Origin of the sequence: Methylorubrum thiocyanatum (assembly GCA_014138645.1) — a bacterium.
Taxonomy (GTDB): domain Bacteria; phylum Pseudomonadota; class Alphaproteobacteria; order Rhizobiales; family Beijerinckiaceae; genus Methylobacterium; species Methylobacterium thiocyanatum.
The window spans coordinates 225,639-281,393 of sequence record JACJIB010000003.1 but is presented as its reverse complement, the minus strand read 5'-3'; the positions used below and the strand labels follow the sequence as shown (position 1 = coordinate 281,393).

Genomic DNA, 55,755 nt, shown 5'->3' with positions numbered 1-55,755 from the left:
CGGAAGGGGTGCTGCTGTTCATCGTCATGGCGCTCGCCGTGCGCCGTTTCGGCTTCCGCAAGCCGGGGCTCCTCGGCGGCATCTTCGTGCTGGGCTACGCCCTGGCGCGCACCTTCTGCGAGTTCTTCCGCGAGCCGGATCGCCAGCTCGGCTTCCTCTTCGGTCAGGACGTCAACGCGCTTGGCGGCGGCGTGACCATGGGGATGCTGCTCTGCGTGCCGATGGCGCTGGTCGGACTCGTCTATATCGTGCTCGCCGCCCGCGGGGTGACGCGGCCCCGGCGGACGGGGCCGGAGATCCAGGCGGAAGCCGGGCAGATCTGAGCGTGACCGCCGAGGCGACGCCGCTCCTCGCGATCCTCGCGCGGGAGATCCGCGCCAGCGGGCCGATCGGTCTCGATCGCTACATGGCGCTCTGTCTCGGGCATCCGCGCCACGGCTACTACGCCACGCGCGATCCCTTCGGCCGCGGCGGCGACTTCGTCACCGCGCCGGAGATCAGCCAGATGTTCGGCGAGCTGATCGGCGCCTGGGCTGGCGCCGTGCTCGCGACGATGCAGGCGGCAAGCCCGGCGGCACGCCCCTGCCTCGTGGAACTCGGCCCCGGCCGCGGCACGCTGATGGCCGACGCCCTGCGGGCCCTGCGCGCGGCGGGCGCCGCCTTCGATCTCCACCTCGTCGAGACCAGCCCGGTTCTGCGCCGGCTTCAGGCGGACCGCCTGGCCGCGGCCGCGCCTGTCTTCCACGACTCGGTGGAGAGCCTGCCCGATGCGCCGCTCCTCGTCATCGCCAACGAGTTCTTCGACGCCCTGCCCGCCCGCCAGTTCGTCCGGACCGGCCACGGCTGGTGCGAGCGCCGCATCGGCCTCACGCCGGAGGGCGACGCCCTGGCCTTCGGCCTCGACCCGGAACCCGATCCGCGCCTCGCTGCGGAGGCGCCCGAGGGTGCTGTGCTGACCGTGCCGAGTCAGGGACTTGCCGTGATGCGCGATCTCGCCCGGCGCCTCGCCGCACGGGGCGGCGCCCTCCTCGCCATCGATTACGGCCACGACCGGTCCGGTTTCGGCGATACCTTCCAGGCGCTGGCAGGCCATCGCTTCGCCGATCCGCTGAGCCGCCCCGGCGAAGCCGACCTGACGCTTCACGTCGATTTCGGAGCGCTCGCCCGCGCGGCGAGCGCCGAGGGCGCGGCGGTGCACGGACCTGCGACGCAGCGCGATTTCCTGCTCGGGCTCGGTCTCCCGATGCGCGCCGAGCGGCTCAAGGTCCGGGCGACGCCGGATCAAGCCGCGGCCATCGATGCCGCTGCCGCCCGCCTCACCGATCCGGACCCGCGCGGCATGGGCGCCCTGTTCAAGGTGCTCGGGGTGAGTCACCCCGCGCTCGGACCGCTCCCGGCGCTTCCGCCCCCCTCCTGAAATTCTCCGAGAGAGCCTGCGAGACCATGTTCATCGAAGCGCCCGAGCTGAGCTCGCACTCGTATATCCGCCACGCCTTCTTCACCCGGCAGGGCGGCGTCTCGGAGGGGCTCTATGCGTCCCTGAACGGCGGGATCGGCTCGAACGACGATCCGGCGCGCGTCGCCGAGAACCGGGCACGGATGTGCGCGCAGCTCGGGCTCCCGCGGGAGAACCTCGTCAGCCTCTATCAGGTGCATTCCGCGGAGGTGGTCACCGTCGAGGCGCCGTTCCCCCTGGCCGAGCGGCCGAAGGCGGATGCCATGGTGACCCAGGTGCCCGGCCTCGCGCTCGGCATCGCCACGGCCGATTGCGGTCCGATCCTGTTCGCTGATCCGGAGAACCGCGTCGTCGGCGCGGCCCATGCCGGCTGGAAGGGGGCGCTCGGCGGGGTCGTCGAGGCCACGGTCGCGGCCATGGAAGGGCTCGGTGCCGAACGCGGAAACATCGTCGCCGTCCTCGGGCCGACGATCGCGCAAGCGTCTTACGAGGTCGGCCACGACTTCCTCGAACGTTTTCGCGCCGAGGTGCCGGACTGCGAGAGGTTCTTCGCCGAAGGACGGCCCGATCACGCGCAGTTCGATCTGCCGGCTTACATTTTGGCACGACTGGCTGAAGCCGGGGTCGGCGAGGCGACTTCGCTCGGCCTGTGCACCTACGCTGATGCCGAGCGATTCTTCAGCTTCCGCCGTACCACGCATCGGAACGAACCGGATTATGGTCGCCTGATATCGGCGATTGCACTCACTCCGTGATTGTTTTCCTAAGTTCCGCACAAAAGTCGTTGCATCCGTGCAACGCACATCGCAACGGAGCCAATAGCCAGGCTTTTGTGCGCTGAAGCACTCGCATACCGCGCCGCATCCATCGTAAGCCTCGCCTTGTCGCGGAACGCCGTGGTTGCATCCCCTGCGACACTCTGTCCGGAACCTTCACCGAAAAAAGCTTGGCCGTTCGTGAACCTTGGCCGTTCGGTGGCGTTTCCCGGTTGGAACGATGGCAGACCAAGACCACTGCCACAAAGGGGCCGCCTTCGGGACGGTCGGCGTGGTCAAGCCGCAACAGCATCTTCCGGGATGCTGGCATAGATACGGGGCACCGTGCCGCCTCGCTTCTCCGGAAGCACCGGCACAGTCAGAGAGGACCAGAGTAATGAAATCCTTCCTTCGCGCCGGCACGGCCATCGCTGGCATCGCCTTCGCCGGTTCGGCGCTCGCCGCCGACCTTCCGCGCCGCGCGGCCCCGCCGCCGGTGTTCCAGCCGGTGCCGGTCTTCACCTGGACGGGCTTCTACGCCGGTTTCAACGCCGGTTACGGCTTCGGCACCCAGGACGACCGCGTCCCGACCGTGATCGGCGTCGGCCCGGCCTCCCTGCTCGTGCCCCCGGGCACCACCGCCGTGGTGGCCTTCAGCAACCGCGAGTCCAACGAGGGCTTCGTCGGCGGCGGTCAGATCGGCTACAACTACCAGTTCACCCCGGGTTCGGGTGTCGTGATCGGTATCGAGGCGGACGCTCAGTACGCCGACTTCGGCCGTGACCGGAACCGCTTCCTCTCGACCAGCCCGCTGGCCGCTCAGCAGGTGTTCAACCCCGGTGGTCTCTCCGGCCTCGACTTCTTCGGCACCGTCCGCGGTCGCCTCGGCTACGCCTTCGACCGTACCCTCGTGTACGGCACCGGCGGCTTCGCCTACGGCTCCGGCGGCGGTCGTGAGTTCGGCACCGGCGTGTCGAGCGACGACTTCCAGACCGGCTGGGCCGCGGGTGGTGGTATCGAGTACGCTCTCCCGACCGACTCGTTCCTGAACTTCTTCAAGTCGTCGGCCGTGACGCTGAAGGTCGAAGGCCTGTACGTGAACCTCGATCGCGGCACCGGCGGCCGTGGCGCCTTCGCCGTCGACAACCAGGGCCGCACGGTCTCCATCGGCAGCCCCGGCACCGTGCTCGTCAGCGGTGGCCAGCAGGTCCGCGACACCGAGTTCGCCGTCGTCCGCGCCGGCCTGAACTACAAGTTCGGCTCGTACTAAGACCCGGATCCCCGGCGGTCCCGCAGTGGACCGCCGGACTTTCCAAACGAAAAGCCCGGCCGCGTGCCGGGCTTTTTTGTTGTCTAGCGCGGTGCGCCCGCGCTCTTTCGGTCGCTGCCGCCCGCGGACAATCGACGCCCGGCCCCCTGACAAAAGCTCGACCGGTCCCCATCTCCTAGCCGCCGTGCGGTGACGACGCCGTCGGCGTCTCAGGGAGACGGCTCCATGAACAGCGAAGAACGCGACATCATCAACGGCATCTTCCAGCGGCTCGAACAGGCGTCCGGCCAGCCCCGGGACGTCGATGCGGAGCGCTTCATCGCCGAGAAGCTGCGCAACCAGCCCTATGCGCCCTACGCCATGGCGCAGCTCATCTACGTGCAGGAAGAGGCGATCAAGAGCCTCAACCAGCAGCTCGAACAGGCCCGCGCCCAGGCGCAGTCCCAGCCCTCCGGCGGCGGCGGCTTCCTGTCCAGCATCTTCGGCGGCGGCCAGCGCTCCGAACCGCAGCGCCCCGCCGGTCAGGCCTGGGGGCAGCAGCCCGGCTATGGTCAGCAGGGTGGATACGGTGGTCCGCAGGGCGGCCCGCAGCCGGGCTACGGCCAGCAGCCGGGTTACGGCGGACCCCAGCAGGGCGGGCCGTGGGGCGGTCAGCCGCAGCAGCCGGCGCGCGGCGGCGGCTTCCTCGCCACCGCCCTTCCCATGGCGGCCGGCGCGGCCGGCGGCATGCTGCTCGGCAGCGCCCTCTCCAACGCCTTCGCCGGCGGCCACTCCGCGCTCGGCAGCGCCTCGGCGGCGGGCCTGACCGGCGGCGGTGAGACGATCGTCGAGAACAACTACTTCGGCGGCGGCGGAGACCAGGATCTCGGCTCGGCGCTCGGCGGCGGCGATGGTGGCTTCCAGGACGCTTCGTTCGGCGGCGGCGGCGACGATTTCGGCGGCGATCTCGGCGATGGCGGGGACGACGACTGGGCCTGATCGCCTCCACCTGACGTGAACATCGAGAAGTCCGGCGCCCCTCGGCGCCGGGCTTCTTCGTTGCGGACTCCGATGTCAGATCACCTCGACGCGGGTGCCGACCGGGGTGCGCTCGTAGAGGTCGATCACGTCCTCGTTCATCATGCGGATGCAGCCGGAGGACACGTTCTGTCCGATCGTGTGCGGCTCGTTGGTGCCGTGGATCCGGTAGAGCGAGGTGCCGAGATACATCGCCCGGGCACCGAGCGGGTTCTCCGGCCCGCCCGCCATGTGGCGCGGCAGGTCGGGGCGGCGGCGCAGCATCTCGGCGGGCGGCGTCCAGTCCGGCCATTCCCGCTTGGCGCTGATCGTCTTCGCGCCCGTCCAGACGAAGCCGGGCCGCCCGACACCGATGCCGTAGCGGATCGCCTGCCCGCCCGGCTGGATCAGGTAGAGATACTTGGCGTTCGTATCGATCACGATCTGGCCGGCCCGGCCGGGCCCGTCATAGGCGACGACCTGGCGGGCGTAGCGGGGATCGACCGCCCGCGTGATCGTGGCCTCCTCGGGTGCCGGTCCGGTCGGCAGCGCCGCGAACCGGGCGCGCGGCTGCATGGCCGGCTCGGTGGCGGTGTGACGCGGTCCGCCGAGGGCACCGTAGCCATCGACGGCGGGCCGGCGGGCCGGGCCGTAGGCATCCCCGGTCATCAGGTATTCGATGAAGCCGCCGCCATACTGGCCCGGCCTTGCCTGCGCCAGGGCGGCGCCGCTCGATCCCATCACCGCGAGCGCCGCCAGCGCCACGCTCCACTTCGTCCGCATCCCTCACTCCCGCCCTGCACACGCGATGCGGGAAGCATTTTCGGATCCGGCCCTGCGGGCCATGAAGGAACGTGGTGAATCGCTGTTCGCGGCGGCCGTGCCCCCGAAAACTCCGGCTTGTCGTCAACGGGCGGTAAACACCCGCGATCCTGTGAAAACTTTTAGCAAATCGAAACCACTGCGCGGGATGGTGGCGGGCACGATCCGTTCCCGAAGGCCCGTCCGACCGATGATCACCAAGCGCTACCGCATCGAGGAAAGCCTGGGCCTGCCCGTTCCGGCACCCGGCATCTCCGCGGTTGCGATGGAGGCGGCGCCGAACCCGCGCCTCGACGAGATCCTGACGGCGATCAACGACCTGCGCCGCATCACCCAGGCCAGCGCCGGCGAGACCATCGAAGCCTGCCGCCGCGAACTCGGCGAGGCGTTCGCCATGCGCCACGAACTCGAAGTGATGAAGGAGGCGATCACCCGCACCAAGTCGGAGATCGCCAGTCTTCACCGCTCCGAGAGCACGGGCAAGGGCATGCGTCGCGTGGCGGGCGAACTCGACGCGGTGGTGGAATCGACCGAGCAGGCCACCTCGACGATCCTCGGCAGCATCGAGAAGATCGAGATCAACGCCAACATGATGCGCGGCATGCGCCTGACCAAGGCCGCGCAGGAGAATGTCGACGGCATCCTCGACAACGTCATCTCGGCCTACGAGGCCTGCAACTTCCAGGATCTGACCGGCCAGCGCATCAGCAAGATCGTCAACGTGCTCAAGTTCGTCGAGGAGCATCTCGACCGCGTCATCGAGGCCTGGAGCGGCCTCGAAGGCTTCCGCGATCTCCTCGCCGTCGAAACGGCTGCGGTGGACGAGAACGACGAGAGTTCGCTGCTCAACGGGCCGAAGCTGCAGGACGACCCCGGCCACGTCGATCAGTCGGACATCGACGCCCTGTTCGATTAGGCGCCCGCATCGCCGCGGATCGTCCGCCGGCCCTTCCAACCGGAATCGCCGCGGCCTACATCGGGGCCATGAGCCGCGCGACCCGATCCGCCTTCGACGACGTCCCGCCCGACGGGTTCGACGAGGACGAGAACGAGGCGCCCTCCCTCGACGAGGCGCCCGAGATCGATTTCGATTTCGAGCCGGGTGCCGTCAAGGCGGGCACCGAGATCATCCGCCGCTTCTGGACGACCCTGCCGACTTCGCCGGGCGTCTACCGGATGTTCGACCACAAGGGCGACGTCCTTTACGTCGGCAAGGCCAAGAACCTGAAGGCCCGCGTCGGCTCCTATGCCCGCGGCCAGGCGCATTCCAACCGCATCGCCCGCATGATCGCGCAGACGGCGGCGATGGAATTCGTCACCACGGCGACCGAGACGGAAGCGCTGCTGCTGGAGGCCAACCTCATCAAGCAGTTGAAGCCGCGCTTCAACGTGCTGATGCGCGACGACAAGTCGTTTCCCTACATCCTGCTGACCAGCGACGGGCCGGCGCCGCAGATCGTCAAGCACCGCGGCGCGCGCCGCCGCAAGGGTAACTATTATGGCCCCTTCGCCAATGTCTGGGCGGTCAACCGCACGGTGAACGCGCTGCAGCGCGCCTTCCTGCTGCGCACCTGCTCGGACAGCTATTACGAGAACCGCACCCGGCCCTGCCTGCTCTACCAGATCAAGCGCTGCTCCGGCCCCTGCACCGGCGAGATTTCATCCGACGACTACGTCGCCTTGGCCGACAACGCGCGGGCCTTCCTGTCCGGCAAATCCAATGCCGTAAAGGACCGGATGCGCGAGGAGATGCAGGCCGCCTCCGAGAACCTCGAGTTCGAACGCGCCGCGCGCTTCCGCGACCGCATCGCTGCGCTCTCGGCGATCCAGGGGACGCAGGGCGTAAACACGCAGGGCGTCGAGGAAGCGGACGTCTTCGCCCTCGACGAGCAGGCGGGCCAGTTCTGCATCGAGGTGTTCTTCTTCCGCAACTTCCAGAACTGGGGCAACCGCGCCTACTTCCCCAAAGCCGACCGCTCCATGAGTGCGGACGAGGTGCTCGCCTCGTTCATCTCGCAGTTCTACGACGACAAGCCCGCGCCGCGCCTCGTGCTGGTGAGCCACACGATCGAGGATGCCGAACTGATGGCCGCGGCCCTGTCGAGCCGGGTCGAGCACCGGGTCGAGGTGCACCAGCCGCAGCGGGGGGAGCGCAAGAACCTCGTCGATTACGCTCAGCGCAACGCCAAGGAGGCGTTGGGACGCCGCCTCGCCGACACCGCTTCGCAGGGCAAGCTGCTCGCCGCGCTCGGCCAGTCCTTCGGCCTCGACAAGCCGCCGCGCCGGATCGAGGTCTACGACAACTCGCACATCTCCGGTACGGCCGCGGTCGGCGGCATGATCGTCGCCGGCCCGACCGGCTTCATGAAGACGCATTACCGCACCTTCAACATCAAGTCGGAGGAGCTGAGCCCCGGCGACGATTTCGGGATGATGCGCGAGGTGCTGACCCGCCGCTTCAAGCGGCTGGCCAAGGAAGCGCCGCGCACCCCGCGGGAGGGTGATGTCGGCGAACCGCAGGCCGCGGCCGAGGGGCAGGCCGTGCCGGCCGCGACCGAGGCGTTGCCGGATGACCCCGACGCTTTCCCCGCCTGGCCCGATCTGGTGCTGATCGACGGCGGCGCCGGGCAGCTGGAGGCCGCCCGCGCCTCGCTCGCCGAGATCGGCGTCATCGACGTGCCGCTCGTCGGCATCGCCAAGGGGCGCGACCGTGACGCCGGCCGCGAGACCTTCTTCGTGCCCGGCCGCACGCCGTTCAAGCTGCCGCCGCGCGACCCCGTGCTCTATTTCGTCCAGCGCCTGCGCGACGAGGCGCACCGTTTCGCCATCGGCACGCACCGGGCGCGGCGCAAGCGCGAGATGACCAAGAACCCGCTCGACGAGATCGCGGGCATCGGCCCCACTCGCAAGCGCGCGCTGCTGCACCATTTCGGCACCGTGAAGGCCATCGAACGCGCCGCCCTGGAGGATCTCGCCAAGGCGCCGGGCGTCAACGCGGCCACCGCGCGGGCCGTCTACGACTTCTTCCACGCCAACGCTTGAGCGGAGCCCCGTGCCGACAGAGCCTGTGCCCGACGCAATCCCGACGCGGTTGACGCCCCACGCCGCCCATGATTTCACCGCGCCGATGAACGCCGTCCTCCCCCGACGCCGGTCGCAGGCCTGGACGCTCGCGAACTGCCTCACCTACGGCCGCCTCGTCGCGGTGCCGGTGGTCGTCGTCCTGCTGTTCTGGCCCGACGAGATCGCCGCCCGCTGGAGCGCCTTCGGCGTGTTCGTGGCGGCCGCGATCACCGATTATCTCGACGGCTACGTGGCCCGCGCCTGGGCGCAGAGTTCCGCGCTCGGGCGGATGCTCGACCCCATCGCCGACAAGCTGCTGGTGGCCGCCTGCCTGCTGATGCTGGCGGCCGACGGGAGCATCAACGGGATGAGCCTGTGGGCGGCCATCGTCATCCTCTGCCGTGAAGTTCTGGTCTCCGGCTTGCGCGAATATCTGGCGGAGCTGAAGGTCGGCCTGCCGGTGAGCCGGATCGCCAAGTGGAAGACGACGGTGCAGCTCGTCGCCCTCGGCGTGCTCGTGGCCGGCCCGGCCGGCGAGTCCCTGATTCCCGGCAGCCTGACAGCCGGCATCGTCCTGCTGTGGCTCGCCGCCGCCCTCACGCTCTATACCGGCTGGGATTACATGAGGGCCGGGATCCGGCACGTGATCGACGATCCGCGCTGACTGTTTCGGATTTCTTGGGGCGGCGCCCGTGATGCGCCGCCGGGGATACACGCGATGAAGCTCGTCTATTTCGCCTGGGTACGCGAGCGCGTCGGCAAGCCCGAAGAGACCGTCAGCCCGCCGGACGGCATCGCCACGGTCGCCGACCTCATCGGCTGGCTGAAGACGCGGGGCGAGGAATATGCCTACGCCTTCGAGAACGAGGGCGTGGTGCGCGCGGCGATCGACCGGGTTCACGCCAAGCCCGGCAGCACCATCGCGGGCGCGCAGGAGATCGCCTTCTTCCCGCCGATGACGGGCGGCTAGCGCATCATCCCGGAAGCTGGTTTCCGGATTTCGAGATGATGGTCGAAGCCCTCAGCTCAGCGCCTCGCGAAACGCGGTGAGGTTCGAGCGCATCATTTCCAAATAGCCCGGCGCCGGCCCACCCGGCGCACTCAGCGCGTCGGAATAGATCCGCCCGCCGACCTTGGCACCGCTCTCGCGGGCGATCTGCTGCATCAACCGCGGATCGGCGATCGATTCCACGAACACCGCCGGCACCTTGTCCCGGCGGATCTGCCGGATGATGCGGGCGACGTCCTTCGGGCCGGCCTCGCTGTCCGTGGAGATGCCCTGCGGTGCCAGGAAGCGCATCCCGTAGGCGGCGCTGAAATAGCCGAAGGAATCGTGCGTGGTGATGATGCGCCGGCGCTCCTGCGGAATCGCGGCCAGCGCCGCGCGGATCTCCGCGTCCAGCGCGTCGAGCTTCTGGGTGTAGGCGGCGGCGTTGGCGGTGTAGAGGGCGGCGTTCGCCGGATCGGCGGCGGTGAGACCGTCGCGGATATTGGCGACGTAGAGCTTCACGTTCGCCACGTTCTGCCACGCATGCGGATCGGCGTGGTCGCCCTCGCCGTGGTCGTGATCGCCATGATCATGGTCGTCGTGATCGTGGCTGCCCGCGATGGTCTTCACATTCTTCGAGGCGACGACGAGCGGCGCCTTGGAGCCGGACGCCTTGATGAGGCGCTCCATCCAGCCCTCGAAGCCGAGGCCGTTGACGACGATGAGGTTGGCTTCGGCCAGCTTGCGGGCGTCGCCGGGCGTGGGCGCGTAGCCGTGGGCGTCCGCGTCCGGTCCGACGAGGCTTGTCACCGCGACCCGATCGCCGCCGACCTGCGCGACGAGGTCGGCCAGGATCGAGAAGGTCGCCACCGCCTTCAGCTTCGCGTCCTCGGCTGCGGCGAGCGACGGCGCGAGGCCGACGAGCACCAGAAGTGCGGCCGCGATCCCGCGACGCCCGAACCAACCCATACCGAAACTCCTCCGTTCGGCAGGCGTGATAATGTAACATTATCACATCGCCAAGTGCCCCGATGAACATGGACAAGCTTTCATGTTGCAGACACGGACCAGAGACGCGCCGACACACGCGAGAGAAGAAGCGGTCGCATCGTTGCGGGATCGGGGCCGCACGCCCCTCACCTGTGGAGGCGATCCATGACCATGACCAGGAAACACGTGACGGGTCTTCTGCTGGCGGGCATGGCGGCCGTCGGTGCCGCCGGGATCGGAGCCGCGGCGGTTCACGCCGACGAGCGCGGCGGGCCCTTCGGCGAGCGAGGCTGGGGCCATCGACACGGGCGCTGGGCCGCGCTCTCGGCCGAGGATCGGGCGGCCTTCACCGACGCCCGCATTGCCGGGCTGCATGCCGGCCTGAAGCTGAACCCCGAACAGGAGAAGCTTTGGCCACCGGTCGAGGCGGCCCTGCGCGACCTTTCCAAGCAGCGGGATGCCCAGCGTGCGGCGCGGCGCGAGCGCGGCCGGATGAGCGAAGACGCCCCCGGCGCGCTCCGCGCCATGGCGGATGCGGCGACGGCCCGCGGCGAGGCGTTGCGCAAACTCGCCGATGCCAGCACGCCGCTCTTTGCGAGCCTCGACGAGGGCCAGAAGCGCCGCGCCATGGTGCTCGCCCGGCCGATGCGTCCCTTCGGCGGCCCGCACGGGTTCGGCCACCGTCACGGCGGCGAGCGCGACTGAGGCGAGCCCCCGCTTGATCCGAAGCCCTCGGGGCTGCAAACACCGCGGGCCCCGGCGTTCCGGCCGGGGTCAGCAGAGACACGGTACAGTATGGCGCGACGGCCGCTCCTGAGGGGCGACACCCTTCCCCTGCTCGGGCGGCTCTGGCGGGAATGGCTCTCCCCCCACCGCGCGACGCTGGCGGTGGTGCTCGTGCTCATCGTGATCATCGGTGCGACGACAGGCCTCTACCCGGCTCTCATCAAAGCCGCTTTCAACACTTTCGACCGCAAGGATACGGCTGCCCTGACTTACGGCCCGCTCGTGGTCATCGCCGTCACGTCCGTGCGCGGCTTCGCCTTGTTCGGCCAGACCGTGCTGACCAACCGGGTCGTCACCCGCGTCGAAGCCGACATGCAGGCGGCCCTCTACGCCCACCTGATCGATGCCGACCTCGCGCAACTCGGCCGCGAAAGCCCGGCGGCCTTCACCCAGCGCTTCACCACGGACTTCGCCTTCATCAGGGAGGCGCTGACCCGCATCTCGACGGTGCTGCTGCGCGACGTGGCCATGCTGGCTGCGTTGGTGATCGCGCTGATCTGGATGGACCCGCTGCTGACGCTCGCCGCTGCCGTGACGGCGCCCCTCGTGGCCGGGCCGGTCAACCGCATCGGCAAGCGGCTGCGCCAGGTCTCGACCACGACCCAGGAGCAGATGGGCGCGACCGCGAGCCTCATCACCGAGAGCCTTCAGGGTGCGCGCGTCGCCAAGACCTACGCCCTCGAAGGCTATCTGAAGGGCCGTGCGGCCCAGGCGCTCGACGAGGTGCGTCGCCTCAAGATGAAGGCGGCCAACGCCCGCGGCCGTCTCGACCCGCTGATGGAGATCGGCGGCGGCCTCGCCGTGGCCGGCGTGCTGGTCCTGGTCGGCCAGCGGGTGATGTCGGGCGACCGGACCGTCGGCGACTTCACCGGCTACGTCGCCGCCCTGCTGCTGGCCGCACAGCCGGCGCGCGCGCTCGGAACCCTCAACGCCATCCTGCAGGAGGCGGCGGCTGCGCTCTCCCGCTACTTCGCTCTGATGGACGAGCAGCCGACGATCCGCGAGGCCCCCTCCGCCCGACCGCTGACGGTGTCACGCGGTGAGATCCGCTTCGAGGGCGTGCATTTCCGCTACCGCGCCGATGCCCCCGCCCTGGAGGGCATCGATCTCGTGGTGCCGGCGGGCTCGACCACGGCGCTGGTGGGGCGCTCCGGCTCGGGCAAATCCTCCCTGCTCAATCTGGTGCCGCGCCTCCAGGATGTGACGGCGGGCCGCGTCCTCATCGACGGCACCGATGTTCGCGACGTGACCATCGCCTCCTTGCGCGCGGCCGTCGCGGTGGTCTCGCAAGAGGTCGTGCTGTTCGACGACACCATCGCCGCCAATATCGGCTTCGGCCGCCCCGGTGCGTCGCAGGAGGAGATCGAGGCGGCCGCGAGAGCCGCAGCGGCGCACGGTTTCATCGCGCGCTTGAGCGAGAGCTACGCGTTTCGCGTCGGTCCGGGAGGCGGGCGCCTCTCGGGAGGCGAACGCCAGCGCATCTCGCTCGCCCGCGCCTTCCTCAAGAACGCGCCGATCCTGCTCCTCGACGAGGCGACCTCGGCGCTCGATTCGGAATCCGAGCACCTCGTGCAGGAGGCGCTGGAGCGGCTGATGCGCGGGCGCACGACCCTGGTCATCGCCCACCGCCTCTCGACCGTGCGCGAGGCCGACCGCATCGCCGTGCTGGAGGCCGGCCGCGTGATCGAACTCGGGCGCCACGACGAGCTGGTCGCTGCAGCCGGCACCTATGCGCGGCTGCACAGGCTGCAGTTGTCGGACGATATCGTTGCTGCCAGGGATGGCATCGTGCCTGCGTAATGCTACGCTCGGGCGCCATGAGCCTGATCGACAACGAGCAGACCAAACTTCTCGCGACCGCCCTGAACACCGCGGCCACATCGTGCTTCACCGTCGGCATTGCCACGCCGGTCGCCGGGTACCTCTACAACGTCGGCGGTCTTCAAGCTTCGCTCTCGCCGTGGGTCGTTCTGGTCGGTCTTCTGATTTGGTCCGGCGCCGCGATGAGCCTACATCTGACGGCAAGGCAGGTGCTCAGGAGGCTGCAATCGTGAACGCCTCATTCCTCGTCGCCTTCGTTGTGACGCCGCTCTTCGCTGTTGTGTTCGGCTATGCGGCCCTGCGCTGGCATGCATGGGATCTGGATCGGCGCCATGGAAAGAATCCGGCCGAGTAGCGACGCTTCGGCGCCGATCAACTCGCCTCGTGCGACCCTTCCAGCCGCTTGCGCGTAATCCTCGACGTGCGGCGGGAGCAGCGGATGACCTCGGAAACGTTCGGAACAACGCGGACCGGCGAGACGGTCACCCGGCATACCCTGACTCTCGGCGATCTGCGGGTCCAGGTGATCGATTACGGTGCGGTCGTAACCGCCATCGAGGTGCCGGACCGGGAGGGACACCGGGCCAATGTCGTTCTCGCCCTCGACACGGTCGAGGGCTACGAGACCGTGAGCCCGCATTTCGGGGCGATCGCCGGGCGCTACGCCAACCGGATTGCGAAGGGCCGGTTCACCCTGGACGGGCAGACCTACGCGCTGCCGATCAACGAGCCGCCCAACACCATGCATGGCGGCCGGGAGGGGTTTGCCAAGCGTCTCTGGCAGACGGCGGAGGCGGATGCCACGCGCCTCGTGCTGAGGCGGCGCAGCCCCGACGGCGAGGAGGGTTTTCCCGGTAACCTCGACGTCGCAGTCACCTACAGCCTGCCCGAACCCGGAACGCTGCGCATCGACTACCGCGCCGTCACCGACCGGCCGACGGTCCTGAACCTGACCAACCACAGCTACTTCAACCTGGCCGGCGAAGGAGCGGGCGACGTGATGGATCACATCGTCCAGGTGTTCTCGGACGCCTACGCCCCGACGGACGCGACGCAGATCCCGACCGGCGCCCTTGCCCCGGTCACGGGCACGCCCTTCGATTTCCGCGAGCCCACGCCCCTCGGCGCGCGCATCCGCGAAGGCGACGCGCAGATCGTTCTGGCGGGCGGCTACGACCACACCTTCGCCGTGAGAGGCCCCGTCGGCAGCTTACGTCCGGCGGCGTCCTGCCTCTGCCCCGCGAGCGGGCGCCGCCTCGACGTCGCCACGACCCAGCCGGCGCTCCAGCTCTACAGCGGCAATAACCTCGACGGTTCGCTGGTGGGCCCCTCCGGTCGCACCTACCGTTCCAGCGACGGCGTCTGCTTCGAGACGCAGGGCTTTCCCGACGCGCCGAACCAACCGGGTTTTCCGAGTACCGTCCTGAGGCCGGGCGAGGTGTTCACGTCGAGCAGCACCTATCGCTTCTCGGTCGTCTGATCCCACCATCGGCCGCCGCCGCACGGCGAGCGGCACATCCCGCCGTCTCGCCGCTTGACATCCAAATCGTTTGGTCTGAAATTTCTGTCATGACTGAAACTTCAGACCAGCCGCAAAAGCTCGCTCCGGCGGTGGAGCGGTTCATCCTGCACTGGGGGGATCTCGGCGGGCAGTGGGGCGTGAACCGCTCCGTCGCGCAGATCCACGCCCTGCTCTACCTCTCCGACAAGCCGCTCGCGGCGGAGGATATCGCGAGCACGCTCGGCATCGCTCGTTCCAACGTCTCGAACTCGCTCAAGGAGCTGGCGGCCTGGAACCTGATCCGGCGCGTGCCGGTGATGGGCGAGCGGCGCGACTTCTTCGTGGCCGAGACCGACCTGTGGGAGATGGTGACCCGCATCGCCGCCGGCCGCAAGGAGCGGGAGATCGACCCGGCGCTGAAGGCCCTGCGCGAATGCGTGGCCGAGGCCGAGGGCGATCCGCGGATCGGAGCGGTGGCCGCGCGGCGCCTCAAGGCGATGCTCGACTTCACCCAGACGCTCGATAGCTGGTACGCGCAGATGCTGAACGTGCCCCACAACACCCTGGCTAAGCTGATCCGGCTCGGCGGGCGCATCGTCCGCTACCTACCCGTGAAAGCCGAACCCTGATCCGCCGGCCCTTCCGCCGGAGGGATGTTCGAGGAGGCTCCTCCATGCGCGCTGTCGCCGAAACCGCCCCTGCGGTCAGCACTCCCCGCCACGCGGAACTGCTCGATCTGCGTTTTCGCGCGCTGGTGCCGGAGGCTGACTGGGCGCGGCTGCCGCCCGCCGTGCGGCGGCGCTTCTCCAAGCGGCTCGGCGAGGGCGAGAGTGCGGTCTATGTCGGGCGCGTGGTCGAGACCGATCTCAGCCCGCTCGGCTGGCTGCTGGCGCAGAGCCTGCGCCTCGTCGGTGCGCCGCTGCCGACGACCCGCGTCGCCGATGTGCCGAGCGTGGTCGCCGTCACCCAGGACGGCGCCGGCAGCGGCCAGATTTGGACGCGGCTCTACGCCCGCGGTTCGGGGTTCCCGCAGGCGATCCACTCGGCCAAGCGCTTTCGCGGCCCCACAGGGCTGGAGGAGCGGGTCGGCGCCGGGCTGGGCATGAGCCTGCGGGTGCGGGTGGAGGATCGGGCGCTGGTGTTTCGCAGCGAGCGCTACTTCATCGACCTGCCGGGCCTCCGGCTCATCCTGCCGCGCTGGCTGACGCCGGGTACGCTGACCGTGAGCCACGGTGCCACGGGCGCCCGCAGCTTCCGGTTCGTTCTGGAGATCCGCCACGCCTGGCTCGGCCGCCTGCTGCGCCAGGAGGCGGAATTTTCAGACCATGTCGAGGCGCGCGATGAGATCGCCGCCTCAACCTGACGCTCAGCCCGCGAGAAGGGCGCCCGTCGGCCGGTCGGCGCCCCAGATCTTTTCGAGGTTGTAGAAGCCGCGCACCTCGGGCCGGAAGATGTGGACGAGGATGTCGCCCGCATCGATCAGCACCCAGTCGCAGGCCGGCAGGCCCTCGACACGGGCGTTGCCGAAGCCCTTGGCCTTCATCTCCTGGATGATCTTGTCGGCGATCGAGCCGACATGGCGCTGCGAGCGGCCGGACGCGATGATCATCGTGTCGGCGAGGGAGGTCTTGCCCGCGAGATCGATCTCGACGGTCTCCTCGGCCTTCATTTCGTCGAGGCAGCCGAGGGCGAGGGCCTTCAGGGCGTCGGAGGAAGCGGGCTCGGCGGCGGGGCCGGCGGTTTCCGGGTGGAGGTGTGCGGACAGGGTTCGGTTCCCGGCGATCGGATCGTGGCGACGCCGCCACGGGCTGAAATTGGCGGCTTTCGGCCGGCTTTTCAAGCGGGCGGAATGCCCTATGCACCCGACCGCAGCGCCGTCGAGGACAGATCGGAGCGCGGACCGTGCAGAAAGGTCCAGGCCGGCGGCTGGCGTCCGGCGAGTGTCGATGCCTCCGCCTCCGGCACCCGAGCCGCCGCAAAGGCGCGGGCCGCCCGCGCCGACGGCGCCTTCAAGGTGTGGCCCGGCCGGTCGATGACGGCAACCGGCATCAGCGACAGGATCTCTTCGAAGCGGCGCCAGCGATGGAGGCTGCCGAGCGAGTCCGCGCCCATGATCCACACGAAATGAACTGCCGGCCGGCGTCGGACCAGCCAGCGCAGCGTGTCGACGGTGTAGTGGCTGCCGATGCCCGCCTCGACCGCCGTGACGGCGATGCGCGGGTCGGCGGCGAGGGCGCGTGCCTGCGCCACGCGCTCCGGCAACGGCGCGAGCAGGCGATGGTCCTTGAGCGGATTGCCCGGCGTCACGAGCCACCAGACCCGGTCGAGCGCTAAGCGCCGCAGGGCGGTGCGGCTGACATGCCGATGCCCCGCATGCGCCGGGTTGAACGAGCCGCCGTAGAGGCCGATCCGCAGGCCCGGCGCCGTCGGCGGTAAGATCGTCTCGCGCAGGGGGATGGCCGTCAGGAGGTCACGGCCGCGTCTGGCCGCTGCCGTGGACCCGATACTTGAAGGTGGTGAGCTGCTCGACGCCGACCGGACCGCGGGCATGCATCCGGCCGGTGGCGATGCCGATCTCGGCGCCGAAACCGAACTCGCCGCCATCCGCGAACTGGGTCGAGGCGTTGTGGGTCACAATTGCCGAATCGACCTCGTTGAGGAAGCGCGCGGCGGCCTCGGTGTCGTCGGTGATGATCGCGTCGGTGTGGTGCGAGCCGTTGGCCTCGATATGCGCGATCGCCGCATCGAGCCCATCGACCACCTTCGCCGAGATGATCGCGTCGAGATACTCGGTGCGCCAGTCCGCCTCGTCGGCCGGCGTCACCCGCGGATCGACCCCCTGCGTCGCCGCGTCCCCGCGCACGGCGCAGCCGGATTCGAGCAGCGCCTCGACCAGCGGCTTGAGATGGGTCTTGGCCACCGCCGCATCGACCAGCAGCGTTTCGGCAGCACCGCAGATGCCGGTGCGGCGCATCTTGCTGTTCAGCAGCACGGTGCGGGCCATGCCGAGGTCGGCGCCCTCGGCGATGTAAACGTGGCAGATGCCGTCGAGATGCGCGAAGACCGGCACCTTGGCCTCGGCCTGGACGCGCTCCACGAGGCTGCGCCCGCCGCGGGGCACGATGACGTCGACGCAGCCGCCGAGGCCCGTCAGCATGAGGCCGACCGCCGCCCGGTCACGGGTCGGCACGAGCTGGATTGCGTCCGCCGGCAAGCCGGTGCGGGCCAGTCCCTCGCTCATCGCCGCAGCGATGGCGGTGGCGGTGCGGTGCGAGTCTGATCCGGCGCGCAGGATCGCGGCGTTGCCGGCCTTGAGGCAGAGCGCGCCAGCATCCGCTGTCACGTTGGGGCGGCTCTCGAAGATGACGCCGACGACGCCGAGCGGCACCGAGATGCGCTCGATCAGGAGTCCGTTCGGCCGCTCGAAGGCGGCGAGCTGGCGCCCCACCGGATCGGGCAGGCTCGCTACCTTCTCCACCGCCTCGGCGATGGCGGCGACGCGGCCCTCGTCCAGGGTGAGCCGGTCGATGATCGCCTTGGTCTGGCCGGCAGCCTGCGCGGCGGAGACGTCCCGCGCGTTCTCACGCAGGATCGTCGCGGCGCTGGCGCGGATCTGCTCGGCGATGGCGCGCAGGGCCAGATCCTTGGTCTGCGCCGGGGCGAGTGCCATCGCCCGGCCGGCGGCGCGCGCCCGCCGGCCGATACCGGCCATCAGGGTGTCGAGGTCGTCGGCGTCCGCAAGATCGGACTTCAGGTTCAGGACAGGCACGTTCCCGCTTCCCGTCTGGCGCCGGTCGGATGGCGCGAATGAGCTCTGGAATGCATATGCACCCTCCCGCGCCCCTTTGCACATCGCCCTGGGGTTGAACAAGCGCCGATGACGGTTTGCCCGGCCCTGATCGCCCGCGTCAGGTACCGATCATCGCGAGGTCGTCGCGGTGGATCATCTCCGTGCGTCCGGCCTGGACCGAGGCGGCGGCGATCTCGCGGCTGGAGCGGCCGATGATGGCGGCGGCATCCGCGCTGTCATAGGCGACGAGGCCGCGGCCCAGGATGCGTCCCTCGGGCCCTCGGATGAGCACGGTGTCGCCCTTGGCGAAGCTGCCCTCGATGGCGGTGACGCCCACCGGCAGCAGGCTCGCGCCGCCCTCAAGTGCGCGGGCGGCGCCGGCATCGACGATGAGGGTGCCGGACGCGTCCAGCGATCCCGCGATCCAGGTCTTGCGCGCGGCGGTGGGCGTCGAGCCCGACAGGAACCACGTGCAGCGGCCGCCCTCGCGAACGACCCGCAGCGGATTCTTCCCGCGGCCGTCGGCGATGACCATGTGCGTGCCGCCGATGGCAGCGATCTTGGCCGCCTCGACCTTGGTGCGCATGCCGCCGCGGGACAGCTCCGAGGCGGGGCCGCCGGCCATCGCCTCGATCTCCGGCGTCACCCGCTCCACCACCGGCAGATGGCGTGCCTGCGGGTCGCTGTGGGGCGGTGCGGTGTAGAGGCCGTCGATGTCGGAGAACAGCACCAGCACGTCGGCGCCGATCATGGTCGCGACGCGCGCCGCCAGACGGTCGTTGTCGCCGTAGCGGATCTCGGCGGTCGCCACGGTGTCGTTCTCGTTCACGACCGGCACCGCGCGCACTTCGAGGAGCTTCTGCACGGTCGCGCGGGCGTTGAGGTAGCGGCGGCGCTCCTCGGTGTCCTTCGGCGTCACCAACACCTGTCCGGCGACGATGTCGTGGTGCCCGAGCGCCTCGGTCCAGTACCGGGCGAGCGCGATCTGGCCGACCGCGGCCGAGGCTTGGCTCTCTTCCAGGCGAAGCGTCCCGGGCGGCAGGCCCAGCACCGTGCGCCCGAGGGCGATGGCACCGGAGGAGACGACCACCACATCGACGCCCCGGCCGTGCAGGTCGGCGATGTCCTCGGCCAGCGCGGCGAGCCAGGCGTGGCGCAGGCGGCCCCGAGCGCGATCGACCAGGAGGGCCGACCCCACCTTGACGACGACGCGGCGGAAATCTTCGAGAGCGGGAGGGCGGACCACGGTCATGCGACAGTCGTTACGGGTAACGCAGCGGTTTCGGATGTGAAGCCGGTTCCTGTGCATGAACCGCCCCCTCTTGGCCAGATCTCCGGCGCGCATGGCGCACCGACGAGTCCTTCGCCGAATGCGCAATCATACAACTCATGCGTGTTTGTGTCGCAATTGAGTGGCGTGCGATGGAATATGCCCCATGTTAAACCGAGGCGCCAAAAAGCGCGCAGGGGAGGTGTGGACATTCGCCGTCCTCCGTCGCGGCCGATCGGTGTCCCGGATTCGTCGGTTCGCAGGGAGCTTTCGTTGCCGGACGTCGCCCTCTCGGGCCGCCGCCTCCTGATCGTCGAGGACGACTATTTCTGGGCCCACGAGCTGCTCCGCGGCTCGCAGCGGGTCGGAGCGATGGTTCTCGGTCCGGTCGGCTCCATTCGGGCGGCCGTGACCATGCTCGATCTGAACCTCGCCGTGGACGGCGCGATCCTCGACATCGATCTGCGGGGGCGGCAGGCCTACGCCGTCGCCGACCGTCTGATCGAGCGGCAGGTGCCGTTCCTGTTCGTGACCGGCTACGACGCGGGTGCCATCCCCGGAAGCTATGCCGCCGTGCCGCGGTTCGAGAAGCCGGTCACGGTCGAGACCGTGCTGGAGGCCATGAGCGCGCTGCTACCCGCCGCCTGAGCCGACCCGCCCTCCGGCGCCGGTGCCGCCCGCGCGCCCGTCCTCGAGGCGGGGACGCGAAGCCTCATCCCCAGAATCGAACCCCGGCCTTCGGACCGGGAAGTTAGTGCATCTCGCGCAGCAGCCGTTCGGCGACGACCTTCACCGGCGCGCGCCGGCCGATCAGCACGGCGAAGCGCGATTGCTCGGGATCCGACTCGAAGCGGGTGCGTCCCCAGGCGACGAGAAACTTGAGATATTCCGCTCCGAGGAGCCGAGTGACCGCCGGATCCGCCCACCAGCGGCCGAGATCGAGCCCGTCGGAGACGACCGGATAGGGGATCAGCGTCTCGCCGTCCCGCAGGGCGTGCCGCAGCTCCACGAGCGTGCGGGGCATGTGGTAGCTCGACGTCACGACCGCGATGGCGGTGAAGCCGTGGCGGCGCATCCAGCGTCGGGTCTCGATGGCGTTGCCGATGGTGTTGCGCGCCCGGTAATCGAGATCGACGCAGCAGGTGATCCAGTGCTCCTGTGACGGGTTGAGGCGCACGATCTCGTCGCGGGTGGTGCGCTCGTTGACGCCGGAGATCAGCAGCCGCTTGCCATGGCCCTCCGCCAGCAGATCGATGGCATCGCCCACGCGCTGGGATCCTCCCGTCATGGCGACGATGCCGTCGATGCCGTCCAGGCTCGGCCGCTCCGCCTGCTCGACCACGGCGACGAAGGCGAGGAACCCGCCCGCCAGGGCGAGCAGGCCGAGGACGGCGAGGCCGACGAAGACCCGAAGCAGCCGGATGCCGCGCCCCGGACGCGCCTCCGTCTCAGTCATTCGCGCGGCGGGCTGCGACGGGCGGCGTGCCGCCCGATCCGTCCAGCTCCATCCCAGAGCCTCGCAGGACGCGTCGCGGGGCGCACCGGTTTCGGGGCTGGCCTGGAGTCGGCCCGGGCCGGTCGCCTGTCGGCGGGGCGCTCGCGGAAACATGGTGGACGGAACGGGAGCTCATGGCGGTGTCGATGCCGGGACTGTCGGTTCCGAATGGTTGTCGAAACGTTAACGGGCTCGCTTGGCCGGACCCTAACGGAGGAATCGCCGCACGGTGAACCGCGATACGGCGGCCGTGACGAGGGAGGCGATCACGCCGATCAGCACGATCATCGCGTAACCCTGCCAGCCGATCTGGAAGGTGCCGAACAGTGCCTCGATCTCCTCGCCCGCCGGACCCGAGCGCCACATCCGGGCCAGGAGGCCAGCCATCGCGCAGGTCACCAGCGCGGCGCCCGCGCCCAGGGCCCCTCCCCTGAGGCCCAGGCGGAAGAAGCGGCTCTGGAAGGCCTTGGCGATGTAGTCGTCGTCGGCGCCGACGAAGTGCAGCACCTCGACCACCTCGCGGTTGCCGGCCATGGCGCCGCGGGTGGCAAAGACCACGGCGAGGCCAGTCGCGAACAGCACCAGCAGGACGATGCCGATGCCGATGCCGGCGAAGGTGTTGGCCATGGTCGAGAGGCGCTGGAGCCAGAGCGCGTGGTCGTCGAGGCTCGCCACGCCCGGCAGGGCCTCGACCAGCGCGGCGCGAAGGGCCGGCAGGTCCGGGTTCCGATCGCGGGCGAGCGTCAGGGCGATCAGGCGTGGGACCGGCAGGTCCGACAGGTCGAGGCCGCTGCCGAGCCAGGGTTCGAGCAGGCGCTCGGATTCCGCCTTCGAGAAGATGCGCGCGCCGGCGATGCCGGGGGTGTCCTTGGCCAGGGACTCGGCCCGCTTCACATCCGCCTCGATGTCGCGCCCGGCGCTCGGCCGGATCTGCACCGTCACCTCCTGCGCGACGCTGCCCTGCCACTGGCCGGCGCTGGAGACGGCGATCTCCGCCGCGCCCGCGCAGAGTGCGGCGAGGAAGGTGAGGATGGCGATGACCGCCGCCAGCGCCCGGCTCGCGGCCGAATCCGTCGGCACAAGGGGCGCGTTGCGTCGAAGGTTGGCCGGCAATGACGGCTCGGGCGCGGGCGGCGCCTTCGCCGCGGCGGTGCGGGCGGGGGAGCGCACGTCGCTCATGGGCCTTCCACCCGCAAGCGGCCTTCGGCGAGCACCATCCGGCGCGCCTCGACCAGATCCATCAGGCCGTAGTCGTGGGTTGCGATCACCACCGAGGTGCCGAGCCGATTCAACTCCATGAACAGCCGCAGCAGACGCCGGGCGAGGCTTGGATCGACGTTACCCGTGGGCTCGTCCGCGAGCAGCAGTTCCGGGCGGGCAATCAGCGCCCGGGCGATCGCCGCGCGCTGCTTCTCGCCGCCCGACAGCAGCGGCGGCAGGACATGCATCCGCTCGCCCAAGCCGACCCAGCGCAGCAGCTCCACCACCTCGGCGCGATAGCTGACCTCCGCCCGCTCCTGCACCCGCAGGGGCAGCGCCACGTTCTCGTAGGTGGTGAGGTGATCGAGCAGGCGGAAATCCTGGAACACCACGCCCATGCGGCGGCGCAGGCCCGTGAGCGCATCGTTGGAGATCCCGCTCACCTCCCGGCCGAACACCGAGACGAGGCCGCGGGTCGGGCGCACGGAGAGCAGGATCAGGCGCAGCAGCGTCGTCTTGCCCGCCCCCGAAGGCCCGGTGAGGAACTGGAAGGAGTGCGGCGCGATCTCGAAGCTCACGTCGGACAGCACCTCCGGCCCGAGGCCGTAGCGCATCCCGACGCTTTCGAACCGGACGACGGGCTCCTCCGCGCCGGACAGGAGGCTGCCCGTTTTCATCCCAGCCGACAAGGCCCGCTCACTCCACGCTTCTCACGCGACACGACGACCTTTGTGCCGCAGCCGGCTTCACGACCGGTTAACCCTACTCGGGGACAACGTTTGTGTCCTTTTCGAGAGCGCGGCAACCCGCTGCCGGGACCTGACACCGACTCCGGCTCCCTGCCTATGCTGATCGTTTGCCCGGCCTGCGCCAGCGAGTATCGCATCGATGCCGAGCGCGTCGGGACCGGCGGGCGCTCGGTGCGCTGCGCCGCCTGCCGCGAGACGTGGTTCATCTCCGCCGACGAGGTGGTCGCGGCGATGTTCGACGAGATGGCGGGGGACGAGGAGCCCGCCGCGCCGCCTCCCCCGGAGCCTCCGCCTCCGGCGGAGGAGCCCGCGCCGCGCCCGGCATCCGCCAGACCCGTCAAGCGGGGCAAGCCCAAGCGGCCGGCCCGGCGCTTGTCCCCGGCCCTTGCGGCCTGCCTCGTCCTCGCAGCCGCCCTGCCGCTGGCGCTTCTCGGGCGCGTCACCGTCGTGCGGGCGATGCCGCAGACGGCGGGGCTGTTCGCCCGCATCGGCCTGCCGGTGAACCTGCGCGGCATCGATCTCGCCGACGTCGCGGCCTTCCAGGTGGCCGCCGACGGAAGCAACCCCGCACGCCTCGTCGTGGAGGGGGATCTCGTCGCCGTCGCCCGCGAACGCGTCGCCGTGCCGCCCATCGAAGTCGAGGTGCGCGACGCCGAGGGACAGCCGCTCTACCGATGGAGCGTGCCCGGCCCGCGCCCCGCCCTGGAACCCGGCGAGCGAGCGCGGTTCAAGGCGAGCCTGTCCGCTCCGCCGGAGAAGGGGCGGCGGATCGAGGTGCGCTTTTCGGATGCGGCCCAAGCGGAGACGGGCGCAAGCGAGAGCCGGTGAGGTCCGCCGGCACGATCGACCGTTGCCCGCCGGGTACCCATGATAGAAGGCCTCGAAATCACGGCCGCCCGCGAGCGTGGTGACGATGCGGGCGCGGTCCGCCTCGACCCGATCGGCGATGGTGGCCGAACGCTCGAACGGCGCGGCGCCTAGGTCCGGGTTGAGATCAACGCGCGGTCGGCCGCCGTGCGGTATCGCCGATCGGGTGATGCGTTACGGCGATGAATCAACGGGTGTCCCGCCTCCGTCAGCCTGCAACGCTGGCGGAGGCGCCCGCACATGGTATGGTGGGTGACGGGATGGCCGAGAGCGGCCCGCGCCGCTGAAAACTCCAGCACAACATCACGAGCCGCATGAGCACCGCATCCAAACGCGTCCGCGTCCTGTTCGACGAGGCAGCCATCGCCAAACGCAACGAAGAGCTGGCCGCTCAGATCGTCGCGGCCAAGCCCGAGAACCTGCTCGTGGTCGCGGTGCTCAAGGGCAGCTTCATGTTCGCCGCCGACCTGCTGCGCGCGCTCCACCGGGCCGGGCTCTCGCCGCAGGTCGAGTTCGTGCATCTCTCCAGCTATCGCACTTCCACCGTCTCCTCGGGGCAGGTCGAGATCCTGCGCGACGTCCAGAGCGAGGTGCGCGGGCGCGACGTGCTCCTGATCGATGACATCCTCGAATCCGGCCGCACCGTCGTCTTCGCCAAGGACCTTCTGATGGCCCGCGGCGCGAAGCGCGTGCTCACCGCCGTGCTCTTGGAGAAGCCGGGCAAGCGCGCCGTGACGATCGATGCGGATTTCGTCGGGTTCACCTGCCCGGACGTGTTCGTCGTCGGCTACGGCATGGACGCCGCTCACGCCTTCCGTCAGCTCCCCTTCGTCGGCCTCGTGGACTACGACAGCAGCGACGCGGACCTGTTCGGCGGCACCTGACCGGGAAACCCCGCCCCGGAAATTCCTGATAAACTCGCGACACTTGCGGTAAATCGGCGGTCGATGGAACTCCTTCGGCTTATGAGGCTTGACAGGCCACGCTTCCGCGCGGTCACTCGGGCGTAGCAATCCACATCGAAGGAATGGGAGAGGGCTCCCGAACATGGCGCGCATCCTGCTGGTGGATGACGAGGATACGGTTCGCGGCTTCCTCAAGCGGGGGCTGGAGCTGGACGGTCACACCGTGGTCACGGCCATCGATGGCAGCGACGGGCTCGACCGCCTGTCCGAGGCCGGCGGCGGCTTCGACCTGATGCTGACCGACATCCGCATGCCGCTGATGGACGGCATCGCGCTCTCGCTCGCGGCCAAGCGCGATTATCCCGAACTGACGATCCTGCTGATGACCGGCTTCGCCGACCAGCGCGAGCGCGCCCGCGGCCTCGACGCCATCGTCACCGACGTGCTGACGAAGCCCTTCTCGCTTGCCGATCTGCGCTCCACGGTGACGCGGGCGCTGGCGGCTTAGGAACGTCGCGGGCGCTGCGCCGCGCACGGCGCGACGCCGCTGATCTCCGCGCCACCGAACCGGCACCGCCTCCGCACGCGCCATCGGCCCGATCATGCCTGACGCCTTCGGCCCGTCCGAGAGTGAGGTGCCGAAAAAGATCGTTTCCGGCCAAGCATTTCGCGGAAGTGGCGTCACGAAACGCCCGGGGTGTCGCCGAAGGCGAGCCTCGTCGGCTTTTCGCACTGCAATATTGCTGTATGGCGGGCGCTCAATCACGCGAGGCGCAGGCGAAACGATGCCGGGCACGGACAGCTTCACCCTCCAGGATCAGGTCAACATCGTCCTCGCCGAGAACATCGCGCCCTCGGCGGTGGAGGTTCTCGCGCGGGCGGGCATCCGCGACGTGCGGCGCCTGCCGCGCGCGGTCGGCTCGGCGGATGCCGGCGCGCTCGCCGACGTGCATGTCCTCGGCATCCGGTCGCGCACGCAGGTGACGACCGGCCTGCTCGACGCCGCTCCGGCCCTCGTCGCGGTCGGCTGCTTCAGCGTGGGCACCAACCAAGTCGATCTCGACGCCGCCCGGGCGCGCGGCATCCCGGTCTTCAACGCGCCCTTCTCCAACACCCGCAGCGTCGCCGAACTGACGATCGGCGAGATCGTGATGCTGCTGCGCCGCATCACACCCCGCTCCGCCTCGGCGCATGAAGGCGGCTGGGACAAGTCGGCGGAGAATTCCTACGAGGTCCGCGGCAAGACGCTGGGCATCGTCGGCTACGGCAATATCGGCGCGCAGCTCTCGAACCTCGCCGAGGCGATGGGCATGCGGGTGATCTTCTTCGATCTCACCGATAAGCTGCGCCACGGCAACACGGAGCCCGCCGAGAGCCTCGACGAACTGCTCGCCGCCAGCGACGTGGTGAGCCTGCACGTGCCGGAAACCCCGCTCACCCAAGGGTTCATGAACGCCGAGCGCATCGGCCGGATGAAGCCCGGCGCCTATCTCATCAACAACAGCCGCGGCACCGTGGTCGATCTCGATTTCCTGGCCGCCGCCCTCAAGGCCGGCCGCCTGCGCGGGGCGGCGGTCGACGTGTTCCCCGTCGAGCCCCGCTCCAACGACGAGCGCTTCGTCTCGCCGCTCCAGGGCATCCCCAACGTCATCCTCACCCCGCATATCGGCGGCTCGACCGAGGAGGCGCAGGACCGCATCGGTTCGGAGGTCGCGCGCAAACTCGTGGACTATGTCGAGACTGGCTCGACGCTGGGCGCGGTTAATTTCCCGCAGGTGCAGATCCCGCCGCGGGTCGGCGGCGTGCGGTTCATGCACGTGCACCGGAACGTCCCCGGCGTGCTCGGCCACATCAACCAGGCCTTTGCCCGGCGCGACGTCAACATCGCGTCCCAGTACCTTCAGACCGAGGGGGAGTTGGGCTACGTGGTGGTGGAAGCCGATACCGCCCCCGCCGACCGCGCCAGCATCCTCGCCGAACTCAACGCGATCGAGGGCACCGTGCGCACCCGCCTGATCCAGGCCCGGATCGCCTGAGGGATCCTTTGCAAGCCATGAGCGCGACCGGCCTGCCGTCCGACCTTCTCGCCCGGCTCGAAGCCCAGCTGGGACCGGGCGGCCTCCTGACGGACGAGGCCGATTGCGCCCCCTACGGGATCGACTGGCGACGCCTGTTTCCGGGCAGGGCCGCCGCCGTTGCGCGGCCGTCGAACACGGCGCAGGTCGCCTCCGTGGTCGGGCTGTGCCGCGAGGCCGGCATCGCCCTGGTGCCGCAGGGCGGGCATACCGGCCTCGCCGGCGGGGCCACGCCCGACGCCTCGGGGCGCCAGATCGTCCTCTCGCTCGCACGGATGAATGCGGTGCGTGCGGTCGATCCGGTCGGCCTCACCATGGAGGTCGAGGCCGGCTGCGTGGTGCAGGCGGTGCAGGGCGCGGCGGAGGCCGCCGGGCGGCTGTTTCCGGTGAGCTACGGCGCGGAAGGCTCGGCGATGGTCGGCGGCATGATCGCCACCAATGCGGGCGGCATCAACGTGCTGCGTTACGGCATGACCCGCAGCCTCGTGCTCGGTCTCGAGGTCGTGCTCGCCGACGGCAGCATCGTCGACGGCCTGCGCTCGCTGCGCAAGGACAATGCCGGCTACGACTGGAAGCAGCTCTTCATCGGCAGTGAGGGCACGCTCGGCATCGTCACGGCGGCGGTGCTGCGCCTCGTGCCGCGGCCGCGCTACACCGAGACCGCCCTGCTGGCGGTGCCCGACCCGGAGGCGGCTCTGCGCATCCTGTCCGCCGCGCAGGACGGCCTCGGCGACACGATCCAGGCCTTCGAGCTGATCTCGCGCTGCTCCTTCGATCTCCTGGAGCGCCATGCCGGCCTGTCGCGCCCGCTGCCCCCCTCCCCCTGGTGCGTCCTGCTCGAGGCGGGATCGAGCCTGTCGGGCCTGCGCGACGCGGTCGAGGGTACCCTCGGCGAGGCCTTGGAGCGCGGCGATGCCGTGGACGGCGTGCTCGCCGAATCGCAGGCGCAGTCCGCCGGCCTCTGGTCCCTGCGCGAGCGCATCACCGAATGCGAGGCGCATCAGGGCAAGTCGGTCAAGCACGACGTTTCCGTGCCGATTCCGGCGATCCCCGCCTTCCTTGAGGCCGCCGACCGGGCGCTCGCCGAGGATGCGCCCGGCACCGTCGCGAACGTGTTCGGGCACATGGGCGACGGAAACCTGCACTACAACGTCCTGGTCGGGCCCGAGCATGACGGCGCCGCCATCAACCGCCTCGTGCACGACGTCGTCGATCGCTTCGCGGGCAGCATCTCCGCCGAGCACGGCATCGGCCAGTACCGGGTCGACGAGCTGGTGCGCCGCCGCCGGCCCGAGGAAATGGCTCTGGCCTCTCGTCTGAAGCGCGCGCTCGATCCTGACGGCCTGCTCAATCCAGGCAAGGTTCTGCGGGGCTGATCCCGTTCCAAGGACGGATCTCCGGCCCCGTTCGAAGAGACGTTTCGCGTCTTCCGAAGATGGACAGGGGCCGTCCCGAGCCTCAGTTCATCTGCCAGATCGTGCCGTTGAGCAGGCAGGCGAAGGCGACCCAGGCGGCGTAGGGCACGAGCAGCCACGCCGCGGCGCGGTCGAAGCGCCAGGACAGGCGGATCGTCCACAGGATCATGATCAGCATCGCCAGCGCGACGATCAGCGCGAGGCCGAGTTGGTGGGCGGCGAAGAAGACCGGCGTCCAGGCGGCGTTGAGGACGAGCTGGGCGGCAAAGGCCGCGAGCGCCAGCCACCACGCCTTCCGCGCCGGACCCGGCACCGGGCGGGCGCCGAGCAGGCGCCAGAGCGAGATCGCGATCAGCGTGTAGAGCAGCGTCCAGGCCAGCGGAAACACCCAGTTCGGCGGGTTGAAGGCCGGCTTGCGGATCGTCGTGTACCACTCCTCGATGTTGGAGCCGGTGGAGAGCGTGCCCACCGCCGTCACCAGCGCGACCGGAAGGATCGCGGCGGCGAGCCGCGGAATGGGCGGAAGGGCCGGCCGTTCGGGGATGTCCAGGGCGCTCATGCGCTGCGCTAAGCTCCGTCGCTCGTCTGCCCGCCTTGCCCGGTTCGGCGGATTCGCTCAAGTCCGGTTCCGAACGGATCTCGAGCGAGGAAACCCATGAGCCGGTCCAACGCGCCTCACGGCGATTCCGATGCAGCCGCGCCGCAGGGGGGCTCGCCCGAACGTTCGCCCCAGCTCTCGCCCGAACACTGGAGCCCGCGCACGCTCGCCGCGCAGGCGCTCGGCCGGATCGAGCCGGTGACCCGGGCGGTGGTGCCGCCGCTCCATCTCTCGACCACCTATCTGCGCGATCCCGACAACGCCTACCGCTCCGGCTTCTCCTATGCCCGGCCCGACAACGCGACGACGCGGGAGGCGGAGGACGTGATCGCGGCCCTCGAACGGGCGGAGGCCGGCGCTCTGCTGTTCGGGTCCGGCATGGCGGCGGCGGCGGCGGTCTTCTGCGCCCTGGAGCGCGGCGACCACGTGATCGCGCCTCAGGTCATGTATTGGGGCCTGCGCCGCTGGCTGCGACAGGAGGCGCCGCGCCTCGACCTCGCCGTCGATTTCGTCGCGATGGAGGATCCGGAGGCGGTGCGCGCCGCGATCCAGCCCGGCAAGACCCGGCTGGTCTGGATCGAGACGCCGGGCAACCCGCTCTGCACGGTCACCGACATCGCCCACATCGCCGAGATCGCCCGCGCCGCCGGAGCGCGGGTCGCGGTGGATTCCACCGCCGCGAGCCCGATCCTCACCCGGCCGCTGACGCTCGGGGCCGACATCGTGATGCACTCGGCCACCAAGATCCTGAACGGCCATTCCGACGTGGTGGCCGGCGTCCTGGCCGGCGCGCGCCGGGATGCATTCTGGGAGCGACTGACCGTGATCCGCGGCGGCTGGGGCGCGATCCTCGGGCCGTTCGAGGCCTATCTGCTGATGCGGGGCCTGCGCACGCTGCCGCTGCGGGCCGCCGCCCAGAGTGCCGGCGCGCTGCGCCTGGCCCAACGCCTGTCGCAGCATCCGCTGGTGAGCGCGGTGCTCTATCCGGGCCTGCCCGACCATCCGGGCCACGCGGTGGCCGCGCGCCAGATGGAGGGTGGCTTCGGCTACATGCTTTCGATCCGCGCGGCGGGCGGCGAGGCGGCGGCAATCGAGACCGCCGCCCGCGTGGCGCTTTGGAAGCGGGCGACCTCGCTCGGCGGCGTGGAGAGCCTGATCGAGCACCGCGCCTCGGTGGAGGGACCGGGCACCCCGTGCCCGCCCGACCTGCTGCGCCTCTCCACCGGGATCGAGGATCCGGATGACCTGTTCCGCGATCTCGACGCGGCTTTGACGGGCGCGCACGGGGCGAATGACCGGCCGAGTGCCTGACCCTTTCGGATTTTTGTGGAAAGGGCGTGGGCGGTTGCGGATGCCGCGCGTTGTCGGGACGACTAATCTCGAACCCGCCACGCGAACCGCCATGCTCAACCGCACGCTCCTCCTGCTCGCGCTGTGTCTGTCCACCGGCGCGGTCCGGGCCGCCGATGGACCGCCCAAACTCGACGTCGAGGCGACCTGCAGGTCGGCGGAGCGGGTGCAGAAGACCCTCAGCGACAATGCCAGCAAGGATGCCTGCCTCAACTCCGAGCGCGGCGCGGAGTCGGATCTCAAGAAGCGCTGGGGCCAGTTCCCGGCCGCCGCCAAATCGCAGTGCACGCAGCAGTTCGAGGCCGGCGGTTTCCCGTCCTATGTCGAGCTGCTGACTTGCCTGGAACTCGCCAGCGGCACGGTGCCGACGCAGCCGTCCTCCGACCAGCCCGCCACGTCCGATGTCGGCGGCGCGGCCGGCAGCGGCGGCAGGAAGACCGGGAGCAGCCTCACCCGTGAGCCCGCTCCGACCCAGCGCACCAACCCGATCGAAGTCCTGGACGGCAAGTAGCGGGGCGATCCGGCGGGACGCGGCTCAGCGCAAGGTCGGCGCCCCTGCCTCGTCGATGGCGACGGACAGCCAGGGCGAAGGCGCGCCGACGATCGCGGCGGGCTCGGCACCAGCCGTCCGGCCGTGGTGCAGTTCGAGCAGTTCCGGCGCGGGGCGGGTGTCGTCCTCGGTCAGGAACAGGCCGCGCGCCTTCGAGCCGAGGCCGAGGCGGGTGCTGCTGGTGAGCACGCTCTGAACCGGGCTCGTCAGTAGGGCGAAGGCGATCGGGGCCATCCACAGCGCGAGCCAGGGGCTGCCGAAGGCGAGCAGCACCGCCAGCGCGCCGCCCGCGGCCACCGCGTCGCTCTGCAGGCGGAAGGCCTCGCCCCACGGGACGCTGCGATCGTCGCGGGATTGCGCGTCCCAGCGCACCACCCGGCCGAACAGGGTCGTTACCACGGCGCCGGCGGCAAACAACGCCATCACCGGCCAGAGCAGCACCCAGATCGCCTGTTCGAGCGCCGCGCTGACGAGGAGCGAGCGGGTGCCGCCGAAATCCGCCCGGCGTCGGGGCGAGGTGAGGACGTAGCCGAGGCTAAGGAGCTTCGGCAGCGCCATGATCGCGACCACGAGCGCGGCGAGCGCCCAGGCGGCGGGGCTTCCGCCGTCGATGCCGTAGCCGATCAGGCCGAGTTCGCCGGAGCGGAGGGCCTGCCACGTGCCGAGCGCCAGGAAGGCGATCCAGAGCGGGTAGACGCAGTAGCCGAGGATGCCGACGCCGAGATGCCAGCGGCTCGCGCCCGGCAGGCCCTTCCAGGGCAGCACGCGGATGTGCTGGAGGTTGCCCTGGCACCAGCGCCGCTCGCGCCCGAGCAGATCGATGAGGTTGGTCGGCATCTCCTCCCAGGTGCCGCCCATCTCCGGCAGCAGGCGCACATCCCAGCCGGCCCGGCGCAGCAGCGCGCCCTCGACGATGTCGTGGCAGAGGATCTCGCCTCCGAGCGGCGGCTTGCCCGAGAGCACCGGCAGTTCGGCATTGTGGGCGAAGGCCTCGATCCGCAGGATCGCGTTGTGGCCCCAGTAGGAGCCGTCCGGCCCTTGCCACGTCTCCAGGCAGCGCAAGGACAGCGGCGCGTAGAGGCGCACGGCGAATTGCTGGATGCGGGCGAAGAGCGTGTCGCGGCCGGCGGCGTAGGAGACCGTCTGGATCAGGCCGGTGCGCGGGTTCTCCTCCATCAGCCGGGCGAGGCGGCGCATGGCGGCGCCGGTCATCAGGCTGTCGGCGTCGAGCACGATCATGAAGTCGTATTCGTGCCCGTAGCTGCGGCAGAACTCTGCGATGTTGCCGGCCTTGCGGCCGCTGTTCTCGGTCCGGCGCCGGTAGCGGATGCGCGGCAGGCCGCGGCCCTCCCGCCGGGCCCAGGCCTGGATGCGGGCGAATTCGTGCTCCTCGACCGCGCTGATCGCCCCCTCCCGGGTGTCGGAGAGAACGAAGATGTCGATGTCCGAGCCGTCGCCGCCCTCGCGCTGAAGCGAGCGGGCCATCACCCGGATCGCCGAGAACACCGCGATCGGATCCTCGGCATGGATCGCCACCACCGCCGCCGTCCGGCTCAGGCCCGTCGGGCGGGTCGAGATCGTGGCGGCCCTCCGCTCCAGCGGCGAAAGGGCGCGCTCGCCCATCAGCGCGGCGATCAGGCCGTAGAGGTACTGCCACGCGGTGAAGCTCTGCCACGCCATCAGAACGGCGAAGAGCCCGAACACCGTGCGCCCGAGCCACGTCTCCGGCAGACCGTAGGCGGCGAGCGCCAGGGCCGCGATCGCGGCGGCGGTGAGGAGCGTCGGAGCGGCAAGCGCGAGCCGGCGCAGCCGGAACGAGGCCGGGCGCGGCGCGGGGCCCGCGCCCCTCGGGCGGGTTTCACCCCCGGCCCCCGGCTCGACGGCGCGGTCCGCCTGCGGCAAGTCTGGGCTGGACATGATCGGCGTCGACACTCGCGGGAGGGATGAACGGATGGCAGGACCGATGGACGCGGACCCTGAGGCGCCCGTGGCGATCGGCGTTTCGCGGCGCGCCCTGGTCCGTGGCGCTGTTCGTGGTGCGCTTGCCGGTTCGGCCGGCTTGGGTGTTTCTGCCCTTCTCGACCTGAATGCCGCCAGAACGATGGCTCAACCGTTGGAAAACGCCCAGCCCCGAGCGGCCCCGAAAGCTCGTCCCGTCACCTTCGAGGCCGTGGCGGAGCGTGCCGAGCGGCTTGCCGCGGCGGATTACCGCCCGCAGCCCGCCGACCTGCCGCCGGAACTGGCGACGCTCGACTACGACGCCTTTCAGGCGATCCGCTTCCGGCCTGAGGCGACGGTGCCGCTCGGCCCCCGGTTCTCGCTGCAGCCCTTCCACCGCGGCAACCTGCACGCCAAGCGCGTCGAGATTTTCCTGCAATCGCGCGACGGCGTGCGCCCCTTCGGCTACGACCCGGCCTTGTTCGACCTCGGGCCGGCGCTGCAGGGCCGGCGCTACCCGGCCTCGCTCGGCTATGCGGGCTTCCGCATCGCCCACGGCTTCGATGGCGACCAGCCGGGCAACCACGAAGAATTCCTGGTCTTCCTCGGCGCCTCGTACTTCCGCATCCGCGGCCGGGGACAGACCTACGGCCTCTCGGCCCGCGGCGTCGCGGTGAATACCGGGCTGCCGCAGGGCGAGGAATTTCCCGATTTCACCACCTTCTGGATCGATGTGCCGGACGGGGATGCGGGCGCGATCACCATCCTCGCCCTCCTCGACGGGCCGAGCCTCGCGGGGGCCTACCGCTTCGCCGTCACGCCGGGCGATCCGTCGCGCGTCGCGGTCGAGACGGCCTTGTTTCCCCGGCGCCCCGTCGCCGCGCTCGGGCTCGCGCCGCTCACCAGCATGTTCCTGTTCGGCGAGAACGGGCCGGCGATCCGCGGCGCCGAGCCGTTCGACGATTTTCGCCCGCAAGTGCACGATTCCGACGGGCTCCTCGTGCAGACGCCCGGCGACCGTCTGTGGCGGCCCCTCGTCAACGGCCGGGCCGCGCCGCAGATCTCGTCGTTCCGTGCCGCCCCGCTCGAAGGCTTCGGGCTGATGCAGCGGGAGCGGCGCTTTGCCGCCTATCTCGACGTTCAGGCCCGCCACGAGGATCGGCCGGGGCTGTGGGTGACGCCGACGGAGGGTTTCGGTGCGGGCGCGGTGCGCCTCTTCGAGATCCCCTCGCGCACCGAGGCGACCGACAACATCGTCGCCGCCTTCGTGCCGGAGGCGCCCGTCGCGGCCGGCAAGTCCCTGCGGCTCGCCTATGCCCTCGCCACGGTCGGTCCCGAGCCGGTGCCAGCGATCGCGCCGCCGCTCGCCCGCGTGGTCTCGACCCGCGTCGGTTCCGCCGAGCGTCTGCGCCCGACCAACCCGCCTTCGCCGCAGCGTCGCCTCTACGCCATCGACTTTGAGGGGCCGGGCCTGCCCGAGGATCCGAAGGCGGCCATCGACGTGGCACTCTCGGCCACCGCCGGCGCCCTGGTCGAGCCCTATGCCGAGCGGGTGCCGCAGACAGGAGGCTGGCGCCTCTACGCCGAGTTCCGGCCGCCCGAGTCCCGGCCGGCGGGCGACGTGGTGCTGCGCGCCCGCCTCTCCCATGCCGGGCGGGTCATCACCGAGACGTGGGACGCCGTCGCCTGATGCGGGTGAACTGGGCGGGCTTCGGGCCGTTAACCGGGCATCATCACGCCCGAACCCGGAGTCAGGGATGCGTCCCAGCCTGTCCAGCGTCCCGAGATCCGTCCTTCCTGCCCTCGCGCTCATGCTCGCCTGCGCCCCCGTTACGGTGCGCGCCGAGGCCGCCGCGTCGGGCAGCCAGTCCGCGCCGCGCTTCATCGAGCAGCCCGAGGCCGGCACGATGCGCGGCTCGAAGGTGATCGGCGTCGGCGTGGTCGGTGCGGACCATGTCCGTGTCGGCAAGATCGAGGACGTGCTCGTGGACGGCACCGGCCGGATCCAGGCTGTGGTGATCGGCGTCGGCGGCTTCCTCGGCGTCGGCGAGAAATACGTCGCCGTGCCGTTCGACCAACTCGCCTGGAACTTCGGTGATGTCCCGCTCACCGGGGGCGTCACATCGGTGGTGACACCCGAGAACGCGCCCAGCCAGAAGGCCGCCGATCAGGCCGGTCCGGAGACGATGCCGGGCTCCCAGACCTCGCCCGAGACGCTCGGCGCCGTGCAGAACCAGCATAGCGGCCGCGTGACCGACGCGACCGGCTCCGTCGAGGCGAAGCGGCCCGCTTCCACCCCTGCGACGGTGCTCGCGGGCCACGACCTGATCCACGCCGAGGTGCGCCTGACCAAGGCGCAGCTCAACGACGCGCCGGCCTTCCGCTTCGAAAAGGCCGACTGATAACGGTCCCCGATCCGGGCGGCCCGATTTTTTGGAGTTCGCGTAGCATGAGACACGCCGCCCTCGCCCCCGCACTCTGGCTCGCCGGTCTCCACGGGGCGCTCGCCCAGGCGAACAAGGACGCCCCGCCGATCCCCGAGACGGGCCCGGCGGGTTCAAGCTCCGGCGCGGCCACCGCCGCAGCGACGGATTTCAACTGGGTCTGGATCACCGTGCTGATCGCGCTCGCGGTTCTGGCCCTGTGGATGTTCGCCCGCCGACGTCAGTCCGGCCCGCCGCCGCGGCGGTAGGACCCCTTTTCAGGCGCAGCCGCCCCCCTTCGCGCACCGTGACGGCCGTTAGGACGGCCCAGGGGCGGCGATCCTCAGCTCTTCTTCGCGCTCGGGAAGAACAGTTGCTCGCCGTTGATCGTGTAGTCGGCGATCGCCTTCTGCCCCTCGGGCGAGACCAGCCAGTCGATGAAGGCCTGCCCTTCCTTCACCTTCACGCTGGGGTGCTTGTCCGGGTTCACCAGCATCACGCCGTAGGGGTTGAACAGGCGCGGATCGCCCTCGACGAGGATGGTCAGATCGCCCCGATTCTTGAACGAGAGCCAGGTGCCGCGGTCGGCCAGGATGTAGGCGCCGAGGGACGAGGCGGTGTTCAGTGCCGGGCCCATGCCCTGGCCGACGTCGCGGTACCAGTCGCCGCGAACCGCGCCAAGATCGATGCCCGCCTCCTTCCAGCTCCGCAGCTCGGCGCTGTGAGTGCCGGAGCGGTCGCCCCGCGAGACGAAGGGTGCCTTGGCCGCCGCGATCTTCCGGAAGGCCTCCTCGACGCCCTTGCCGCGGATGCCGGCCGGATCGTCCTTCGGGCCGATCAGCACGAAGTCGTTGTACATCACGTCCTGCCGCGCCTTGGCGAAGCCCTCCGCGACAAACTTGTCCTCGGCCGGACGGTCGTGGACGAGCACCACGTCGGCGTCCCCCCGGCGCGCCGCGTCGAGGGCCTGACCGGTGCCGAGCGCCACCACCTTCACCTCGATACCGGTCTTCTGCTTGAACAGCGGCAGGATGTGCTTGAACAGGCCCGATTGCTCGGTCGAGGTCGTGGACGCGACCACGATCGAGGCCGGCTCGGCCGAGAGCGGCGTGGCGGCGCCGAGCGCAGCGAGGAGCGAGAGGGTCAGGAAGCCGCGGCGAAGGAGGTCCAAGGCAGTTCTCCGGTCAGATAGGCCCGCGCCTCGACGGTGCGGGGTGAAAAGAGGAGGGATCGAGTCGGGCCCCGCTCCACGGCGCGGCCGGCGGCGAGCACCACGGTCTCGTCGGCGAGCCGGGCGACCTGCCCGAGATTGTGCGAGACGAGGAGCACGGCGGTGCCGGCCCCGGCCATCTCGGTGATCAGGCCCTCGATGGTCTCGGTCGCGGCCGGATCGAGGCTCGCGGTCGGCTCGTCGAGGAGCAGGAGGTCGGGCCGCATCGCCCAGGCCCGGGCAAACGCGAGGCGCTGCTGCTCGCCGCCCGAGAACCGGGTCGCGGCATCGCCCGCCCGCTCGAGGAGGCCGACCCGGGCGAGCGCGGCGTCGATGCGCTCAAGGCGCTCACGGCGCGACAGCTTCAGGGAAACGAGGCCGAGGGCGACGTTGGCGCGGGCACTCGCCCGCACCAGGGCCGGACGCTGGAACACGAAGGCCCGGCGGCCCGGAGACAGGCGGACCGTGCCCGCGTCCGGCCGGATCAGGCCGTCGATCACGCGCAGCGTCACGCTCTTGCCGGCCCCGTTCGGGCCGATCACCGCGGTGATGCCGGGCGCGGCGACGTCGAGATCGAGACGGTCGAGGATCGTCCGCCCATCGCGCGTCAGGCTGACGTTTTGCAAATGGATGGCGGGGGGCTCGCTCATCCGTAGGCCTTCGCCGCATGGCTGCGCAGGATCGCCGCGGCGGCGTTCACGGCGAGCACGAGGGCCATCAGCACGGCGCCGAGCGCCAGGGCGAGGCTGAGATCGCCCTTCTGCGTCTCCAGGGAGATCGCCGTGGTCATGGTGCGGGTATGCCCGTCGATGTTGCCGCCGACGACGAGCACCGCACCGATCTCCGAGATCGCCCGGCCGAAGGCGGCGAGCGCGGCGGTGAAGAGCGAGAAGCGCGCGTCGTAGATCAGCACGCCGGCCCGACGCGGTGCCGAGAGGCGCAGCGACCGGAGTTGCTCGCCCAGATGCGCCTCGGCGTCGGCGATGACCTGCCGGGTCAAGGCTGCGACCAGCGGCGTGGCGAGCAGGGCCTGCGCCGCCACCATGGCAGCGGGGGTGAACAGCAGGCCGAGGGCGCCGAGCGGCCCTGAGCGCGAGAGCAGCAGGTAGAGCACGAGCCCGACGATGACCGGCGGCAGGCCCATGAAGGCGTTGAGCAGGCCGACGACCGCCCCCCGACCCGGAAATCGCGCCACCGCGATCAAGCTCCCGAGCGGAATGCCGAGAAGCAGGCCGATCCCGACGGCAGTCAGGCTGACACGCAGGGACAGCCACGCGATCGACAGGACATCCCGGTCGAGCGTCGACAGGCGGAAGAGCGTCTCCTGAAGGGTCTGGCTCAAGGCGGTTGGAATAAAGGAATGGGGGATGCGTGGGGCAGGCCGGGATGATACGCCACGAGGCGTCAAATCAATAGGAAAGGCCTTGCATATGCCTGTCGAGGCCCTGCCCGCCGCGTCTCCGGTCGGAGCGGAGCGGGAGCCGTACGGTGTGCGCCTTCACGTCGAAGGCCGCTGCGATGGGGCGTCTGCCTTCGCCTTGCGCGGCGCCCACCTGCTCCTCGACGCTCTCGGCCGGACGGGATCGCTCCAGGGAACGGCGGAGGCGCTGGCGATCTCCTACCGCTCGGCCTGGGGACAGCTCGAAGCCCTGGAGCAGGCGCTCGGCCGTCCGGTCGTGGTGAAGACCAAGGGGCACGGCACCAGCCTGACGCCCTTCGGCAACGCGCTGCTGGCCCTGCTGCAGGCCTCGCAAACGCGTCTGGCCGCGGCGCTCGCGGCGGAGGAGATGGCGCTCACCGACGGGCTGCGGCGGCTTCTCGAACCGGCCGATGCCCGGCTCCGCCTCGCCGCGAGCCACGATCCATTGATGCTGGAGACGGTGGAGGCCCGCCGCGAGATCGACCTGATGGTGGCGGGCAGCCTGGACGCCCTGGCGCGGCTGCGCGGCGGATCCGTCGATGCGGCGGGCTTCCATTACGGGTCCGACGGCGCGCCGCCGCCGCCTTTCGATGCGCTGTTTCGCGATCCCGACATCCGGGTCGTCCCGCTGTTTCGCCGGGAGCAGGGTCTGATGCTGGCCGCGGGGAACCCGCTCGGCCTGACGAGCGTGGCGGACATCGCCGCGCGGCGGGCGCGGTTCGTCAACCGCCAGCGCGGCGCCGGCACCCGGATCTGGTTCGAGCGCCTCTGCGCCGAGGCCGGCGTGGCGCCGGAGATGATCGACGGACACCATACCGAAGAGTTCACCCATCAGGCGGTGGCGGCCCTGATCGCCACCGGCGCGGCCGATATCGGCATGGGCACCCGCGCGGTGGCCGAGCGTTTCGCGCTCGATTACCGTCCCGTCGGCTGGGAGACCTATTTCCTGGCCCTTCGCGCGGGCGTCGACGGTAAGAGGCTCGACGCGTTCCGCGCCGATCTCCTCGACCGGGCCGGACGGATGCCCGGCTATGCGCCGCCGGAGACGCGGGAGCACGCCGCCGCCTCGTGATCGGTCTCGGGGCGAGCAGAGGCTCGGCCCTGCCTCACCACAGCAGGCTGTGCGGGTAGTAGGCCAGGGTGTCGCCCGGCGCGATGCCGATGGCGTCGTCGGGCAGTTCCACGAGGCCGTCGCTCTCGCTGAGCGAGGTCAGCACGCCCGCCCCGTCGCGGGGGAACTTTCGGGCCTCCACCGTGCCGTCCTCACCGCGGACGAGGCTGACGCGAACGAATTCGCGCCGGCCCGCCTTCTTGCGGTAGCCGAACCCCGCCCGCACCGGCCAAGCGAGCGGCGGCTCGTGCCGCGCGCCGCCGAGCCGCGCCAGGAGCGGGCGCACCACGAAGAGCAGCGTCACGTAGACCGCCACCGGATTGCCCGGCAGGCCGACGAAGGGCGTACCGGCGACGAGGCCCGCCGCCACCGGGCGGCCCGGCTTGATCGCGAGGCGCCACAGCATCAGCGCCCCCAGGGCCTCGACGGCGGCCTTCACGTGGTCCTCCTCGCCGGTCGAGACGCCGCCGGAGGTGAGAATCAGGTCGTGGTCGCGCGCGGCCTCGGCGAGGTGGGCCGGCAGCGTGGCGGGGTCGTCACGCAGGATGCCGAGATCGTCCACGGTGACCCCGAGCCGGGTCAGCAGGGTCGCGAGCAGCACCCGGTTCGAATCGTGGATCGCGCCGGGTCGCAGGGCGGCGCCGGGTTCGATCAGCTCGTCGCCGGTGGAGAACAGCGCGACCCGCAGGCGGCGGCGCACCGCGATCCGCGCATGGCCGGTGGCGGCGGCCAGGGCCAGATCCTGGGGGCGCAGGCGCTGCCCAGCGGGAATCGCGAGGCTGCCCTTCTCCAGATCTTCGCCGGCCGGCCGCGCGTTGGCCCCGGGCTTCAGCCCCGTCGGCAGGACGACGCGATCGCCCTCGCGGCGGACATCCTCCTGCATGAACACGGTGTCGGCGCCCGGCGGCATCGGTGCGCCGGTGAAGATGCGGATCGCCGTGCCCGCGGGGATGGCCCCGGCGGCCGCCCCCGCCGGGAGTCGGCCGCCCACCGGCAGCACGCTCTCCGTCTCCGGGTTCAGGTCGGCGAAGCGCACCGCGTAGCCGTCGACCGCCGCATTGGCGAAGGGCGGCAGGTCGTGCCCCGCGAAGACGTCCTCGGCGGCGATCCGGCCGTCGGCGAGGCCGAGCGGCACTGTCTCGGTGCCGGCGATTACGGGGAAGCGTTCGGCGATGAGCGCCACCGCCTCCTCGATCCGCATCGGCTTCGTCCCGAAGGCGAAGCAATCGTCCGTGAGCTGTGCCATGGCTCAGGATCCTTCCAGCCGGGCGAGCACCGTTTCAAGGGCCTCGGCGCGCTCCAGCACGAGACGGGCGACGCCCTCGATGTCGTCGAGCCCGACCACCGGCACCCTCGCCTCCGGGAAGGGGACGTCGCTGGCGATGCCGACGATGCGGGGATCCTGCGCGTGCAGCGGCGGGCGGCCGTTGGCGGCGCGAAAGACTTCGAGCTTCGGATGCGCCTCGCGCTTGAAGCCCTCGACCAGGGCGAGGCCGCTCGGCGTGAGCCGCCGCAGCAATTCAGGCAGCGCGGCCTCCGCCTCTGCCTCGACCTCGCGGATCTGCGCCCAGCGCCGGGCCGAGGAGATGATGACCTCGCTCGCCCCCGCCTGCCGATGGACGAAGGAATCCTTGCCCGGCTGGTCGATGTCGAAGGCGTGGTGGGCATGCTTGAGGGTCGCCACCCGCACCCCGCGGGCGACGAGCACGGGAACGAGGCGTGCAAGCAAGGTGGTCTTGCCCGCCCCGCTCCAGCCCGCGAGACCGATGACGCGCAGGGTGCTCACGCTTCGTCTGCCCCCGGTTCGAAACCCAGACTTTCGAGGGCCGCGTCGGCCTCTGCGGTGCCGAGCAGTGCCAGGAAGGCGGCGAGCGCGGGCCTTTCGCGGTCGACGGTGCGGTAGGCGAAGTCGTAATGCTCCTGCGCCAAGGGCAGGAAGCCGAGGCCGTAGCCCTCCGCGACGCTCGCGATCGCCACGCCCCAATCGGCCCGTCCCTGGGCCACCGCCGCCGCAACGGCGTTGTGCGAGCGCGGCTGGTTCCAGAAGCCCGGCGGCCGGGCCGCGCCGATAAGGCCGTCCACGAGGAGCCGGGTGCCGGAGCCGGCATTGCGGTTGACCATCACCGAATCCGGGTCGGCGAGCGCGGTCCTGACGGCCTCCTCGGCGCTGCGGCCGTCGAAGCGGGGATCGCCGGCGCGGAACACCACGCCCTGGAGCCGGCGCCAGCCGGGGGCGAGCGTCATGCCGGGTTCGAGGAAGGGCGCGTTGTAGCGGCCGGTCTCGGGATCGAGCAGGTGCATGGCGGCCAGATCGCATTCGCCCCGGCGCAGGGCCGCGAGCCCGCCGGCCGAGCCGACCCAGACCGTGCGCGCGCGAAACCCCCGCTCCGCCAGCAGCCCGACGACGCGGTCGAGCCCGATGCAGTGGCTGCCGATGACCGTAAGGTCGGGCGGACGCAGCCCGGCGCCGAGGCGCACCACGGAGACCGTCTCGCCGGCCTCGAGCCCGGAGCGGGCGGCGGGCACGGCGAAGAAGCCGTCGGCCTGGGAGAAGGCGGTGACGGAGCCCGACCCCTTCGGCAGCGGCAGGGCGACCAGACCGTCATCGCCTTGCGCGAGGGAGGCCATCACGAATTCGGTGCGGCCGAGTTCGGAGGTCAGGCGCTGCGGCAGGCGCGCCGGGACCGCGGTCTCCTCCCGCGGCGGCAAGCCCGCCAGGGCCCGCACCAGCGGCACCACGAATTCGTGGAAGGTGAACATCGCGGAGGTCGGGAAGCCGGGCAGCACCACCACCGCCTTGCCCTCGGCAACGGCGAGGCAGAGCGGCTTGCCGGGTTTGAGCGCCACGCCGTGGACGAGGATGCCGGGCTCGCCGAGCCGCGAGAGGATGCGGTGCGAGACGTCGCCCGCGCCCTTCGAGGTGCCGCCCGAGAGCACGACGAGATCGCTTTGCGCGAGGGCATCGCGCAGGGCGCGTTCGAGCGCCGCCTCGTCGTCGCGGACGATGCCTAGAGCGACCGACTCGCCGCCGTTCTCGGCGACCGAGGCCGCGACGATGGCGCCGTTGGAATCGTAGATCGCGCCCGGGTGCAGTTGTTCGCCCGGCGCCATGAGTTCATCGCCGGTCGAGAGCACGGCGACGCGGGGGCGCCGCACCACAGCGATCTCGGCGAGCCCGCAGGCGGCGAGCATGCCGATCTCGCGGGCGGTAACCACCGTCCCCTTGCGCAGGACCGTCTCTCCGAACGCCATGTCGGCGCCGGCATAGCCGAGGAACTGCCCGGGCCGGACCGGACCGCTCACGTCGATGGCAAGGGCGTCCTCGAGGAACTCGGTCTGTTCGACCATCACCACCGCGTCGGCCCCGCGCGGGATCATGCCGCCGGTGGCGATCGGGGTGGCGGTGCCGGCGGCGACGGGTAGCGCCGGCGCGACGCCGCAGGCCAGGATCTCGCGGTTCAGGACCAGCCGGCGGGGCCGCGCCGCGTTGGCGCCCTCGGTGTCGGCGGCGCGGACCGCGAAGCCGTCCACCAGCGCACGGTCGAAGGGGGGCACGTCGATGGGCGAGGCGACATCCGCGGCCAGCACCCGGCCGAGCGCCTGCGCCAGCGGCACGGTCTCGGGCGGCAGCGCCGCGTGCGGCACCGCGGCGCGGAAGGCGACCAGCGCCGCCTCGCGACTCATCACCGTCAGGAACTGTTCCTGCCGTGCCGCCGCGGCGAGGCGCCGGGCGAACTCGGCTTCGCGATCCGCGCTCATCTCCGCACTCACAGGAGCACCATCTCGACCTCGCTGCCTGCGGGGTAACCCTCCCGCTCCGGCGGCACCAGCACCGCCCCGTCCGCCTCGATCAACCGTCGCAACGGCAGATCGGCCCCGCCCAGCGGTTCGAATTCGCCTCCCTGCGCGCGGACGAACACGATCTCGGCAAGACCGACGATGGAAGTGACCTTGCGCCGAAGCGGTGCGGTCCGGAGGGAGGACTCAACCGCCCCCGCCAGGGCTGCGATCAGCGGCCGACCGAGGGCCAGGAAGGCAGCAAGCGCCGCGTCGGGACGGCCGGGCAGGAGCAGGATCGGGCGTCCCCCCGCCTCGCCGAGCCCTCCCGTCTCGCCGGGCCGCAGGGCGAGGCCGTGGGACAGGACACGGCCGGCCCGGGCGAGCCCTTCGGCGCTGCGGTCGCTGCGGCCGAAACCGGTGCCGCCGAGGACGAACACCGCATCCGCCCCCTCGGCCGCGAGGGCGCGGGCGATCGCGTCGGGATCGTCCGGCGCCGCGACCGTCTCAGGCGTGCCGCCCGCCTGGACGATCAGGCCGGTCAGCATCGGCGCGAGGGCGTCCGGCTCGGGCGCGCCCGTCACGACAAGGCGAAGGCGCGGCTCGCGGATCGCGACCTCGGGCAATCCTGCGGCGGCAAGAGCGAGGAGATGGCGCGGCTCGATCCTCTGACCCGCGGTCAGGAGTCGATCGCCCTGCGAGAGATCGTCGCCCGCCATCCGGCAGTCCTCACCCGCGCCGACCTCCGCTACGGCGGCGCGGCCTTCCAGCCCTTCGGCGGGCAGCACCGCATCGGCGCCAACGGGCAGACGGTCGCCGGCTTCGACCCAGGACGGCTCGCGCGGCAGCAGGACCGGCGCATAGGGCGAGGCGCCGCCGAGCTGCGCCGCCTCGACGGCGTAGCCGTCGCGCAGGGCCGTGAGACCGGCCGGGAGGTCGCCGGGAGCGAGAACATCAGTCGCGGCGATGCGCCCGGCCGCGCCAACCAGCGGCACGGCCCGCGGCGGGACCGGCTCGGCGATGCGGCGCAGCCCGGCCAGGGCGTCGGCGAGCGGCGTCAGGGCGGCGGAGGCGGCGCGCACGGTTCAGCGCCCGCGCGACGGCGCAGCGCGCGGAACGGCGTGGTTGCGTGGAGCGCCTTCCTGTCTCATCGCCTGAGCGATGCGCCATCGCCGGGCGCGGATCAAGGTCGTCGCTCCATCGGCACCGGCGCATCGGCGCGCATCGGGCAGCATGAGACACAAACCCTCACCCTTGCGGGCGGGCGCCGCTCCGATCGCTCGCGTATGGTCCGCCGCTCACGATCAGAGAACCGAGTGCCGATGCCGATACGGGGTCCGTGGATTTCCGGCCTGTTCGCCGCCCTTCTGCTGGTGCTTCCCGCAGCGGCGCAGATGCGCGGCCATGGCGGGCCGGTGCGTGCGCTCGCGATCACGGGTGACGGCCGGCTCGCGGTCTCCGGCGGGTTCGATCAGGCCGCGATCGTGTGGGGGCTCGATACCGGGGCGGCCTTGAGCGTCCTGCGCTTCCATGACGGCGCGGTGAATGCGGTCGCGGCGCTCCCGGACGGGCGCTTCGCCAGCGCCTCGGAGGACGGGCGCATCGCCCTGTGGCGGCTGGGGCAGACGGAACCCGAGCGCGTCCTCGAAGGCCATGCCGGGCCCGTCGCCGGACTTGCGGTCGCGCCGGACGGGTCGGTGCTCGCCTCCGCCGCCTGGGACGGTACCGCCCGGCTCTGGCCGCTGATGGGCGGCGCGGCGCGGGTGCTCGAAGGGCACAAGGGCAACGTCAACGCCGTCGCCTTCCTGCCCGACGGGCGTCCGGTCACTGCTGGGGCGGACGCCACTGTGAGGATCTGGACGCGGGAGGGCGAGGCGGTCGTCACCGCGACGCTGCCGAGTGCGCTCAGCGCGCTGGCCGTCACCGCTGATGGCCGGATCGCCGCCGCGGGAGCGGATGCGACGGTGCGATTTCTCGCCGAGGATGGAAGCACGCGGGGAGAGGTCGAACTCGGCCCCGCCCCGGTGATCGCGCTGGCGCCCTCGCCCGATGGCACACGGATCGCCGCGGCGAGCGCCGGAGGTACCGTCGCGATGATCGAGCGGGCGACCGGAAAGATCCTGTTCACGCTGGTCGGGCCGGGCCTGCCGGTTTGGTCGGTGGCATGGCGGCCGGACGGAAGCGAACTCGTCACCGGCGGCGGCGACCGGCTCGTGCGGCGCTGGAATGCGGCGACCGGCGAGCCGATCGGCCCGCTCGCCATGCCTCGCCCGGCGGATGCCCTGGCTGCCTTCCACGGCGAGCGCGGTGCCGAGGTGTTCCGCGCCTGCGTCGCCTGCCACACGCTCACGCCCGACGAGGCGCCGAGGGCCGGGCCGACGCTTGCCGGGATTTTCGGCCGGCGCATCGCCGCCGTTCCGGGCTACCGCTACTCGGAGGCGCTCAGGGCGATGGACATCGTCTGGACTCCGGAGACCGTCGCCCGCCTGTTCGAGGTCGGGCCCGCGCGCTACACGCCGGGCACACGGATGCCCGAGCAGACCATCAACAGCGCCGAGGATCGCGACGCGCTGATGCGCTTTCTCGCCAGGGCGACCGACAAGAGGGCGACCAAGGCGGATACGACCGCGCCGAACTGAACCGCCGCGGTCGATACCGTCAAAAGATCAGCCGTGGCAGCTGCAGCCGGCGTGATCGCAGCCGGCATGGTCCGGGTGGCCCTCGGCGCACTCATCGCAGCAGAAGGCCTTGTCGTCGCGGGTGACCGCCTTCGAAAGCGAGACCACGCAGACGCAATCCGGGCACGCACACTTCACCATCTCGACATCGACGCTCGCCATCAGGGTCATCCTCTCAGAAGATTGTTCCACGCACCGAAGCAGCGGCGGCGCGTCGTCATCTTCGTCTTCGCCGAAGCGGAGTGCAATCCTTGCGCGCAAGGGTTTGCCGAGCGTGGCAGGAACGCTTCACCCGAAATCGTCCGACGACCGGGACGGTCAGGTCGGGTTTTCGAGAAGCTGCGAGACGCGGGCGGCGAGTTCGGCGGAGGCGAAGGGCTTCGTCATCACCGGCAGGTCCGCGGGAATCTGAACCGCCTCCGCGTGGCCCGTCAGCAGGAGGACCGGCACGCCGGAGAAGCGCTGGCGGATCGCGGCGGCGAGTTCGACGCCGGTCATGCCCGGCATGGCGAGGTCGGCCACCACGAGATCGAAGCGCTCGCCCTGCTCCATCAGGGCCAGCGCCGCGCGCCCGTCGGCAGCCTCCGTCTCATCGTAGCCGAAATCGTTGAGGAACGAGGCGGTGACGTGCCGGACCTCGCGGTCGTCATCGACGACGAGGATGCGGGCGGGGACGGCGGCCGCGGGCACCGTCGGCGCGACCGGCTCCTCATTGCCCGCCACGGTGCCGTCCGCCCGCGGCAGGGCGAGCTCGATCCGCGTGCCCTGCCCGACCTCGCTGGTGATGCGCAGCCGCCCGCCCGCCTGCTGGGCGAGGCCGAACACCATGGCGAGCCCGAGGCCCGTCCCCTGCCCGACCGCCTTGGTGGTGAAGAACGGCTCGCACACCCGCTCCAGGATCTCAGGCGGGATCCCGGTCCCCTCGTCGGCAACGGTGACGACCGCGTAGGTGCCGGGTTTCAGGTCGGGATCGTCGTGGATCTCGGCGCGGCGCGTCGAGATGGTGACAGTGCCGCCGTCCGGCATCGCGTCGCGGGCGTTGATGCAGAGGTTGAGCACGGCGAGTTCGAGCTGGTCGGGATCGACCAGGGCGAAGGGCATGCCGGGTTCGAGGTCGCGCTCGACCCGCACGAGGCTGCCGAGGCTCGACCCGAACAGCGCGCTCATCCCCTCGATCAGCGCGTTCGGATCGACGGGCCGCGCATGGGCGTCGTTGGAGCGGCTGAAGCTCAGGAGGCGTTTGGTCAGGGCCGAACCGCGCTGCGCGGCGCCGGTGGCGTTGTCCACGAGGCGTTTGACCCGCGGCTGGTCGGCGATCTTCGGGCCCACCAGTTCCAGGCTGCCGAGAATGGCGGTCAGCAGGTTGTTGAAATCGTGGGCGATGCCGCCGGCCAGCGTGCCGAGCGCCTGCATCTTGTCGGATTGGCGCAGCCGCGCCTCCAGGCTCTTCTGCTCGGTGACGTCCCGCTCGATGGTGGCGAGATGCGTGACCTCGCCGGCGCCACCGCGGATCGGAACGCGGATGACGTGCGACCAGCGCTCGGCGCCGAGCGCGCCGCGGGCGATCACCGTCGAGCCCGCCTCCCCGGCCGCGATCGCGCGCCGGTCCGCGGCCTCCGCCTCGCGGGCTTCGGGCGTGTCAGCGACCTCAAGTTCGGTCCGGCCGAGGCAATCCTCGACCGCGCTGCCGACGACGCCGGCCTTGCGCGCGTTCAGGCGCACGAAGCGGCCCTGCGCGTCCTTGAACGAGATCGCTTCTTCGGCGTGGTCGAGCAGACCGCGCAGCAGGGCGCGCTCGGTGGCGAGATCCCGGCCGAGGCGGTGGCGCTCGTAAGCGTTGCGCACCGTGGCGCGCAGGAGCGTCGGATCCCAGGGCTTGGCGACGTAACCGATAATGCCGCCGCGGTTGAGCGCCGCGATCACTGCCGAGATGTCGGCGTAGCCGGTGAGCAGGATCGCCTGCGCCTCGTGGAAGCTGCGGGCCTCGGCGAGGAGGGCGTCGCCGGTCATGCCGGGCATGCGCTGGTCGGAGACCACGACGGCGATGTCGGGGTCGGCGCGCAGGATGTCGAGCGCTTCCTCGGGCTTGGCCGAGGTGAGCACCCGGTACTCGTCCTCGAACAGGTCCTCCAGAGCGATCAGGATGTCCGGCTCGTCATCGACGGCCAGGATCGTGCCTTTGCTCATACCGGTGCCGGTTGCCTCGGAATGCCGATGACGAAGCTCGCGCCGCCGCCCGGCGCCGTCTCCACGGTCAGCGAGCCGCTATGCGCCTGAACGACGCTGTACGCAATCGCCAAGCCGAGTCCCGTCCCCGATCCGACCGGCTTCGTCGTGAAGAACGGCTCGAAGATCTTTTCGCGTAGATCCTCGGGAATGCCGGGCCCCGTATCGCTGATGCGGATCACGTCGGTCTCCGCATCGGAATAGGTTGCAACCGTGATGGTGCCCTCGCCGTGGACGGCGTCCGCGGCATTGCCGAGGATGTTCATCACGACCTGATTGAGCAGGGCCGGCGTGCACGAAATCTCCGGTCGGCCGGAGAAGTCGCGGTGCACGTGGATGCGGGTGCCGAGCTTGTGCTGGATCAGCGCCAGAACCGTCTCGATGGCCTCCGGCACGTTGACGAGGCCGCGCTCGCCCTCGTCGAGCCGCGAGAACTTGCGCAGGTTGAGGACGAGATCCTGGATGCGGGTCAGGCCGAGCCGCATCGAGCCGACCCGATCGCGGGCCTTGGTCAGGGCGCGCTGCCCCTCCGGCGCCTCGGGCGGGGGCAACTCGCCGAGCAGGCGCTCCACCGTGCCCTGATGGGCCAGGATGAAGGCGAGCGGGTTGTTGATCTCGTGGGCGATGCCCGCGACCAGCTCGCCGAGGGAGGCCATCTTCGCGGCCTGGACCAGCTTGGCCTGCGCCTCCGTCAGCTTTCGGTTGGCGTCCTCCAGATCGCGGTTGGCCTGTTCCAGCGCGTCGGCGAGCGCGGCGCGGGCGGCGGCCGCCTCGGCCTCGGCGCGGGCGCGCTCGACCGCGCGCTCGCGGTCGCCGAACTCGCCGGAGATGCGGCGGTTGTCCTCCTCCAGCAGGCGGCGGCGCACGAGGCCGCGCACCCGCATCGCCAGCACCTCGCCGTCGGCCTTCGACACCACGTCGTCGGCGCCCGCAGCGAAGGCGGCGACAAGCAGGCTCTTGTCCGGCTTGTCGCCGGCCATCCCGACCAGGGGAAAGGCTTGGCCCGCGGCCTCCGTCGCCTTCAGGCGGCGCTCGGCGATCTCGGTGCAGAGCGCGATGCCGTCATAGGCGCTGCCGACGAGGTCGAGGGTGACGCAATCGAACGCGGCGCCCGGCTCGTCGAGGGCGGCGAGCGCCGCCGAGCGGTCGGCGGCGGCCACCACCGTGTGGCCCTCCTGGGTGAGGAGCCCGGTGAAGAAGGCGCGATAGGTGGCGCTGCCATCGACGATCAGCACCCGGCCGCGGCGGAAGGCGGCGCCCGACGGCCCCTCCGCCGTCCCGCCCCGGCGCTCGCGCAGCAGGGCGCGGATGCGCAGCACCAGCAGGTCGCGGTCGGCCGATTTCTCGACATAGGCGTCGGCGCCGCTCTCGAAGCCGTGGCGCTCGCCGTTGCGGGCGCTGGTGAGCATCACCACCGGCAGCGCCCGGGTGCGCAGCGACAGGCGCATCTGCCGGGTGAACTCGTCGCCGTTCATGCCGGGCAGGTGATGGTCGGCGACGACGAGGTCGGGAAGGTCGGTGTTCAGCAGGTCGAGCGCCGCCTCCGCCGTGGCGCAGCGCTGCACGGCAAAGCCCTGCGCCTCGAGCTGGAGGCGCAGTTCCAGGGCCTGCGTCTCCGAATCCTCCACCAGCAGCAGCCGGTGGCCCGGCACGGGGCTCGGGGACGCGGTCATGCCGGCTTCCTCTGCGCGAGACGCACGAGATGGGGCGCTACCTGATCGACGGGCAGCACGCGGGCGGCCGCGTTGAGCCGCACCGCCGCCGCGGGCATGCCGTAGACGACGGCGCTGCTCTCATGCTCCGCCACCGTGGCGGCGCCGGCCCTGCGCATGTCGAGGAGGCCCTGCGCGCCGTCCTCGCCCATGCCCGTGAGCAGGACGCCGATGCCCTGCGCGCCGGCCTGCCGGGCGACGGAACGGAACAGCACCGTCGCCGCCGGGCGCTGGCCGCCGACGGGAGCGGCGTCACTCACCCGCAGCGTTCCGTTCGCGCCGAGTTCGAGATGCCGGTCGCCGGGGGCGACGTAGACGTGGCCGGCCTGCATCGACTGCCCGTCCCGCGCCACGCCGACGGAGAGCGGCACCACACCGTCGAGCCAGTTCGCGAAGCCGTCCATGAAGGCCGCGCCCATATGCTGGACGAGCAGCACGGGGAGCGGGAAATCCGCCGCGAGCCCGCCGATCACCTTGGCCAGGGCCGGCGGGCCACCGGTGGAGGCCGCGACCGCCAGCACGCTCGGCGCGGCGTCGGGCTCGATCGTCGGCAGCGGCTCCGGCGCCGGTCCGGTCCTGCGCGCGTTCCACTCCGCGCCGATCGGCCGGCGGCGGATCACCGGGACGGCGGCCATGATGCGCAGTTGCGTGCAGATCTGCCCGGCCACCGCCTCGTAGCCGTCATTGGTGGTGGCGACCGGCTTCTCGACCACCGAGAGCGCACCGGCCCTGAGCGCGTTCATCGAGATCTTGAGCGAGGAATCCTCGACCGAGTCCGCGATCACCACGATCGGCGTCGGCCGGCTCGCCATGATCCGGCGCGTCGTCTCCAGCCCGTCGATGCCGGGCAGGCGGATATCCATGGAGATCACATCGGGCCGCACGGTCTCGATCGCGGCCAGCGCCGCCTCGCCGGACTCCACCGCGCCGGCGAGTTCCAGGCGCGGATCGCGGGCGATGATGTGCGTGAGGAGGATCCGCACCACGAGCGAATCCTCGACAATCAGCACGCGCACGCGCGGATTCTCAGCCTCTCCGCTCACAGCAACTGACCGATGGTATCCAGGAGTTCGCGCTGATCGAATTTCTGCTTCGTGAGATAAGCATCGGCGCCGAGTTCCAAGCCCTTCGCCACGTCCTCCTCGTCGCCCCGCGAGGTCATCAGCACGATCGGAAGGCGGGCGAAATCCTCCTCCGCCCGCAACGCCTCGACGAGGCCGAAGCCGGTCAGCCGCGGCATCTCGACGTCCGCGACGACGAGATCGACCGGCTCGATGCGCGCCCGAAGGCGGTCGAGCGCCTCCTGCCCATCGACGCAGACGATCACGCGGTAGCCCGCCGCTTCCAAGATGCTCTTCTCCAGAGTGCGGGTCGTGATCGAGTCGTCCACGACAAGAATCGTCGAACGTCGCTTTTCCGGGATCGTTCCGCCGCCGTCTTCCCCTGCTTTCGACGGAGACCGCAGGGCCCGCGGACCGGCGCGGCCGAGCCGGTCGATGAGCCCGTCGGGGTCGAGGACGAGGACGGGCGTGTCAGTGCCGAGAATCACGGTTCCGGTAATCAGGGCCGGATCGCTGCCGATCGGCGGCGCGGGCAAGACGAGCAGCGTGCGCACCTCCTCCAGACGCTCGACCGCGAGCAGGCAGCGCCCGCGGGTGCCGCGCAGGCGCACGACCGGAATGGTCGCGCCGTCCGGACGGCCCGATCCGAGCCCGAGCAGGTCGCCGAGTTCGGCCACGGGCAGCGTGACGGTCTCGCCGTCCTCCCCCGCCACCTGCGCCACCGGGCGGCCTCCGACCGTGGACAAAGCCCCGGGTTCGAGCCGCGAGAGCGCTTCCGCCGCCCCGCTCGGCAGGGCGTAGCGGGTGCCCCCGGCCGCGACGATCAGCACCGGCCGCCGCGCCGCCGAGAGGGGGAGCGTCAGGATCAGCGAGGTGCCGTGCGGATGACGGCGGGCGAGCTGCACCTGCCCGTGCAGGGAGCGGGCAACCTCAGCCACCACCGACAGGCCCATGCCCCGGCCCGACAGGGCATCGACCGCGCCCGCGGTGGAGAAACCCGGCTCGAACGGCAGGGCGAGGAGGGCGTCCGCGTCGAGACTCTCGCCCGGCGCGATCAGGCCACGGGCACGGCCCGTCGCCTCGATGGCGGCGAGGTCGGGACCGCGTCCGTCGTCGTGGATGCCGAGGACGAGCCGCCCGCCCTGCGCCTCGACGGTGAGTCCGATCGTCAGAGCGGCCGGCTTCCCCTGCCGCTGGCGGGACTCGGGAGAGTCCGCACCGTGGCTCAACGCGTTGCGAAGCGCGTGCAGCACCGGATCCTTGAGGGCCTGGAGCATCGCCCGGTCCACCGGCAGGTCGAGCCCGCGGGTCGTGACCTCGACCTCCCGGCCGTCTGTGCGAGCCATGTCGCGCACCGCGCGGGCGAGGCCGCCGAACACCGTCTCGGCGGGAACGAGGGCGAGGCGCTCGGTCTCCTCCCGCAGGCGGCGGGCGGCGGTCTCCACCGAGAGAACCGCGGCCTTGTGGCCTTGAGCGAGATCGGACGCCTCGCGCGCCAGGGCGGCGAGTCCGGTCTCGATCTCGGCCAGCGTCCGCCGTAGCGCCGCCGTCTCGCTCTCCGTCTCCGTCGCCGCCCCGTAGGCGGGGCCTGCGACGGGCGCGCGGCGGGCGGCTTCCGAGCGGCGGCGCAGCTCGCCCGCATGGACCGACAGCCGAGCGATGCGCTCGGCGGTGGCGGTCTGGCCCGGCAAGGCTGCCCAGAGGCCGTGACTGGCCCGCGACAGCGATTCGACGGCCGACGCCGGAACCCGCAGCACCGCCTGGGCGGGCTCGGCCGCCGCTTCCGGGGCAGCGGCGGGAGCAGCGGCCGAAGTCGTGGCTGGAGCCGCGACCGTGGGGGCCGCCGTGGGAGCGGGCTCGGCGGGAGCCGGCGCCGCGACGTCCGGATCGAGGCAGGCCTCGAGCGCCGCCAGCGCGTCCTTCGGCATCACCGCCCCGCCCGCGGCGCTCGCCGCGACGAAGGCCTCGATCCGGTCGAGGGCGAGATGGGTCGCGGCCCGCGCCTCCCGGTCGAGGGGTCGCTGTCCGGTGCTGATGCGTTCGAACAGGGTTTCGAGCTGGTGCGAGACCGCCTCCACCGGGGGCAGGTCGACGGCGCGCGCCGCCCCCTTCAGGCTGTGGGCCCGGCGGAACACGTCGTGCCAATCGACCGGCCCCTCGGCCGCGAGGGCGGCGCGGATCGCGTCGAGGTGCTCGCGGTGCTCGATCTCGAAGGCGGCGAGAAGCTGCTGGCGGATATCCATGCGGCGCGACGTTCTTGCGGACCGCTAGAGCCGGTAGCGCTCGGCCAGCGCCATCAGTCCCTGCGCCAGCTCGGTCAGGTTCGCCGAGGCGGTCTCGACCTCCCGGGTGCCCGCGGCCGTCTGCTGGCTCGCCTGCCGGATGTTCTGGAGCGCCCCCATCACCTGCTCGATGCCGAGCTGCTGCTGGTTGGTCGAGGCCACGATCTGCTGGAAGGTCTGCACGCCCTCCTCCACCCGAGCGGCCATCTCCTCGATCGTGCGCACGGTCGAATCGGTGCGGTTCTTGCCGGCAGCGGCGCGCTTGACCGCCTCCTCTGTGAGCATCACCGAGGCGTTGATGCCGCGCTGGATCTCCCCGAGGATGCCGCGCACCTGGGCTGTGGCGCCCTTCGCCTGATCGGCGAGCAGCTTCATCTCCGAGGCGACGACGGCGAAGCTGCGACCGCTCTCGCCCGCCGCCGCCGCCTCGATGGCGGCGTTGAGGGCGAGCAGGTGGGTGCGCTCGGAGATGTCGTTGACGGTGACGATGATCTCGCCGATCGCCTGCGTCTTCTCGGAGAGCGCCACGATGTTGCCAGCGACCGCTTCGCCCTGCTCGCGGATCGATTCCATCGCCTTGGCGGTGTCGGTGGCGGCGCGCAGGCCCGAGCGAGCGGTCTGCGCCGCAGCTTGCGCCGTAGCGATCACCTCGGTGGCGCGCTTCGAGATCTGCGCGCCGGAATGGGTGATCTCGTCGACCGTCGCCGCCGTCTCCTGTACCGCGGCGAACTGCTCCTCGACGCTCGCCGCCTGCTCCTGGGCCGAGGCACGGATCTCCGCCGCCGCGGCGTTCAGGTCGGCGGTGGCGGCGCGGTTGGTCCGGGCGAGGTCGGACAGGCCGGCCACCATCCCGTTCAGCGTGTCGCCGAGCCGCCCGATCTCGTCGTTGCCGGTCCGGTTCAGGCGCCCCGTCAGGTCGCCCGCGCCGATCTGCGCGACGAAGCGCATCACGTCCTCCAGCGGGCGGACCACGGCGCGGCTGATCAGCGCCGTGACGAGGATCGACAGCAGGATCGAGGCGGCGACCGTGATCGCCACGGAGAGGAGACTGTTGCGGTAGATTTCGCTCACGCTGTGCTGGCCGGCCGCGATGACGCCGTCCAGCGCCGTGCGGGCGTTGGCGATGCTGCGCAGCAGGCCGTCGTGAAGCCGGTTGACCTCGTCGTTCCGCGTCTCGACCGTGGCGATGTCCCGGGCGTCCACGGCGCGCAGCTGCTGTTCGCTGGCGCTGCGGACCAGACGGAACGCCTCGCCGGTCTCGGTGAAGACGCTGCCGAGGCGGTTCCAGGCGGCCACGCGCTCGGCGGAGAGGGCGGTGGATTGATACTCCTTCACCTCGCTGGCGATGGTGTTGAGCAGCCGCTCCAGCTCCGCCACGTTCTGCCGCCAGCTCCCCAGGAAGTCGTCCTGCCGGGTCGACGGGGAAGCGCTGTTGCCCTGTCCCTGCGTCAGGACGGCAATCACCGCGTTGCGCCGTACGAGGCCCATATTGCGGGCGACGTTGCCGAGGTCGTCGAGCTGGCGCAGTACGCCGACGTCGCGGGTCACGATCAGGTCGGTCATGTCGCGCACGCTGCCGATCTGGCGCAGGGCGTAGGCGCCCAAGGCCGCGACGATCAGGCTGGCCGCGACGAAGCCGAGGAGGATGCGTTTTCCGATCGAGAGCGACACGGGCGACTAGGCTCCGGCAGACGGTGCGGGGAGAGGAAGGCCGACCTGCGGCACTCAGGTCGTGTGGCGGGTGAGCAGGGTCGGCACATCGATGAGGGAGAATCCCTCGCGGATGTCGCCCGTCCTGTCCGAGCCGGGCGGTGCATAGCCCGAAAGCGGGCCGCGTCCCAGGCTTTCCGGTTCGTTCACCGATCGCGCCAAGCCGGGCTCGATCCGCGCGATGCCGAGGACGCGGTCGACCGCGAGGGCGATCGGCGGCTCCTGCGCCCGCAGATGCACCACGTGGCCGCTCTCGTCGCCGTCACGGTCGAGCCCGAGGCAGGCGGCGAGATCGAGCACGCTGACGATCACGCCCGCCACCGCCGTGATCCCGCGCAGGGCGGGCGGTGCGCCGGGCAGGCCGGTGCAGGGGCGCTCGGGCGTGACGCCCGCCACCGCCGCGAGCGGCAGGCCGTAGCGCTCGGCACCGCAGGCGCAGACGAGATAGGCTGTCGTCTCGACCGCCTGTTCGGCGCCGGCAGCGCGGCCGGCGAGCGCGGCGGCACGCGCATCGAGCAGCGCGGCCGTGCGCGCCTTCGGGTCCGCCCCCGCGGTGAGGCCGATCTTCATGCCTCGCTCACCGTGATTCCGGCCAGGGCGCGGCGGGCGCTCTCGGCCAAGCGTGCGGCGCTCACTCCGTCTCCCTCCGGCAGGATCGTTTCGGGCGACAGTCCTTGCGCGAGGCGCAGGGCATTGTCGAGGGCGCGGGCAGCCTCACCCCGGCGTCCGGCACGGGCGAGCAGCAAGCCGAGCTGGAAATGGGCCATGACGAAGCCGCGGTCGAGGAACAACGCTCCGCGCAGGGCGCGTTCGGCCTCCCGTTCCCTTCCGAGGTCGAGCGCGAGCAGGCCCTCGTAGTAGCGCAGGGCCGGATCGGTGGCGTAGCTCTCGATCTCCTCATGCAGCCGGCGCCACGCCCGCGCGGTTTCGCCCGAATCCGCCAGGACGCGGATCTCGGCCAGGAGATCGCCCGGCGACAGGGGATGCTCCGTGGCGGGCTCCGCCGGGAGCGGGATGGGGATTCCGATCGGCTCCGGCATGGGCGCTGCCGGTTCCACCGCCACGAACGCGGGCAGCGGGGTGAGCGGGATCGGCACCGCGTCCGGACGCGCCGGCACGAGGACCGGTGGCTGCTCGGTCGTCGGCGTATCGATCGGGCGATAGGCGACCGTTCCCGGCAGGGCCACGGGCTGGAGCCATTGCGAAAAGGTGGGGTTCGGCTCGGCATGGCCGATCAGGAGCCAGCCCCGCGCGTCGAGCCGCTCGCCCAGGGCCCGGACGATGCGATTCACATGATCCGGACTGAAATAGATCAGCACGTTGCGGCACAGGATCAGGTCGAAGCTGCCCTGGATCCGGTCGCTTCCGTCGATCAGGCCCAACAGGTTCTGCCGCTCGAAGCGCACCATCCGCCGGAAGGCCGGGCGCAGGGCGTAGCCGCCATGCGGCAGGCCCGGCCGTGCCGGGGTACGGCGAAACCAGCGCGCGCGCTCTT

55 protein-coding genes (2 of these 55 running past the window's edge) are annotated in these 55,755 nt (G+C 71.1%); 29 read left to right on the top strand and 26 right to left on the bottom strand.

Features of this window, described 5'->3' with window-relative positions; all coding sequences use genetic code 11:
* The 5 genes from lgt to HNR51_RS08770 all read left to right on the top strand — a co-directional run.
* Positions 1–323, top strand: partial view of a prolipoprotein diacylglyceryl transferase gene (gene lgt / locus HNR51_RS08790; protein ID WP_182554699.1) — the end only. 568 nt of this gene lie to the left of the window's left edge; 323 of the gene's 891 nt are visible here — the last part of the coding sequence; the start codon falls outside the window, past its left edge; its stop codon occupies positions 321–323.
* 2 nt (positions 324–325) lie between these two features.
* Entirely contained in the window at positions 326–1,417 is a 1,092-nt protein-coding gene (locus tag HNR51_RS08785; RefSeq protein WP_182554698.1) for a class I SAM-dependent methyltransferase, read from the top strand.
* Positions 1,418–1,443: 26 nt separating this feature from the next.
* Positions 1,444–2,211: a peptidoglycan editing factor PgeF gene (gene pgeF / locus HNR51_RS08780; RefSeq protein ID WP_182554697.1), complete on the top strand. Its 768-nt coding sequence runs from the start codon at positions 1,444–1,446 to the stop codon at positions 2,209–2,211.
* 397 nt (positions 2,212–2,608) lie between these two features.
* Positions 2,609–3,481 (top strand): outer membrane protein, encoded by an 873-nt coding sequence (locus HNR51_RS08775; RefSeq protein WP_012454879.1) that lies wholly within the window; start codon positions 2,609–2,611, stop codon positions 3,479–3,481.
* A 225-nt stretch (positions 3,482–3,706) separates the two neighbouring features.
* Positions 3,707–4,459 carry a DUF2076 domain-containing protein gene (locus tag HNR51_RS08770; RefSeq protein WP_012454878.1) on the top strand — a complete coding sequence of 251 codons (753 nt, stop codon included), beginning with the start codon at positions 3,707–3,709 and terminating at the stop codon, positions 4,457–4,459.
* Positions 4,460–4,534: 75 nt separating this feature from the next.
* Here HNR51_RS08770 and HNR51_RS08765 read toward each other — a convergent pair whose 3' ends face one another.
* Entirely contained in the window at positions 4,535–5,260 is a 726-nt protein-coding gene (locus HNR51_RS08765; protein WP_182554696.1) for a L,D-transpeptidase, read from the bottom strand.
* A 229-nt stretch (positions 5,261–5,489) separates the two neighbouring features.
* On the opposite strand from HNR51_RS08765, the gene HNR51_RS08760 reads away from it, so the two are divergent.
* The 4 genes from HNR51_RS08760 (at position 5,490) to moaD (ending at position 9,332) form a co-directional block, all read left to right on the top strand.
* A complete protein-coding gene (locus HNR51_RS08760; RefSeq protein WP_141951794.1) occupies positions 5,490–6,215 on the top strand; it encodes a protein phosphatase CheZ in 726 nt (241 codons plus the stop codon).
* A 68-nt stretch (positions 6,216–6,283) separates the two neighbouring features.
* Entirely contained in the window at positions 6,284–8,341 is a 2,058-nt protein-coding gene (gene uvrC, locus HNR51_RS08755) for an excinuclease ABC subunit UvrC (protein WP_152277374.1), read from the top strand.
* A gap of 85 nt (positions 8,342–8,426) precedes the next feature.
* Positions 8,427–9,026: a CDP-diacylglycerol--glycerol-3-phosphate 3-phosphatidyltransferase gene (gene pgsA, locus HNR51_RS08750; protein WP_012454874.1), complete on the top strand. Its 600-nt coding sequence runs from the start codon at positions 8,427–8,429 to the stop codon at positions 9,024–9,026.
* A gap of 54 nt (positions 9,027–9,080) precedes the next feature.
* Positions 9,081–9,332 carry a molybdopterin converting factor subunit 1 gene (gene moaD, locus HNR51_RS08745; protein WP_012454873.1) on the top strand — a complete coding sequence of 84 codons (252 nt, stop codon included), beginning with the start codon at positions 9,081–9,083 and terminating at the stop codon, positions 9,330–9,332.
* A gap of 51 nt (positions 9,333–9,383) precedes the next feature.
* Here moaD and HNR51_RS08740 read toward each other — a convergent pair whose 3' ends face one another.
* Positions 9,384–10,319: a metal ABC transporter substrate-binding protein gene (locus HNR51_RS08740; RefSeq protein WP_182554695.1), complete on the bottom strand. Its 936-nt coding sequence runs from the start codon at positions 10,317–10,319 to the stop codon at positions 9,384–9,386.
* Between the two features lie 186 nt (positions 10,320–10,505).
* Between HNR51_RS08740 and HNR51_RS08735 the strand changes: the two genes are divergently transcribed.
* The 7 genes from HNR51_RS08735 (at position 10,506) to HNR51_RS08710 (ending at position 15,811) form a co-directional block, all read left to right on the top strand.
* Positions 10,506–11,045, top strand: coding sequence for a Spy/CpxP family protein refolding chaperone (locus tag HNR51_RS08735; protein ID WP_182554694.1), 540 nt, complete (start codon positions 10,506–10,508; stop codon positions 11,043–11,045).
* Between the two features lie 90 nt (positions 11,046–11,135).
* Complete coding sequence (locus HNR51_RS08730; RefSeq protein ID WP_182554693.1) at positions 11,136–12,926, top strand: ABC transporter ATP-binding protein; 1,791 nt, start codon at positions 11,136–11,138, stop codon at positions 12,924–12,926.
* A gap of 17 nt (positions 12,927–12,943) precedes the next feature.
* Complete coding sequence (locus HNR51_RS08725) at positions 12,944–13,180, top strand: hypothetical protein (protein ID WP_041372028.1); 237 nt, start codon at positions 12,944–12,946, stop codon at positions 13,178–13,180.
* Positions 13,177–13,302: a hypothetical protein gene (locus HNR51_RS26675; protein ID WP_012454868.1), complete on the top strand. Its 126-nt coding sequence runs from the start codon at positions 13,177–13,179 to the stop codon at positions 13,300–13,302. Before HNR51_RS08725 ends, HNR51_RS26675 begins: the two co-directional genes overlap by 4 nt.
* Positions 13,303–13,386: 84 nt before the next feature.
* Positions 13,387–14,427: an aldose epimerase family protein gene (locus HNR51_RS08720; protein ID WP_182554692.1), complete on the top strand. Its 1,041-nt coding sequence runs from the start codon at positions 13,387–13,389 to the stop codon at positions 14,425–14,427.
* 89 nt (positions 14,428–14,516) lie between these two features.
* Positions 14,517–15,077: a GbsR/MarR family transcriptional regulator gene (locus HNR51_RS08715; RefSeq protein WP_182554691.1), complete on the top strand. Its 561-nt coding sequence runs from the start codon at positions 14,517–14,519 to the stop codon at positions 15,075–15,077.
* A 44-nt stretch (positions 15,078–15,121) separates the two neighbouring features.
* The gene (locus tag HNR51_RS08710) at positions 15,122–15,811 is read left to right on the top strand and encodes a DUF4166 domain-containing protein (RefSeq protein ID WP_182554690.1); all 690 of its coding nucleotides are present in this window, start codon (positions 15,122–15,124) and stop codon (positions 15,809–15,811) included.
* 3 nt (positions 15,812–15,814) lie between these two features.
* Here HNR51_RS08710 and rsfS read toward each other — a convergent pair whose 3' ends face one another.
* The 4 genes from rsfS to proB form a co-directional block, all read right to left on the bottom strand.
* Positions 15,815–16,150, bottom strand: a complete 336-nt coding sequence (rsfS, locus tag HNR51_RS08705; RefSeq protein WP_085985425.1) for a ribosome silencing factor — start codon at positions 16,148–16,150, stop codon at positions 15,815–15,817.
* A 152-nt stretch (positions 16,151–16,302) separates the two neighbouring features.
* Positions 16,303–16,863 carry a nicotinate-nucleotide adenylyltransferase gene (locus tag HNR51_RS08700; protein WP_182554982.1) on the bottom strand — a complete coding sequence of 187 codons (561 nt, stop codon included), beginning with the start codon at positions 16,861–16,863 and terminating at the stop codon, positions 16,303–16,305.
* 55 nt (positions 16,864–16,918) lie between these two features.
* Positions 16,919–18,217, bottom strand: a complete 1,299-nt coding sequence (locus HNR51_RS08695; protein ID WP_141951784.1) for a glutamate-5-semialdehyde dehydrogenase — start codon at positions 18,215–18,217, stop codon at positions 16,919–16,921.
* 139 nt (positions 18,218–18,356) lie between these two features.
* A complete protein-coding gene (proB, locus tag HNR51_RS08690) occupies positions 18,357–19,490 on the bottom strand; it encodes a glutamate 5-kinase (RefSeq protein ID WP_182554689.1) in 1,134 nt (377 codons plus the stop codon).
* 291 nt (positions 19,491–19,781) lie between these two features.
* Between proB and HNR51_RS08685 the strand changes: the two genes are divergently transcribed.
* Positions 19,782–20,156: a response regulator gene (locus HNR51_RS08685; protein WP_141951782.1), complete on the top strand. Its 375-nt coding sequence runs from the start codon at positions 19,782–19,784 to the stop codon at positions 20,154–20,156.
* A 103-nt stretch (positions 20,157–20,259) separates the two neighbouring features.
* On the opposite strand, the gene HNR51_RS08680 is transcribed toward HNR51_RS08685, so the two are convergent.
* From HNR51_RS08680 to ftsE, 3 genes are all read right to left on the bottom strand, one after another.
* Positions 20,260–20,964, bottom strand: coding sequence for a YdcF family protein (locus HNR51_RS08680; RefSeq protein ID WP_182554688.1), 705 nt, complete (start codon positions 20,962–20,964; stop codon positions 20,260–20,262).
* 246 nt (positions 20,965–21,210) lie between these two features.
* Positions 21,211–22,182, bottom strand: a complete 972-nt coding sequence (locus tag HNR51_RS08675) for a cell division protein FtsX (RefSeq protein WP_182554687.1) — start codon at positions 22,180–22,182, stop codon at positions 21,211–21,213.
* Positions 22,179–22,880, bottom strand: coding sequence for a cell division ATP-binding protein FtsE (ftsE, locus tag HNR51_RS08670; RefSeq protein ID WP_182554686.1), 702 nt, complete (start codon positions 22,878–22,880; stop codon positions 22,179–22,181). Before ftsE ends, HNR51_RS08675 begins: the two co-directional genes overlap by 4 nt.
* Positions 22,881–23,048: 168 nt before the next feature.
* Here ftsE and HNR51_RS08665 point away from each other — a divergent pair, with 168 nt between their 5' ends.
* From HNR51_RS08665 to HNR51_RS08645, 5 genes are all read left to right on the top strand, one after another.
* Positions 23,049–23,780: a zinc-ribbon domain-containing protein gene (locus tag HNR51_RS08665; RefSeq protein WP_182554685.1), complete on the top strand. Its 732-nt coding sequence runs from the start codon at positions 23,049–23,051 to the stop codon at positions 23,778–23,780.
* 353 nt (positions 23,781–24,133) lie between these two features.
* Positions 24,134–24,703 carry a hypoxanthine phosphoribosyltransferase gene (gene hpt / locus HNR51_RS08660; RefSeq protein WP_012454855.1) on the top strand — a complete coding sequence of 190 codons (570 nt, stop codon included), beginning with the start codon at positions 24,134–24,136 and terminating at the stop codon, positions 24,701–24,703.
* A 163-nt stretch (positions 24,704–24,866) separates the two neighbouring features.
* Entirely contained in the window at positions 24,867–25,232 is a 366-nt protein-coding gene (locus tag HNR51_RS08655) for a response regulator (RefSeq protein WP_012454854.1), read from the top strand.
* 277 nt (positions 25,233–25,509) lie between these two features.
* On the top strand, positions 25,510–26,760 hold the full coding sequence (gene serA, locus HNR51_RS08650; protein ID WP_182554684.1) for a phosphoglycerate dehydrogenase: 1,251 nt from the start codon (positions 25,510–25,512) through the stop codon (positions 26,758–26,760).
* A gap of 17 nt (positions 26,761–26,777) precedes the next feature.
* Entirely contained in the window at positions 26,778–28,175 is a 1,398-nt protein-coding gene (locus HNR51_RS08645) for an FAD-binding oxidoreductase (protein ID WP_182554683.1), read from the top strand.
* A gap of 82 nt (positions 28,176–28,257) precedes the next feature.
* On the opposite strand, the gene HNR51_RS08640 is transcribed toward HNR51_RS08645, so the two are convergent.
* Positions 28,258–28,773, bottom strand: coding sequence for a TspO/MBR family protein (locus HNR51_RS08640; protein ID WP_012454851.1), 516 nt, complete (start codon positions 28,771–28,773; stop codon positions 28,258–28,260).
* Between the two features lie 96 nt (positions 28,774–28,869).
* Between HNR51_RS08640 and HNR51_RS08635 the strand changes: the two genes are divergently transcribed.
* Positions 28,870–30,123 carry a trans-sulfuration enzyme family protein gene (locus tag HNR51_RS08635; RefSeq protein ID WP_182554682.1) on the top strand — a complete coding sequence of 418 codons (1,254 nt, stop codon included), beginning with the start codon at positions 28,870–28,872 and terminating at the stop codon, positions 30,121–30,123.
* Positions 30,124–30,214: 91 nt separating this feature from the next.
* Positions 30,215–30,673 (top strand): hypothetical protein, encoded by a 459-nt coding sequence (locus tag HNR51_RS08630; RefSeq protein WP_041371464.1) that lies wholly within the window; start codon positions 30,215–30,217, stop codon positions 30,671–30,673.
* A gap of 24 nt (positions 30,674–30,697) precedes the next feature.
* On the opposite strand, the gene mdoH is transcribed toward HNR51_RS08630, so the two are convergent.
* On the bottom strand, positions 30,698–32,629 hold the full coding sequence (mdoH, locus tag HNR51_RS08625; RefSeq protein WP_182554681.1) for a glucans biosynthesis glucosyltransferase MdoH: 1,932 nt from the start codon (positions 32,627–32,629) through the stop codon (positions 30,698–30,700).
* Positions 32,630–32,663: 34 nt separating this feature from the next.
* Between mdoH and HNR51_RS08620 the strand changes: the two genes are divergently transcribed.
* The 3 genes from HNR51_RS08620 (at position 32,664) to HNR51_RS08610 (ending at position 35,342) form a co-directional block, all read left to right on the top strand.
* A complete protein-coding gene (locus HNR51_RS08620) occupies positions 32,664–34,340 on the top strand; it encodes a glucan biosynthesis protein G (RefSeq protein WP_182554680.1) in 1,677 nt (558 codons plus the stop codon).
* Positions 34,341–34,407: 67 nt separating this feature from the next.
* On the top strand, positions 34,408–35,052 hold the full coding sequence (locus HNR51_RS08615) for a PRC-barrel domain-containing protein (RefSeq protein ID WP_182554679.1): 645 nt from the start codon (positions 34,408–34,410) through the stop codon (positions 35,050–35,052).
* 47 nt (positions 35,053–35,099) lie between these two features.
* Entirely contained in the window at positions 35,100–35,342 is a 243-nt protein-coding gene (locus HNR51_RS08610; RefSeq protein ID WP_012454845.1) for a hypothetical protein, read from the top strand.
* A 74-nt stretch (positions 35,343–35,416) separates the two neighbouring features.
* Here HNR51_RS08610 and HNR51_RS08605 read toward each other — a convergent pair whose 3' ends face one another.
* Genes HNR51_RS08605 through HNR51_RS08595 form a run of 3 tightly spaced genes read right to left on the bottom strand, consistent with a single transcriptional unit; the run spans position 35,417 to position 37,625 of the window.
* Positions 35,417–36,244, bottom strand: a complete 828-nt coding sequence (locus HNR51_RS08605) for an ABC transporter substrate-binding protein (RefSeq protein ID WP_182554678.1) — start codon at positions 36,242–36,244, stop codon at positions 35,417–35,419.
* Positions 36,217–36,933, bottom strand: a complete 717-nt coding sequence (locus tag HNR51_RS08600) for an ABC transporter ATP-binding protein (protein WP_182554677.1) — start codon at positions 36,931–36,933, stop codon at positions 36,217–36,219. Before HNR51_RS08600 ends, HNR51_RS08605 begins: the two co-directional genes overlap by 28 nt.
* Positions 36,930–37,625 carry an ABC transporter permease gene (locus HNR51_RS08595; RefSeq protein ID WP_152277352.1) on the bottom strand — a complete coding sequence of 232 codons (696 nt, stop codon included), beginning with the start codon at positions 37,623–37,625 and terminating at the stop codon, positions 36,930–36,932. Before HNR51_RS08595 ends, HNR51_RS08600 begins: the two co-directional genes overlap by 4 nt.
* Before the next feature lie 88 nt (positions 37,626–37,713).
* Between HNR51_RS08595 and HNR51_RS08590 the strand changes: the two genes are divergently transcribed.
* The gene (locus HNR51_RS08590) at positions 37,714–38,775 is read left to right on the top strand and encodes a substrate-binding domain-containing protein (protein ID WP_182554676.1); all 1,062 of its coding nucleotides are present in this window, start codon (positions 37,714–37,716) and stop codon (positions 38,773–38,775) included.
* 34 nt (positions 38,776–38,809) lie between these two features.
* On the opposite strand, the gene HNR51_RS08585 is transcribed toward HNR51_RS08590, so the two are convergent.
* Genes HNR51_RS08585 through HNR51_RS08570 form a run of 4 tightly spaced genes read right to left on the bottom strand, consistent with a single transcriptional unit; the run spans position 38,810 to position 43,673 of the window.
* The gene (locus tag HNR51_RS08585) at positions 38,810–40,060 is read right to left on the bottom strand and encodes a molybdopterin molybdotransferase MoeA (RefSeq protein ID WP_182554675.1); all 1,251 of its coding nucleotides are present in this window, start codon (positions 40,058–40,060) and stop codon (positions 38,810–38,812) included.
* A gap of 3 nt (positions 40,061–40,063) precedes the next feature.
* Complete coding sequence (gene mobB / locus HNR51_RS08580) at positions 40,064–40,600, bottom strand: molybdopterin-guanine dinucleotide biosynthesis protein B (RefSeq protein ID WP_182554674.1); 537 nt, start codon at positions 40,598–40,600, stop codon at positions 40,064–40,066.
* Complete coding sequence (locus HNR51_RS08575; RefSeq protein WP_182554673.1) at positions 40,597–42,573, bottom strand: molybdopterin biosynthesis protein; 1,977 nt, start codon at positions 42,571–42,573, stop codon at positions 40,597–40,599. The genes mobB and HNR51_RS08575 overlap by 4 nt, the downstream gene beginning before the upstream one ends.
* Positions 42,574–42,581: 8 nt before the next feature.
* Positions 42,582–43,673 (bottom strand): molybdopterin-binding protein, encoded by a 1,092-nt coding sequence (locus HNR51_RS08570; RefSeq protein ID WP_182554672.1) that lies wholly within the window; start codon positions 43,671–43,673, stop codon positions 42,582–42,584.
* A gap of 240 nt (positions 43,674–43,913) precedes the next feature.
* Between HNR51_RS08570 and HNR51_RS08565 the strand changes: the two genes are divergently transcribed.
* A complete protein-coding gene (locus HNR51_RS08565) occupies positions 43,914–45,230 on the top strand; it encodes a c-type cytochrome (RefSeq protein ID WP_182554671.1) in 1,317 nt (438 codons plus the stop codon).
* Between the two features lie 27 nt (positions 45,231–45,257).
* On the opposite strand, the gene HNR51_RS08560 is transcribed toward HNR51_RS08565, so the two are convergent.
* The 8 genes from HNR51_RS08560 to HNR51_RS08525 all read right to left on the bottom strand — a co-directional run.
* Positions 45,258–45,431: a metallothionein gene (locus HNR51_RS08560; RefSeq protein WP_012454835.1), complete on the bottom strand. Its 174-nt coding sequence runs from the start codon at positions 45,429–45,431 to the stop codon at positions 45,258–45,260.
* 156 nt (positions 45,432–45,587) lie between these two features.
* Positions 45,588–47,456, bottom strand: coding sequence for a response regulator (locus HNR51_RS08555; protein ID WP_141951759.1), 1,869 nt, complete (start codon positions 47,454–47,456; stop codon positions 45,588–45,590).
* Entirely contained in the window at positions 47,453–49,168 is a 1,716-nt protein-coding gene (locus tag HNR51_RS08550; RefSeq protein ID WP_141951758.1) for a response regulator, read from the bottom strand. The genes HNR51_RS08555 and HNR51_RS08550 overlap by 4 nt, the downstream gene beginning before the upstream one ends.
* The gene (cheB, locus tag HNR51_RS08545; protein WP_239681476.1) at positions 49,165–50,223 is read right to left on the bottom strand and encodes a chemotaxis-specific protein-glutamate methyltransferase CheB; all 1,059 of its coding nucleotides are present in this window, start codon (positions 50,221–50,223) and stop codon (positions 49,165–49,167) included. The genes HNR51_RS08550 and cheB overlap by 4 nt, the downstream gene beginning before the upstream one ends.
* 23 nt (positions 50,224–50,246) lie before the next feature.
* A complete protein-coding gene (locus tag HNR51_RS08540; RefSeq protein WP_182554670.1) occupies positions 50,247–52,511 on the bottom strand; it encodes a hybrid sensor histidine kinase/response regulator in 2,265 nt (754 codons plus the stop codon).
* A gap of 24 nt (positions 52,512–52,535) precedes the next feature.
* A complete protein-coding gene (locus tag HNR51_RS08535; RefSeq protein ID WP_182554669.1) occupies positions 52,536–54,221 on the bottom strand; it encodes a methyl-accepting chemotaxis protein in 1,686 nt (561 codons plus the stop codon).
* 54 nt (positions 54,222–54,275) lie between these two features.
* Positions 54,276–54,830, bottom strand: a complete 555-nt coding sequence (locus HNR51_RS08530) for a chemotaxis protein CheW (protein WP_182554668.1) — start codon at positions 54,828–54,830, stop codon at positions 54,276–54,278.
* Positions 54,827–55,755: the 3' portion of a CheR family methyltransferase gene (locus HNR51_RS08525; RefSeq protein ID WP_182554667.1), read on the bottom strand. The gene runs 541 nt beyond the window's last position; the window shows 929 of its 1,470 coding nt (coding positions 542–1,470); its start codon lies off the right edge, out of view; the stop codon is at positions 54,827–54,829. Before HNR51_RS08525 ends, HNR51_RS08530 begins: the two co-directional genes overlap by 4 nt.

Coding starts and splice junctions, on each gene's coding strand:
- pgeF (WP_182554697.1), top strand. CDS start 1,444: ATGTTCATCGAAGCGCCCGAGCTGAGCTCGCACTCGTATATCCGCCAC.
- HNR51_RS08775 (WP_012454879.1), top strand. CDS start 2,609: ATGAAATCCTTCCTTCGCGCCGGCACGGCCATCGCTGGCATCGCCTTC.
- HNR51_RS08770 (WP_012454878.1), top strand. CDS start 3,707: ATGAACAGCGAAGAACGCGACATCATCAACGGCATCTTCCAGCGGCTC.
- HNR51_RS08765 (WP_182554696.1), bottom strand. CDS start 5,260: ATGCGGACGAAGTGGAGCGTGGCGCTGGCGGCGCTCGCGGTGATGGGA.
- HNR51_RS08760 (WP_141951794.1), top strand. CDS start 5,490: ATGATCACCAAGCGCTACCGCATCGAGGAAAGCCTGGGCCTGCCCGTT.
- uvrC (WP_152277374.1), top strand. CDS start 6,284: ATGAGCCGCGCGACCCGATCCGCCTTCGACGACGTCCCGCCCGACGGG.
- pgsA (WP_012454874.1), top strand. CDS start 8,427: ATGAACGCCGTCCTCCCCCGACGCCGGTCGCAGGCCTGGACGCTCGCG.
- moaD (WP_012454873.1), top strand. CDS start 9,081: ATGAAGCTCGTCTATTTCGCCTGGGTACGCGAGCGCGTCGGCAAGCCC.
- HNR51_RS08740 (WP_182554695.1), bottom strand. CDS start 10,319: ATGGGTTGGTTCGGGCGTCGCGGGATCGCGGCCGCACTTCTGGTGCTC.
- HNR51_RS08735 (WP_182554694.1), top strand. CDS start 10,506: ATGACCATGACCAGGAAACACGTGACGGGTCTTCTGCTGGCGGGCATG.
- HNR51_RS08730 (WP_182554693.1), top strand. CDS start 11,136: ATGGCGCGACGGCCGCTCCTGAGGGGCGACACCCTTCCCCTGCTCGGG.
- HNR51_RS08725 (WP_041372028.1), top strand. CDS start 12,944: ATGAGCCTGATCGACAACGAGCAGACCAAACTTCTCGCGACCGCCCTG.
- HNR51_RS08720 (WP_182554692.1), top strand. CDS start 13,387: ATGACCTCGGAAACGTTCGGAACAACGCGGACCGGCGAGACGGTCACC.
- HNR51_RS08715 (WP_182554691.1), top strand. CDS start 14,517: ATGACTGAAACTTCAGACCAGCCGCAAAAGCTCGCTCCGGCGGTGGAG.
- HNR51_RS08710 (WP_182554690.1), top strand. CDS start 15,122: ATGCGCGCTGTCGCCGAAACCGCCCCTGCGGTCAGCACTCCCCGCCAC.
- proB (WP_182554689.1), bottom strand. CDS start 19,490: ATGACCGTGGTCCGCCCTCCCGCTCTCGAAGATTTCCGCCGCGTCGTC.
- HNR51_RS08680 (WP_182554688.1), bottom strand. CDS start 20,964: ATGACTGAGACGGAGGCGCGTCCGGGGCGCGGCATCCGGCTGCTTCGG.
- HNR51_RS08675 (WP_182554687.1), bottom strand. CDS start 22,182: ATGAGCGACGTGCGCTCCCCCGCCCGCACCGCCGCGGCGAAGGCGCCG.
- ftsE (WP_182554686.1), bottom strand. CDS start 22,880: ATGAAAACGGGCAGCCTCCTGTCCGGCGCGGAGGAGCCCGTCGTCCGG.
- HNR51_RS08665 (WP_182554685.1), top strand. CDS start 23,049: ATGCTGATCGTTTGCCCGGCCTGCGCCAGCGAGTATCGCATCGATGCC.
- hpt (WP_012454855.1), top strand. CDS start 24,134: ATGAGCACCGCATCCAAACGCGTCCGCGTCCTGTTCGACGAGGCAGCC.
- HNR51_RS08655 (WP_012454854.1), top strand. CDS start 24,867: ATGGCGCGCATCCTGCTGGTGGATGACGAGGATACGGTTCGCGGCTTC.
- serA (WP_182554684.1), top strand. CDS start 25,510: ATGCCGGGCACGGACAGCTTCACCCTCCAGGATCAGGTCAACATCGTC.
- HNR51_RS08645 (WP_182554683.1), top strand. CDS start 26,778: ATGAGCGCGACCGGCCTGCCGTCCGACCTTCTCGCCCGGCTCGAAGCC.
- HNR51_RS08640 (WP_012454851.1), bottom strand. CDS start 28,773: ATGAGCGCCCTGGACATCCCCGAACGGCCGGCCCTTCCGCCCATTCCG.
- HNR51_RS08635 (WP_182554682.1), top strand. CDS start 28,870: ATGAGCCGGTCCAACGCGCCTCACGGCGATTCCGATGCAGCCGCGCCG.
- HNR51_RS08630 (WP_041371464.1), top strand. CDS start 30,215: ATGCTCAACCGCACGCTCCTCCTGCTCGCGCTGTGTCTGTCCACCGGC.
- mdoH (WP_182554681.1), bottom strand. CDS start 32,629: ATGTCCAGCCCAGACTTGCCGCAGGCGGACCGCGCCGTCGAGCCGGGG.
- HNR51_RS08620 (WP_182554680.1), top strand. CDS start 32,664: ATGGCAGGACCGATGGACGCGGACCCTGAGGCGCCCGTGGCGATCGGC.
- HNR51_RS08615 (WP_182554679.1), top strand. CDS start 34,408: ATGCGTCCCAGCCTGTCCAGCGTCCCGAGATCCGTCCTTCCTGCCCTC.
- HNR51_RS08610 (WP_012454845.1), top strand. CDS start 35,100: ATGAGACACGCCGCCCTCGCCCCCGCACTCTGGCTCGCCGGTCTCCAC.
- HNR51_RS08600 (WP_182554677.1), bottom strand. CDS start 36,933: ATGAGCGAGCCCCCCGCCATCCATTTGCAAAACGTCAGCCTGACGCGC.
- HNR51_RS08590 (WP_182554676.1), top strand. CDS start 37,714: ATGCCTGTCGAGGCCCTGCCCGCCGCGTCTCCGGTCGGAGCGGAGCGG.
- HNR51_RS08585 (WP_182554675.1), bottom strand. CDS start 40,060: ATGGCACAGCTCACGGACGATTGCTTCGCCTTCGGGACGAAGCCGATG.
- HNR51_RS08575 (WP_182554673.1), bottom strand. CDS start 42,573: ATGAGCGCGGATCGCGAAGCCGAGTTCGCCCGGCGCCTCGCCGCGGCG.
- HNR51_RS08565 (WP_182554671.1), top strand. CDS start 43,914: ATGCCGATACGGGGTCCGTGGATTTCCGGCCTGTTCGCCGCCCTTCTG.
- HNR51_RS08560 (WP_012454835.1), bottom strand. CDS start 45,431: ATGGCGAGCGTCGATGTCGAGATGGTGAAGTGTGCGTGCCCGGATTGC.
- HNR51_RS08555 (WP_141951759.1), bottom strand. CDS start 47,456: ATGAGCAAAGGCACGATCCTGGCCGTCGATGACGAGCCGGACATCCTG.
- HNR51_RS08550 (WP_141951758.1), bottom strand. CDS start 49,168: ATGACCGCGTCCCCGAGCCCCGTGCCGGGCCACCGGCTGCTGCTGGTG.
- HNR51_RS08540 (WP_182554670.1), bottom strand. CDS start 52,511: ATGGATATCCGCCAGCAGCTTCTCGCCGCCTTCGAGATCGAGCACCGC.
- HNR51_RS08530 (WP_182554668.1), bottom strand. CDS start 54,830: ATGAAGATCGGCCTCACCGCGGGGGCGGACCCGAAGGCGCGCACGGCC.